This window comes from Streptococcus sp. SM5 (assembly GCF_027497975.1).
Genome location: NZ_JAJNSC010000001.1, coordinates 1 through 57,671 on the forward strand (window position 1 = coordinate 1; position 57,671 = coordinate 57,671).

A 57,671-nucleotide genomic window follows, 5' to 3' on the forward strand; every position below is an offset into this window, starting at 1 on the left:
ATCAAGAAAGTCCGAGTGAAGATGTATCTAGTCTCTTGAAACAACTTTATGCCTTGCCACTCAGTCAACGACATGTGGAATCAGATGGGCTTGTCTTTGATCCGGCGCAGATTACAAGAAAAACTGCGAATGGTGTTGCAGTCCCCCACGGAGACCATTATCACTTTATCCCTTATTCTCAAATGTCTGATTTAGAGCAGAAGATTGCAAGAATGATTTCTGAAAATTATCAAGGAAATCATACAACTGCAGGTGGTAAAGAATTAAAACCGATTCCGACTCCAAGCCTTCCAAAACCAATTCCTGCTCCAGAGCTTACCCCAATACCAAGTCCACAACCTGTACCAAATCCTCAACCAGCTCCAAGCAATCCAATTGATGGAAAATTGGTAAAACAGGCGATTCGAAAGGTGGTTGATGGTTATGTCTTTGAAGAGAATGGAACTTCGCGTTATATCTCTGACAAGGAACTTTCAGCAGAAACTGTTGCAGCCATTGATGATAAACTTGCCAAACAAGAAAGTTTGTCTCATGAGTTAGGAGCTAAGAAAACCAATCTTGCATCTGCGGATCAAAAATTTTACAACAAAATTTATGATTTACTAGCAACAGTTCATCAAGATTTGATTTCCAATAAAGGGCGCCAAGCTGATTTTGACGCTTTGGATAGACTATTGGAACGTCTCAATGATGAGTCAAGTGATAAAGTCAAGTTAGTTGATGATATCCTTGCTTTTCTAGCACCAATTACCCATCCTGAACGTCTTGGAAAACCAAATTCTCAAATTGCTTATACAGATGTTGAAATTAAATTAGCGAAATTAGCAGGTAAGTATACAACAGAAGATGGGTATATCTTTGACATTCGTGATATTACCAGTGATGAGGGAGATGCTTATGTAACTCCGCATATGACCCATAGTCATTGGATTAAGAAAGAGAGCTTGTCTGAAGCTGAAAGAGTAGCAGCCCAGGCTTATGCTAAAGAGAAAGGTTTGACACCTCCTTCAACAGAGAATCAGGGTTCAGGAGATACTGAGGTTAAAGGAGTAGAAGCAATCTATAATAAAGTTAAGGCTGCTAAGAAGGTTCCACTTGATCAAATTCCTTACAATTTACAACATACTGTTGAAGTTAAAAATGGTAGCTTAATTATACCTCATTACGACCATTACCATAACATTAAATTTGGGTGGTTTGACGAAGGACTTTATGAGGCACCTAAAGGCTATAGTTTAGAGGCTCTCTTTGCGACTGTAAAATACTATGTAGAACATCCAAGCGAACGTCCGCACTCAGATAATGGTTGGGGAAATGCCAGTGACCATGTTCGTAAAAATAAGCCAGAAGACAGTAAAACTGATGAAGATAAGAAACATGATGAAGTAAGTGAGACAACTCGCCCTGAATCTGATGAAAAAGAGAATCACGCAGGTTTAAATCCTTCAGCAGATAATCTTTATAAACCAAGCACTGATACGGAAGAGACAGAGGAAGAAGCTGAAGATACTACAGATGAGGCTAAAGTTCCTCAAGTAGAGACTGAAAAAGTAGAAGCCAAACTCAAAGAAGTAGAAGCTCTACTTGATACAGTAACCGATGCTAGTTTGAAAGACAATGTGGCAGAGAGTCTAGCTGGTTTACGAAATAATTTGAGTCTCCAAACCATGGATAATAATGGCATTATGGCAGAAGCAGAAAAATTACTTGCGTTGTTAAAAGGGAGTAATCCTTCACCTGTAAATAAGGAAAAAACAAACTAATTAAAAATGGGAGTCTCGATAAGAGGCTTTCATTTTTAATTATGTATATACGAAAAATTCTTGACAAGCAGTACTAAAAAGAGTAAACTATTAACTAGTTAATTAACCAGTTTATCATTTATGGTGAATCAAATAGAGTTAAGAAAAGAGGAAAGAATGAAAATCAATAAAAAATATCTAGCTGGGTCAGCAGCTGCACTTTTTTTAAGTGTCTGTGCTTATGAACTAGGTTTGCATCAAGCCCAAACTGTAAAAGAAAATAACCGTGTTTCTTACATCGATGGCAACCAACCAAGCCAAAAGGCAGAGACTTTGACACCTGATGAAGTCAGTAAAAAAGAAGGTATCAATGCCGAGCAAATTGTTATCAAAATTACGGATCAAGGTTATGTGACTTCTCATGGAGACCATTATCATTACTATAATGGCAAGGTTCCTTATGATGCTATCATTAGTGAAGAACTGCTGATGAAAGATCCGAATTATCAGTTGAAGGATTCAGACATTGTCAATGAGATCAAGGGTGGCTATGTGATTAAGGTAGACGGGAAATACTATGTTTACCTTAAAGATGCGGCCCATGCTGATAATGTTCGCTCAAAAGAAGAAATTACTCGTCAGAAGCAGGAACACGGTAGTAATCACGGAGGTGGTTCTAGCGATAAAGAGGTAGTCGCTGCCAGAGCTCAGGGTCGTTATACAACAGATGATGGTTATATCTTTAATGCATCTGATATTATAGAAGATACGGGCGATGCCTATATCGTTCCTCATGGTAATCACTTCCATTATATTCCTAAGAGTGACTTGTCTGCCAGTGAATTAGCCGCTGCTCGAGCCTTCCTAGCTGGAAAAGGTAGTCAAACAAGCTCAGTTGGCTATCGTCCGTCTACAAATTCTTCTAACAGTAGCTCATCAGAGGCATCGAATAGTAGTTCATATGGACAAACAAATCAAAGCAATGTTGAGACAAATACCAGAAGATGGGCTCCAAGTGTTAGCCCACAAGTGGATAATAGCTATCAAGAAAGTCCGAGTGAAGATGTATCTAGTCTCTTGAAACAACTTTATGCCTTGCCACTCAGTCAACGACATGTGGAATCAGATGGGCTTGTCTTTGATCCGGCGCAGATTACAAGAAAAACTGCAAATGGTGTTGCAGTGCCTCACGGAGACCATTATCATTTTATCCCTTATTCTCAAATGTCTGATTTAGAGCAGAAGATTGCGAGAATGATTTCAGTAAAAGGACAAAATAACGGAAACAACAGGCCAGTAAATACTCAAAAGCCAACAAACAGTACAGTTGAGCATACATTTTTAGGAAATTCAATTAAGGCTTATGGTAAGGGTTTGGATGGCAAACCATATGACACTAGTGATGGATATGTATTCAGTAAAGATTCTATCTATTCAGTTGATAAATCAGGCATTATAGCGAGACATCGAAATCATTTCCATTATGTGGGATTTGGAGAGTTAGAACAATTTGAACTAGATGAAGTTAGCAAGTGGATGAAGGAAAAAGGCCAACCTAATGAGAGTGTTATTCCTTCAGAGAATATGGATAACAAAGAAAAACCAAAATTTGATTCAAAAAAAGTGACTGGTAAAGTGACTAAAGATGGTAAAGTAGGCTATGTTCTTAAAGAAAACGGAAAAGAATACTTCTACTCTCGAGATGAACTTGATCTTACTCAAATTGCTTTTTCTGAACAAGAACTCATGCTTAAGGATCGAGATCATTATCGCTATGATATTGTGGACACAGGGATCAAACCAAGATTGGCTGTAGATGTCTCAAGTTTGCCGATGCATGCAGCGAATACTACCTATGATACTGGAAGTTCATTCATTATTCCACACATTGATCATATTCACGTTGTGCCTTACTCATGGTTAGAGCCTGATCAAATTGCGACTATTAAATATGTCATGCAACACCCTGAGGTTCGTCCTGAAGTTTGGTCTAAGCCGGGTCACGAGGACTCAGGTTCCGTTATCGCTAATGTGACTCCTATTGAAAAACGCACTGGAATGCAGAATTGGCAAATTATCCATTCTGCTGAAGAAGTTCAGAAAGCTCTTGCAGAAGGTCGATTTGCAACTCCAGATGGTTATATTTTTGATCCGAAAGATGTATTGGCAAAAGAAACTTTTGTATGGGAAGACAAATCATTTAGTATTCCAAGAGCTGGAGGTGGTTCATTGAGAAGTATCACTAAATCCGACTTATCAGAAGTAGAGTGGAAACAAGCTCAAGACTTAATTGCCAAAAGAATGAAAGAAAAAGACTCCAAAACTGAAACGACTACACATCCTAATGAAGAATTAAAACCTGATTCAAACAATACTGAAAATAGTGATAAGAATAAGACTGCTGTAGATAAAAATGAAGAGCAACCGAAGAAAAATATAGGGGTGAATGAGACTGGTACAACAAACGGAATTCCTTCAGAAAATAAAGAAAATTCCAAAGAAGAAAATGACGATGATTTACCAAACTATGGGTTAGATAAAGTAACTTTAAATGAACATATAGAAAAGTTAGCGAAAATTGCTCAAATTGATCCTAAGTTTCTAATCTTTCAACCAGAAGGGGTTCAATTTTACAATAAAAACGGTGAATTAGTGATGTATGACATTAAGACACTAAAACAAATAAAACCTTAAAAGATTTTTATTAGTTATAATCTATTCGAAAGGATATTGTTCTATTTTTGATAGAATAATGTCCTTTTCTTTGTTAAAAAAGCTGGGGTTTACTGTCTTAAAAAAATGAATCAAAGAGTCCTAAGCAGTGATTTTATTTTTGACGATTAAAAATCTTGACTTATTAAATAAAAAAAGATAAACTATTTACTAGTTAATTAAATGGTTAAACACTAGTTAAGGAGTTATGGTGAAAAAGAGGACGATTTTAGTATTGATGAGCAGTGTATTGGCTCTGGTATTAGCTGCTTGTGGCCAAAAGGAAAGCCAGTCAGGTAAAGGGATGAAAATCGTGACCAGTTTTTACCCTATCTATGCCATGGTTAAGGAAGTATCTGGTGACTTGAATGATGTTCGAATGATTCAGTCAAGTAGCGGAATTCACTCCTTTGAACCTTCAGCAAATGATATCGCAGCCATCTATGATGCAGATGTCTTTGTTTACCATTCGCATACACTTGAATCTTGGGCAGGAAGTCTGGATCCCAATCTAAAAAAATCCAAAGTTAAAGTTTTAGAGGCTTCAGAAGGAATGACATTGGATCGTGTCCCTGGTCTAGAAGATGTGGAAGCAGGTGATGGTGTTGATGAAAAAACGCTTTATGATCCTCACACTTGGCTAGATCCTGAAAAAGCTGGCGAAGAAGCCCAAATTATAGCTGATAAACTTTCAGAGGTTGATAGTGAACACAAAGAAACTTATCAAAAAAATGCGCAAGCCTTTATCAAAAAAGCTCAAGAATTGACTAAGAAATTCCAGCCTAAATTTGAAAAAGCGACTCAGAAAACCTTTGTAACACAACATACGGCCTTTTCTTATCTAGCGAAGAGATTTGGACTTAATCAACTTGGTATTGCAGGCATCTCTCCTGAACAAGAACCAAGTCCACGACAACTAACAGAAATTCAGGAATTTGTAAAAACCTATAAGGTTAAAACGATTTTTACAGAAAGTAACGCTTCTTCAAAAGTAGCTGAAACTCTTGTCAAATCAACAGGTGTGGGGCTTAAAACTCTGAATCCTTTAGAGGCAGACCCACAAAATGATAAGACTTATCTAGAAAACCTAGAAGACAATATGAGTATTTTAGCAGAAGAATTGAAATGAGGAGATTATGAAAATAAATAAGAAGAAACTTGCTGCTGGTGCAGCTGTCGTCCTTTCTTTAAGTCTTTGTATTTATGCATTGAATCAACATCAGACAGGAGAGAATAAAGATACGAATCGTGTATCTTATGTCGATGGGAAACAAGACACTCAAAAAACAGAGACACAAACACCAGAGCAAGTTAGCAAAAAAGAAGATATCCAGGCTGAACAAATTGTTGTGAAAATCACCGATCAAGGTTATGTGACTTCACACGGTGATCATTTCCATTATTATAATGGGAAAGTTCCTTTTGATGCGATTTTCAGTGAAGAACTTTTGATGAAAGATGCCAATTATCAACTTAAAGACGCTGATATTGTCAACGAAGTCAAAGGTGGTTACATTATCAAGGTAGATGGTAAGTATTATGTTTACCTTAAGGATGTGGCACATGCGGATAACGTTCGTTCGAAGGACGAAATTGAACGCCAAAAACAAGGTCATACTCACGATGCACCAACATCTAATAGTGCAGTGGCGCTTGCTCAATCTCAAGGTCGCTATACTACTGATGATGGCTACATCTTTAATGCATCTGATATTATAGAGGATACTGGTGATGCTTATATCGTCCCTCACGGAGGACATTACCACTACATTCCAAAGAGTTCCTTGTCTGCTAGTGAATTGGCTGCAGCACAAGCCTATCTCTCTGGAACTAGAAAACAAGCGAGTGTGACTGACTATCGTCCAAGTACAAATGGGACTGGTCAAACTACCAAGCCTATTCAACAGGCTGAAATACCAAGTAATAAAGCCGAGAGTCTTCAAAGTCTATTACAGCAGCTCTATGCTCTTCCAAGTACTCAACGATATGCTGAATCGGATGGTTTGACTTTTGATCCTGCTAAGATTTTAAGCAGGACACCGAGTGGTGTAGCGATTCCTCATGGAAATCACTATCATTTCATTCCCTATGCAAAGCTTTCTGCATTAGAAGAAAAGATTGCGAGAATGATTCCTCTAACTAGTGACAGTGTGAAACCAACACCATTGGAGAATCCAAGCAAACCAGCAGAAAAACCTACTCAGCAAAACCATCATCATGAGAAAGACGGTGACCATGGAAGTCAGGCCCCTAAGCATGAAGAACATGGACATGACGCTCATCATGATGAAGACCATGATCATGGTTTTGATGCCAATCGTGTCATCAGTGAGGATGATCAAGGCTTTATCATGACCCATGGTGATCACAATCATTATTTCTTTAAGAAAGATTTGACAGCAGACCAAATTAAGGCCGCTCAAGATCATCTGAAAGGTAAAAAACCATCAGTACCGAGTCCAGCCCATGATGATGAACACGATAACGATAATCATGGCCACAAACATGATGAAGACCATGATCACGGTTTTGATGCCAATCGTGTCATCAGTGAAGATGCGGCAGGCTTTGTCATGACTCACGGAGACCATAATCATTACTTCTTCAAGAAAGATTTGACAGCTGACCAAATTAAGGCCGCACAGGATCATTTGAGAGGTAAAACGACAGTAATACCTAGCCCAGCCCATGATGATGAACACGATAACGATAATCATGGCCACAAACATGATGAAGACCATGATCACGGATTTGATGCCAATCGTGTCATTAGTGAGGATGAGCAAGGCTTTGTTATGAGTCACGGTGATCACAATCATTACTTCTTCAAGAAAGATTTGACAGCTGAACAAATTAAGGCAGCGCAGGATCATTTGAAAACACATCATGATGCAGAGCCTGTAAAACCTCTTGCTAAAACGGTAGAGTCTTTCTCAAGAGATGCTAGCGATGAAGAAAAAATTGCTTATATTTCTAAGACCTATGGAGTTCCACTTGAAGCTATTAGAATTTCAAATGGATTCTTTGTCTTTGGAAATCCTGACCAAGCCTACGATCCAACTCATATCCATCCCTATGCTGTTCGTAGGGAACACGTTCGAATTCCGCTCCAAACTGGAAATCCAGAACTTGATTTCCTAAATGAACTTTATACGACTGCCTTACGTGATGGTGTGTCTCCTTATAGCTTACAGGTAGAAAATGGTAGTTTTGTGATTCCTCATGGTGACCACAATCACTACATCAAAGTTCAAACTAAGGGCTATGAAGTAGCGTTGAAAAACAAGATTCCAGCCCTACAATCTAACTATCAACCTGGAGCTTTTGATGAGAAGGCAGTTTTGGCAAAAGTAGATCAACTTCTAGCTGATAGCAGAAGCATCTACAAAGACAAGCCTATCGAACAAAGACAGATTGAGTTAGCCTTAGGTCAGTTTACTGAGAACATGAAGAAACTGGCAACTAACTCTACAGCAGGTTATCTTGCGACACTTGATCTCTTTGATAAGCAATATATCCATATTGATGAAAGTGTCAAACCTGTTGAAACAAGCACTCTAGATAAGAAATACCAAGCCTTGATTGATAAAATCAATACACTAGATACAGACTCTTATGGTCTTCCTAAGAAAGACCTACTCGTTCGACTCCAAGAAGCTAAGTTAGCTAAAGATGAGGCTGGTTTAGCAGCGGTTGAATCACAACTTCAAGCTTTGCAGGACTTTAATGATCGAACAGGTGTTACAACTGTAGAATACATCAAGTATTTCTACGAACACGTAAATGACGGTCGTTTGAGTGATAAACTTCGAAACAAAGTAGCTCAGTTGACTTGGACCTTGTATCAATCTCAATCCTTCCTTAAGGCAGCAGAATTGAACAAATTATTCCCAAACATCTATCAGGCAAAACAAGAAGTGGAAGAAGCTTTGAAAGCTCAACCAACTACTGCGAAATCAACGAAAACAGTTCTAGATACTGAAAAAGTAGATAACCAAACTGCGAAGACAGCTATTTATGGCTTCTTGAAAGAATTGTACGGAGACTTTATGCCTGAAGAACATGTCAATCATGTTAGCAAGGAAGAGGTAGAAAGCCTCTTGAGCAAGGCACATCAACTCTTGGAACAAATCCAAGAAGAAGGAATCAGACAATCCTTGGCAGAAGAAGTAGAAAATCTCAAAGCTGCCACAAACAAGGCTGATGCAGACTTGGATGAAGTAAACAGTCAGATAAAAGATGTCTTGACTCGTATCGCTAGCGCCCTCCAACAAGAGAAGGAAAATGCTGAGCAAGATCCTCAGACACTTGTACTCTATCAAAAACTCTACGATATTCTTATGTCGCTTCACACATACTTAGAAAACAATAAGGGTTCTGATGCAGACTTTGATAAGGTGGATGCATTACTAGACCAACTTTCTGCTAAGAGTAAAGATAAAGCCGCTTTACTTGAATTGACAAAAGCTATTTTAGTCTTGAATCAAGAAATCAAGTCAAAATCAAGCGCAAGTGAAGAAGCAACTCCAGCAACAAATGCCGAAGCAAATGGTGATAAGACCAGTGCTGAGAACCGACCAAACGTAGTTGCAGAATCTAACAGTGAAACTGCTAGCGACGAAAACAAAGCAAGCAATACAACAGACTCTAAACCTGCTGAATCAGCTTCAGAAAAGGAAACAACAGAATCTACAACAAGTACTGGAAATCAAGAAAAACCAGCAGACTAAAAAGAAAGGCGAAGTAGCTGAGCTACCTCGTCTTTTTAGTCTCTATAAGCGACGATACCAATGATGGTATCAACTGCACGTTCCATGGTCTGAAGGCTGACGTATTCAAAACGTCCGTGCATATTTTCTCCTCCTGCAAAGATATTAGGAGTTGGGATTCCCATAAAGGAAATCTTAGAGCCGTCTGTCCCTCCACGAATTGGTTCGATAATAGGAGTGATACCCAAATCTTCCATCACTGCTTTGGCAATGGTAACTGGAGTCATGTCTTTTTCAATGACTTCTTTCATATTGTAGTACTGGTCTGTCAAGTTTAGGGTGACACGGTCGCTATCAAGTTCTTGATTCATCTTATCAGCGATTGACTGCATAGCTGCTTTACGCGCTTCAAAGGCATCTTTTTCAAAATCACGTATGATGTAGCTTGCACGCGCCTCCTCGACACTACCTGTCACATCCATTAGATGGTAGAAGCCTTGGTAGCCATCCGTTAACTCAGGTCGGTCATTCTCTGGAAGTTGATTATGAAAATCAATTGCTAGCTGAAGGGCGTTGACCATTTGCCCTTTGGCAGTACCAGGGTGGACATTGCGCCCTTGGAAATGCAATTCAGCTCCAGCTGCTGAGAATGTCTCGTACTGAAGTTCGCCTAGTGGGCCACCATCAACTGTGTAGGCAAAATCAACATCAAAATCTTCTGCATCAAATTTATTAGCACCAACACCGATTTCCTCATCTGGTCCAAAACCAACACGAATTTCACAGTGCTTGATTTCAGGATGGGCAGTTAGATATTCAATGGCTGTCATAATCTCAGCAATTCCTGACTTGTCATCAGCACCTAGCAAGGTTGTTCCATCGGTTGTGATGAGTGTTTGTCCTGGATATTTTTCAAGACTCTTGAAGTCAGCCGGATCTAATTTGAAACCAGAATTCCCTAGTTCAATCACACCACCATCGTAGTTTTCAATTACCTGTGGATTGACTCCTTCGGCATTAAAATCAGCAGTATCCATGTGGGAGATGAAGCCAATCTTACGTGTTAACGATGGATCGTTGGCTGGCAAGGTTCCAATTGCAAAACCATTTGGTAGATAATAAACATTTTGTAATCCAACACGTTTCATTTCAGGAATTAGGACATTTGTCGCGAAGTCAACCTGACTCTGCGTACTTGGAGTAGTAGTAGAGTGTTCATCAGAGCGCGTGTTGACCTTAACGTAGGTTAAGAAGCGGTCCAAGAGATTGGGGTAAGTCATAAAAAACTCCTTTTGAATTCATTTTTTCCATTGTATCATATAAAGAAAAGAAAAACAAAAGACAGAAGTTAGGGAAATTCTTTGTGTTAGCGTTTACTTATCAACGAATTAATGATAAAATAAACTTGATAAAAACATCACAAGGAAGCAATTATGAAAAAAGCAATTTTAATGATGACTTTCGGTTCGCCAGAAGAGATTACCTTTGAAGGTGTGGCTGATTTTTTCACAAATATTCGTCGTGGAGTGAGACCTCAAGACCACGAGATTCAAACACTCTATGATAATTATGTACGTATTGGAGGTACGCCTCTGCAAAGAATTACCCGTGAAGAAGTTGCCTTAGTAGAAGCTAGACTGGGGAATGAGTATAGTGTCTATTTTGCCAATAAATTTTCCAAACCTTTTATTCCAGATGTGATTGGTCAGATGGAAGAAGATGGAATCGAGCAGTGTATTTGCTTGATTTTGGAGCCCCATTATTCTTTTTATTCTGTCATGGGATACGAGAAATTTTTAGAAAGCAAACAAATTCAATTTTTGGTTATTAAGGATTGGTATCAAGAAGAAGCGCTCTTAAACTATTGGGCTGATGAAATTGCTAAGATTTTAAAAGAAGAAGTAAAGCAGGATAGATTTAAAGTCATCTTTTCAGCCCATAGTGTACCCATTTTTGCCTTGGATTTTGGTGACCCCTATATCGACCAAATTTTCGAAAATAGCAAGCTAGTCGCTGAAAAACTAGGTTTGAGTTCTGAGCAATATACTAATACTTGGCAAAGTGAAAGTGATATCGGGATTCCATGGATTAAACCAGATGTTTTAGAGTATCTCAGAGAACAGAAAGAACATCCAGACCATTATATTTTTGTTCCTATCAGCTTCATCAGCGAGCATATTGAAGTCTTGTTTGACAACGATGTGGAATGTTATGACTTGTGTCAGGAATTTGGGGTGAACTATCATCGTCCACCAATGCCAAATACAGATTCTCGTTTGATTGATGCCTTGGTCAATACAGTCAGAGCCAATGAACATCAAGAATTTAAGGAATTTCTCCCAGAAGAAGAAACCTTTGATGAGTTAGTTCCTTCAGATGAGACTAAAAATATTTTGGCCGAATCTGAAGATTTACAAATGCCGGAATTTGTGAAAAAACTGATTGAGAAAAAAGGTCGGGAAAATGTTAAGATGCCTTATCTTATTAAGAAAATGCTTGAAAAAGCAGGCAAGTTACCGAAAGAGTAAAGAAAAAAGGATTTAGCATTGCGCTAGATCCTTTTAATTGATTATTTTTTCTCAAGAAGAGCTTTGATTTCCTGAAGTACTTCCAACTCAGTTGGACCAGCTGGAGCTTCTTCAGCTTCTTCTTTCTTAGTAAGGCTTTGAGCTTTTTCAATACCTTTGATAACGAAGAAGAGAACAGTACCGATAACTAGGAAGTTGATAACAGCACTCAAGAATTTACCATATGTAACACCATTCCAAGCAAGCTCAGCGATGTTTTGTACTTTCGCAGCTTCCAAGGCTGGATTCAAAATAAGTGGAGTGATGATATCGTTAACAAGTGAAGTAACGATTGCACCAAAAGCAGAGGCAATGATCACACCGACAGCAAGGTCAACAACATTACCACGAAGCAAAAATGCTTTAAGATCTTTTAACATTTTCATAATTTCCTTTTAAAAAATTTTTACACTTAATTATATATTAATTAAGAAGTTCTTGCAAGCTATATGTTTAAAATTTTTCTTATTTTTTAAAAATAAATACCTTACTAAAAATGTAATTGAGGATAATTATTAAGAATTGTGCAATAACTGTTTCAATGCCAATTACCTTATTAATATTATATTTTACAAATTGCCCGATAATATTAGGAAACTGAGTTACAAAGAGAAAAGTCAAAAACAAGTCTAAAAGAAAAGTAGAAAGACGTGCTATAGTAAATTTTACTAAACGAATTGACCAATTCTCTCTAGCTTGCTTAAAGACAATTGTATCATTGGTGATAAAAGCAAATAGGATACCGATAATATTTGCTAAGGCAGTAGCAAGGAGTTCTCTATGGGTTAATTGATAAATGACTAATCTAGATAGAATGGAGACAAGAGTAGTTGCTATTCCAAAAAAAAGATAGGCTAAGAGCTCATTCACGAAGAGACTTTGAATGCGTTTTTTCATGCTTTTAGTATAGCATAAAGCAGGCTATTGTGCTATACTAGTAAGGTTGATTCAAGCAACCCTTGGTGCTTAACTTCTTTCACCAAGCATATTTTACGCGGACAACCCGCCAAAGGAGAAAAGATGAAAAAATTAACTATTCGTGACGTAGCAGATATCGCAATCGTTGCTGCAATCTATGTCGTTTTGACTGTCACACCGCCTCTAAATGCCATTAGCTACGGTGCTTATCAGTTCCGCATTTCAGAAATGATGAACTTTATGGCTTTTTACAATCCAAAGTACATTATCGGTGTTACTATCGGTTGTATGATTGCCAATTTCTTTAGCTTCGGAATGCTAGATGTCTTTGTTGGTGGTGGATCAACCTTAGTATTCCTCAGTCTAGGTGTTTGGCTTTTTGCAAAATACAGCAAGGATTATCTTTTTAACGGATTGATTCGAAAAGATCATTTCTTCTTCTCAATCCTCTTTTCAATTTCTATGTTTACTATCGCTGCCGAGTTGAATATCGTAGCGCAATTACCATTTTTCCTTACTTGGTTTACAACAGGGATTGGTGAATTTGCCTCATTAATTATTGGTGCGATTATCATTGGAAAAATTGGTCGTCGAATTGATTTAAGCAAATAGAAGAAGATAAGCTAGGTAGCTCTTACCTGGTTTTTTCTTATGGAAAATTTCTAAGGAAACTTGACAAGTTTTTCTAACTATAGTATACTTCTTAAGTAAGCTGATTTAGCTCAGTTGGCAGAGCGCATCCATGGTAAGGATGAGGTCGCCGGTTCAATCCCGGCAATTAGCATGATATTTACAGGGAAACTCTTGAGCACAAGAGTTTTTTTCTTATGCTCGCGAGAAAAAATTCTGACTTTTGTATAATAAAAGTCATCCTGCAAAAATTTCTTATTGACAAAACCACTTATTTCTAGTAATATAATAGACGCGATGAGTCGATAGGTAGTCTTCGGACTACTATTGAGCATAAGGAGGTCATAACGCAGGAGCGGACCTTGATGAGTTGTGTGAACCTGCTCATCACATGAAGATGCCTCTTAGTCCCTAGTCTAGCGACTGGGGATTTTTATTTTCCAAAAAATGATGAAAAAGCTTTGCAATTCATGGAAAAAGTAGTATAATACATCTATTATAGAAATTTTTAGAAAATTCCGAAAGAGGTTATTTATGGGATATACAGTTGCTGTAGTCGGCGCGACAGGTGCTGTCGGAGCTCAGATGATAAAAATGTTGGAAGAATCAACACTTCCAATCGATAAAATTCGTTACCTTGCTTCTGCACGTTCAGCAGGCAAGACTTTGAAATTTAAAGATCAAGATATTACGATTGAAGAAACGACCGAAACAGCTTTTGAAGGAGTTGATATTGCTCTCTTTTCAGCAGGTGGTTCTACATCAGCTAAATATGCACCATACGCAGTTAAAGCTGGAGCGGTAGTAGTAGATAATACATCTTACTTCCGTCAAAATCCAGATGTTCCTTTGGTTGTTCCAGAGGTCAATGCTCATGCACTTGATGCCCACAACGGTATCATTGCCTGCCCTAACTGTTCAACAATTCAAATGATGGTGGCTCTTGAGCCAGTTCGCCAAAAATGGGGCTTGGACCGTATCATTGTTTCAACTTACCAAGCAGTTTCAGGTGCTGGTATGGGAGCAATTCTTGAGACACAACGTGAACTTCGTGAAGTCTTGAATGATGGTGTAACCCCACGTGATTTACATGCCGAAATCTTGCCTTCAGGTGGTGACAAGAAACATTATCCTATCGCTTTTAATGCTCTTCCACAAATCGATGTCTTCACTGACAATGATTACACTTACGAAGAGATGAAGATGACTAAGGAAACTAAGAAAATCATGGAAGATGATAGCATTGCAGTATCTGCAACATGTGTGCGTATTCCAGTCTTGTCAGCTCACTCTGAGTCTGTTTACATCGAAACAAAAGAAGTGGCTCCAATTGAAGAAGTAAAAGCAGCTATCGCAGCCTTCCCAGGTGCTGTTCTTGAAGATGATGTGTCTCATCAAATTTATCCTCAAGCCATTAATGCAGTGGGTTCTCGTGATACATTTGTTGGTCGTATCCGTAAAGACTTGGATGCTGAAAAAGGAATCCACATGTGGGTTGTTTCTGATAACCTGCTCAAAGGTGCTGCTTGGAACTCAGTTCAGATTGCTGAAACTCTTCATGAACGTGACTTGGTTCGTCCAACTGCCGAATTTAAATTTGAATTAAAATAGTCATATCGTTTAGGAGTTCAGATGAACTCCTTCTTTGAAATAGAGAGGTGTTTCTCATGTCTTATCAAGATTTAAAAGAGTGTAAAATCATCACAGCCTTTATTACTCCCTTCCATGAAGATGGTTCCATCAACTTCGATGCTATTCCAGCCTTGATTGAACATTTATTGGCTCATCATACGGATGGAATTCTTCTCGCAGGGACCACTGCTGAGAGTCCAACCTTGACCCACGATGAAGAGTTGGAACTGTTTGCAGCTGTACAGAAAGTTGTCAATGGGCGTGTTCCTTTGATTGCGGGTGTGGGTACCAATGATACGCGTGACTCTATTGAGTTTGTCAAAGAAGTAGCAGAATTTGGTGGTTTCGCAGCAGGGCTTGCTATTGTTCCTTACTACAACAAACCTTCTCAAGAAGGAATGTATCAGCACTTTAAAGCTATTGCAGACGCTTCTGACTTACCTATTATCATTTATAACATTCCAGGGCGTGTGGTTGTCGAATTAACTCCAGAAACCATGCTTCGTTTGGCTGACCATCCAAATATCATTGGTGTTAAAGAATGTACCAGCTTGGCTAATATGGCTTACTTGATTGAGCATAAGCCAGAAGAGTTCTTGATTTATACAGGTGAAGATGGAGATGCTTTCCATGCCATGAACCTTGGTGCGGATGGGGTTATTTCTGTTGCCTCTCATACAAATGGGGATGAGATGCACAAGATGTTTACTGCCATTGCAGAAAGCGATATGAAGAAAGCCGCAGCTATTCAACGTAAATTCATTCCTAAGGTTAATGCCCTCTTCTCATATCCAAGTCCTGCTCCTGTCAAGGCTGTTCTCAACTATATGGGATTTGAAGCTGGTCCAACTCGTCTACCTCTTGTTCCAGCACCAGAAGAAGATGCCAAACGTATTATCAAGGTTGTCGTAGATGGCGACTACGAAGCAACTAAGGCAACTGTAACAGGGGTCTTAAGACCAGATTACTAATAAAGACAATAAAATCCATGACCGCAAGAACGATCATGGATTTTTCTTATTTTCCTAAACAGAATTGGCTAAAGAGTTGGGTGATGAGTTCATCAGGAGCAGCATCACCTGTGATTTCTCCGAGGTTTTCCCAAGTACGAGTCAAGTCAACTTGAAGCAAGTCAACTGGCATCCCTAGTTCCAGCCCTTCATTAACAGCTTGTAGGCTTTCAACTGCTTTTTCAATCAAGGAAATATGACGGGCATTTGACAAGTAAGTGGCATCTTGCTCAACCAAACCAGCATTTTCAAAGAAGAGGTTGTTGATTCTCTCTTCAATCTTATCGATGTTTTGGTTTTTAAGGACTGAAATGCGGATGACGTCTTCAGGTAGTTCCGAAGTTTCAATCGCTTCAGGCAGGTCGGTTTTATTAAGAAGAATAATACGGTTTGTATCTTGGCTAATCTCAAGAAGTTGTCGGTCTTGGGCAGTCAGTGGTTCACTGGCATTTAGCACTAGTAGAACTAAGTCGGCTTCCTTAAGGGCTTTTTTCGAACGCTCAACTCCAATTTGTTCGACGATATCATCCGTTTCACGAATACCAGCTGTGTCAATCAATTTTAGGGGAACACCGTTGATGTTGACGTATTCTTCAATGACATCACGTGTCGTACCAGCAATATCTGTGACGATAGCCTTGTCCTCACGCAAGAGGTTGTTGAGAAGGCTTGATTTCCCAACGTTGGGGCGTCCGATGATAGCTGTTGAAATTCCCTCACGGAGGATTTTGCCGCGACGGGCTGTCCTAAGGAGATTAGTTAGCAATTGCTCAAATTCCATAGTCTTCTCACGGACAACAGCAGTAGTGGCTTCCTCAACATCGTCGTACTCAGGATAATCAATATTGACCTCGACTTGGGCAAGTGTATTGAGGATTTCTTGACGGGTATTATTGATAAGATCAGAAAGGGAACCATCAAGTTGTTTGACCGCAATGTTCATGGCCTTGTCTGTCTTGGCGCGGATGATATCCATCACTGCCTCGGCCTGTGTCAAATCTACGCGACCGTTTAAAAAAGCACGTTTGGTAAATTCACCAGGTTCTGCCAGCCGAGCTCCTTCACGGATAGCTAGCTGGAGAATCTCATTGGTCACCGCAATCCCACCGTGAGTGTTAATCTCGATAATATCCTCACGAGTGAAGGTCTTTGGAGACTTCATAGCTCCAACCATAACCTCGTCCATGACTTTTCCTGTCTGAGGGTCAACGATGTGACCGTAGTTAAGGGTATGGCTAGCAACCTGACTCAAGTCTTTTCCTTTAAAAATCTTTTGTGCAATAGCAAAACTTTCTGTACCGCTCAGGCGGACAATACCGATAGCTCCTTCACCTAGTGGAGTAGATATAGCAGCGATGGTATCAAATTCACGTGTAATCATAATGTTTCCTTTAATAAATAGCTCTTTTCTTGGAAAATTCTCCAAGTCTCTTTTCAAATTGTAACAAATTTGAACTATTTCTTCAATGGATGCTACTTGGAGATTGAAAAAGCCTAAGCAATTCTGCTTAAGCTAGCTTATTTGGTGCGCATTTCACCTTGAGGGAAGTAAGTTCCTTCTGGCATGTCATTGATGATGACATGAACAGCTGATTGAGGGGCCCCAGTATTACGGACAACAGCTTCCGTTACTTCCTTAGCAAGAGCTTTCTTTTGTTCGAGCGTGCGTCCTTCAAATAAATCGATGCGTACAAATGGCATAATAGCTTCCTCCACTAGTTTTTGATTTCTTCTATTTTACCACATTTTGCCGTTTAAAGCTTAAGAAAATTATGATATACTAGAATGTAGCAAAAATTTAGAAATGGACGTGAAGCAAGAAACATGGCACAGTTGTATTATCGTTATGGGACCATGAACTCTGGTAAGACGATTGAGATTCTCAAGGTGGCCTATAACTATGAGGAGCAAGGAAAAGGTGTTGTGATTATGACCTCGGCTCTGGATACTCGTGACGGTGTTGGTTATGTGTCGAGTCGAATTGGCATGAAACGCCCTGCCATTGCGATTGAGGAAACGACGGATATCTTTGGCTATATCCGAGACCTACCAGAAAACCCTTACTGTGTATTGGTTGATGAGGCTCAGTTTCTCAAACGTCACCATGTTTACGACCTAGCTCGTGTTGTGGACGAGCTAGACATACCCGTCATGGCCTTTGGTTTGAAAAATGACTTTCGCAATGAACTGTTCGAAGGTTCCAAGTATCTCTTGCTCTTAGCAGACAAGATTGACGAAATCAAGACCATTTGTCAGTATTGTAAGAAAAAGGCGACTATGGTTTTGCGTACACAGGATGGACTGCCCGTTTATGATGGTGAGCAGATTCAGATTGGTGGCAATGAAACCTATATCTCGGTTTGCCGTAAACATTATTTCGCACCTGAAATCAATAAGGAGAATGAAGAAAAATGAACATCTATGATCAACTACAAGCTGTAGAAGACCGTTATGAAGAATTAGGAGAATTGCTCAGTGACCCTGATGTCGTTTCAGACACCAAACGTTTTATGGAGCTTTCAAAAGAAGAGGCTTCAACTCGTGATACAGTAACAGCCTACCGTGAGTACAAACAAGTCCTGCAAAACATCGTTGATGCTGAAGAGATGATTAAGGAATCAGGTGGAGACGCTGACTTGGAAGAAATGGCCAAGCAAGAACTCAAAGATGCCAAGGCTGAAAAAGAAGAATACGAAGAAAAACTGAAAATCTTGCTCCTTCCTAAAGATCCAAACGATGACAAGAATATCATCCTAGAAATCCGTGGAGCAGCTGGTGGTGATGAAGCAGCACTTTTCGCTGGAGACCTTTTAACTATGTACCAAAAGTATGCGGAAGCTCAAGGATGGCGCTTTGAAGTTATGGAAGCTTCTATGAACGGTGTTGGTGGTTTCAAAGAAGTGGTTGCTATGGTTTCGGGTCAATCTGTATACTCTAAACTCAAGTATGAATCAGGTGCCCACCGTGTGCAACGTGTCCCTGTAACAGAGAGTCAAGGCCGTGTTCATACTTCGACAGCGACAGTGCTTGTTATGCCTGAAGTGGAAGAAGTTGAATACGATCTTGATCCAAAAGATCTTCGTGTTGATATCTATCACGCCTCTGGTGCTGGTGGACAGAACGTCAATAAGGTTGCGACTGCCGTTCGTATTGTTCACTTGCCAACCAATATCAAGGTTGAGATGCAGGAAGAACGTACCCAGCAGAAAAACCGTGAGAAGGCCATGAAAATCATCCGTGCGCGTGTTGCTGACCACTTTGCACAAATTGCTCAGGATGAACAAGACGCTGAGCGTAAGTCGACAATCGGTACTGGTGACCGTTCAGAACGGATTCGTACTTATAACTTCCCACAAAACCGTGTCACAGACCACCGTATCGGCCTAACCCTCCAAAAACTAGATACGATTTTATCTGGTAAATTGGACGAAGTTGTGGATGCCTTGGTTCTTTATGACCAAACACAAAAATTAGAAGAATTAAACAAATAATGAAATTAGCTCAATTATTTTCAGATTTTGAAGAAGAATTGATAAGACAAGGAGAGGAAGCTGAAAGCCTCTCTTTTGTCTATCGTAGCCTGAAAAATCTTTCTTTTACTGACTTTGTTTTTGCTCTTCAGCAGGAAGTGACGGAAGAGGAAGAAGTATTTGTAAAAGGAATTTTCCAACAGTTAGTAGCTCATAAACCGGCACAGTATATCATCGGACAGGCAGATTTCTTTGGTATGCAGTTAACAGTTGATGAGCGGGTTTTGATTCCTCGTCCAGAGACAGAGGAGTTGGTGGAGCTTATCTTGGCTGAAAATCCTGAGATGAATCTATCAATTTTGGATATAGGTACAGGTAGTGGAGCTATTGCTCTCGCCTTAGCAAAAAACAGACCGGCTTGGTCAGTGACAGCAGCGGATATTTCTCAAGAGGCTTTAGAAATAGCTAGCGAAAATGCTAAAAATCAAAAAATTAATATATTTTTTAAAAAATCTGATTGTTTTGCAGAAATTTCTGAAAAATATGATATAATTGTATCCAATCCACCCTATATCTCTCGTGAAGATGAGTCAGAGGTAGGTTTGAATGTTTTGCATTCAGAGCCTCATCTAGCCCTCTTTGCAGACGAGGATGGCCTAGCTATTTACCGTAGAATTGCGGAAGATGCAACAGACTATCTCAAAGATGGTGGTAAGATTTACCTTGAAATTGGTTACAAGCAAGGTCAAAGTGTTCCTGAACTTTTTAGGAAACATCTTCCTGAAAAACGAGTACGAACACTCAAGGACCAATTTGGTCAAGATAGGATGGTTGTGGTTGATGATGGACAGGATTAGACAAGAGTTGGAAAAGGGTGGAGCGGTCGTTTTACCTACGGAGACTGTTTACGGTCTTTTTGCTAAGGCCTTAGATGAAAAAGCAGTTGACCATGTTTACCAACTCAAACGTCGTCCCAGAGACAAGGCACTCAATCTCAATATTGCCTCTCTAGAGGACATCTTGCACTTTTCTAAGAATCAGTCAACTTATCTACAAAAACTTGTAGAGACCTTTTTACCAGGTCCCTTAACCATTATTCTCGAAGCTAATGACCGAGTTCCCTATTGGGTCAATTCTGGTCTTGCAACTGTTGGATTTCGGATGCCGAGTCATCCCATTACCCTTGATTTGATTCGAGAGACAGGTCCCTTGATTGGGCCGTCTGCCAATATTTCAGGTCAGGCAAGTGGAGTGACCTTTACTCAAATTCTAGAGGATTTTGACCAAGAGGTTCTGGGTTTGGAAGACGATTCTTTTCTAACTGGACAGGATTCAACTATTTTGGATTTGTCTGGAGACAAGGTGAAAATCTTACGCCAAGGGGCGATTAAGCGAGATGATATTCTTGCTCAGTTGCCAGAGATTTCTTTTGAGGAGGAATGAGATGCTAAGAGACTTAAGAGAAACTGATGTGAAAGCTATATGTGACATTAACCAAGAAGTTTTGGACTATTCTTTTAGTCAAGAGGAAACGGCTGGTCAATTAGCTAGACTATCTCAGGATTCCCATCATTTCCTTCTTGGCTATGAGGATGCAGCTAGTCATGTCTTACGTGGATATGTCCACGCTGAGGTCTATGAATCACTTTATTCTAAAGCAGGATTTAATATTTTAGCTTTAGCAGTTTCACCTCAAGCACAAGGGCAAGGTATTGGTAAAAGCTTATTACAAGGGTTGGAAGAAGAAGCAAAAAGACGTGGTTATGGGTTTATCCGCTTAAACTCTGCCGATCATCGTCTGGGTGCTCATGTATTTTATGAAAAAGTTGGTTATACTTGTGATAAAGTGCAGAAACGATTTATTCGCATCTTTTAGTTTATTTTCTTATTGTAAAACAAACTAAAGGACCAGTCACACTATAAAGGAGAAGACCTATGATTTTTGACAAAGACGATTTTAAAGCATATGATGCTGATCTCTGGAATGCTATTGCCAAAGAAGAAGAACGCCAACAAAATAACATTGAATTGATTGCTTCGGAAAACGTTGTTTCCAAGGCTGTTATGGCAGCTCAAGGGTCTATCTTGACGAATAAATATGCCGAAGGTTACCCAGGACGCCGTTATTATGGTGGAACTGATGTGGTAGACGTGGTAGAGACTCTAGCCATTGAACGCGCAAAAGAAATTTTCGGTGCTAAATTTGCCAATGTCCAACCACACTCAGGAAGTCAAGCCAACTGTGCGGCTTACATGGCTTTGATTGAACCAGGTGATACGGTTATGGGAATGGATTTGGCAGCAGGTGGTCACTTGACCCATGGGGCTCCTGTTAGCTTCTCTGGTCAAACCTACAACTTTGTTTCTTATAGTGTGGACCCTGAAACGGAACTCTTGGATTTTGATGCTATCTTGAAACAAGCCCAAGAAGTAAAACCAAAATTGATCGTAGCAGGTGCTTCAGCCTATTCTCAAATTATCGATTTCTCAAAATTCCGCGAAATTGCTGATGCTGTTGGAGCTAAGCTCATGGTGGACATGGCTCATATCGCTGGTTTGGTTGCTGCTGGTCTCCACCCAAGCCCAGTGCCATACGCTCATATCACTACAACAACGACCCACAAAACCCTTCGTGGACCACGTGGTGGTTTGATTTTGACTAATGACGAAGAACTTGCTAAGAAAATCAATTCAGCTATTTTCCCAGGTATTCAGGGCGGTCCTTTGGAGCATGTTGTGGCGGCTAAGGCTGTTTCTTTCAAAGAAGTTTTGGATCCAGCCTTCAAGGAATATGCTACTAATGTTATCAAGAACAGCAAGGCTATGGCAGATGTCTTCTTGCAAGACTCTGATTTCCGTATTATTTCTGGCGGGACTGAAAACCACCTCTTCCTAGTGGATGTAACTAAGGTTGTAGAAAACGGAAAAGTTGCTCAAAACTTGCTGGATGAGGTCAATATCACCCTAAATAAAAACTCAATCCCTTACGAAAGCTTGTCACCATTCAAGACAAGTGGTATTCGTATCGGAGCAGCAGCCATTACTGCACGTGGATTTGGTGAAGAAGAAAGTCGCAAAGTGGCTGAACTTATTATTAAAACCCTTAAGAATGCAGAAAATGAAGCTGTCTTAGAAGAAGTGAGAAGTTCAGTCAAAGAATTGACAGATGCCTTCCCATTATACGAGGACTAAAACTTTTATGGACATTTATATTAAGAAAGCTATTATTCATCAGTTCAGTCCGGATGATACCGAACTGTTCCTAGCGGATAAGTTTCTCAATATTACTCCAAAAATCGAAGAATACCTTCGTAAAAAAATTGAACGTGTGTATTCAGATGAAGCCAAGACTGGGATTTTCGAGGAAGAAAATCCCTTCTTCAATCATATTACAGACGATTTGTTGGAGACATCAGTGACACTGGCTAATCTCTGGAAAGAGGAGTTCAGCATTTCAGAAAATCTTAAGACCAATGACTTGATTTTTGTGCAATTTTCTAAAGAAGGTGTAGAACATTTCGCTTTCTTGCGAATTGCCCTGCGGGAGACCTTGACTCACCTTGGTGGAGAAGTTGATAATCCAATCAAGCTGACTCAGAATAACCTGCCTGGATTTGGAACAGGAGCTGATGAGGCCTTGGTTGTCAATCTTCAAAGTCGAAAGTATCACCTGATTGAAAAACGAATCAAGTACAACGGGACTTTTTTGAACTATTTTTCAGATAATCTTCTTGCCGTTGCCCCTAAGATTTCACCCAAGAAATCTATCAAAGAACTAGAAAAAACGGCTCAGAAAATTGCTGAAACTTTTAACACAGATGATTTTCAATTTCAATCCAAGGTCAAATCAGCAATTTTCAACAACCTAGAAGAAAGCAATGAGTTGTCACCTGAAAAATTGGCCAACGACCTTTTTGACAATAATCTGACGGCTCGTTTGAGCTTTATTGATCAAGTAAAGGAAGCTGTACCAGAGCCTGTTCAATTTGATGAAATTGATGCCAGTCGTCAGCTTAAAAAATTTGAAAATCAAAAACTTTCCTTGTCAAATGGAATTGAGCTCATCGTTCCCAATAACGTCTATCAAGACGCCGAGTCTGTTGAGTTTATCCAAAATGACAATGGAACTTACTCTATCTTAATCAAAAATATCGAGGATATCCAAAGTAAATAATGTTTAAACGAATTCGAAGAGTGCTTGTACTAGCAGTCTTCCTTTTTGCTGGCTATAAAGCTTACCGTGTTCACCAAGATGTCAAGCAAGTCATGACCTATCAACCCATGGTGCGAGAAATCTTGAGTGAAAAAGACACCCCAGCAAACGAAGAGCTTGTGCTCGCTATGATTTATACTGAAACAAAAGGAAAAGAAGGCGATGTTATGCAGTCTAGTGAGTCTGCAAGTGGTTCCACCAACACCATCAATGATAATGCCTCTAGCATTCGGCAAGGCGTTCAAACTCTGACAGACAACCTCTATCTGGCTCAGAAGAAAGGTGTTGATGTCTGGACAGCTGTTCAAGCCTATAATTTTGGACCTGCCTATATCGATTTTATCGCCCAAAATGGCAAGGAAAACACCTTGGCTCTGGCCAAACAGTACTCTCGTGATACTGTTGCTCCCTTGCTTGGTAATACCACTGGAAAGACTTATAGTTATATTCACCCCATTTCCATTTTTCATGGGGCCGAACTCTATGTAAATGGAGGAAACTATTACTATTCTAGACAGGTGCAACTCAACCTTTACATCATCAAATGTTTCACTCTCTTTTCGACATCTGGCTAGTCCAGGTGTTTTTGTTATAAGTTTTCTTTAAGATAGATATATTACTCTAGAAAGGTAAAGGAGGAAAATCCCTATGAGAAAGAAACTCTTTCTAACCAGTGCTGCGGTCTTGTGGGCAGTAACAGCTATGAATAGCGCCCATGCAGCAACTGATGTTCAAAAAGTCATCGATGAAACCTATGTTCAACCTGAATATGTCCTAGGTTCATCATTGTCTGAAGATCAAAAAAATCAAACCCTTAAAAAACTAGGCTACAATGCCTCAACAGACACCAAAGAACTCAAGACCATGACACCTGATGTCTATTCTAAGATTATGAATGTGGCCAATGACTCTAGCTTACAATTGTATTCATCAGCCAAGATTCAAAAGCTAGGTGACAAATCGCCACTTGAGGTCAAGATTGAAACACCTGAAAACATCACCAAGGTAACTCAGGATATGTACCGAAATGCGGCCGTAACTTTGGGTGTGGAACACGCCAAAATCACTGTAGCAGCACCTATTCCAGTTACAGGTGAGAGTGCCTTAGCAGGGATTTATTATTCACTTGAAGCTAATGGAGCCAAGGTGCCGCAGGCCAACAAAGAGTTGGCTCAAGAAGAGTTGAAGGCTTTGTCTGATATCAATGCTGAAAACAAGGACAAAACTGGCTATGATGCTAATAAATTAAATGTTGCCCTAGCAGATATCAAGTCAGGACTCGCCAAAGCTAAAGAAAGTAAGGGAAATCTGACAGAGGAAGATGTCCGCAAAATCGTTGAAGATACATTGAAAAATTACAAACTTGATCAGGTTATAACAGGAAACCAAATCAATATCATCATCAATTTTGCTTTGAATCTCTCAAAGAGTGATATCCTCAGCAATGCAGACTTCACTAAAACCTTAAATGATCTTAAACAAAGCATTGTATCACAAGCTGGCGACAGTTTTAAAAATATCAACCTTAACTTTGATGCGGATAAGGCGCTAGAGGACGGCGGAAACTTCTTAAGCTCCCTCTGGCAAGCCATTGTCAACTTCTTCAAGAGTTTTGGTTCTTAAGAAATTTCATGGTATAATAGATGGTAACCGTAACGTTGCCGTCTTTTTTGTCGGCCAATAGAAAGAGAAGAGAATGTTAAAGAAAAATGATATTGTAGAAGTTGAAATTGTTGACTTGACCCATGAAGGTGCAGGAGTTGCCAAGGTGGATGGTTTGGTATTTTTTGTTGAGAATGCTTTACCAAGTGAAAAAATCCTCATGCGTGTCCTCAAGGTTAATAAAAAGATTGGTTTTGGGAAGGTTGAAGAATACCTTGTCCAATCACCACACCGTAATCAAGACCTAGATTTGGCTTACCTGCGTTCAGGAATCGCGGATTTAGGTCATCTTGCCTATCCAGAACAGCTCAAATTTAAAACCAAGCAAGTCAAAGACAGTCTATACAAGATTGCTGGAATTACTGATATAGAGGTTGCTGAAACTTTGGGTATGGAAAATCCAGTCAAGTATCGAAATAAGGCGCAAGTACCTGTCCGTAGAGTGAATGGTGTCTTAGAAACTGGATTTTTCCGTAAGAATTCCCACGACCTCATGCCTCTGGAAGATTTCTTTATTCAAGATCCTGTGATTGATGAGGTAGTAGTAGCCCTACGCGACTTGCTCCGCCGTTATGATTTGAAACCTTATGATGAAAAGGAACAATCAGGATTGATTCGAAACCTTGTGGTGCGTCGCGGACACTATTCAGGTCAAATTATGGTTATTTTGGTAACAACTCGTCCTAAAATTTTCCGAGTGGAGCAATTGATTGAACAACTAATCAAGCAATTCCAAGAGATTGTGTCTGTTATGCAAAATATCAACGACCAAAATACCAATGCGATTTTTGGCAAGGAATGGCGTACGCTTTATGGTCAAGACTATATTACCGACCAAATGTTGGGAAATGACTACCAAATCGCTGGCCCTGCCTTTTATCAAGTTAATACAGAAATGGCTGAAAAACTTTACCAAACAGCCATTGATTTTGCAGCATTAAAATCAGATGATGTGGTCATTGATGCCTATTCTGGTATCGGGACGATTGGCCTCTCTGTTGCCAAACATGTTAAGGAAGTTTATGGTGTTGAAGTGATTCCAGAAGCGGTTGAGAATAGCAAAAAGAATGCTCAGCTGAACAATATTTCAAACGCCCACTATGTCTGTGATACAGCCGAAAATGCTATGAAGAATTGGCTCAAGGAAGGAATTCAACCAACCGTTATCTTGGTTGATCCTCCACGCAAGGGCTTAACCGAAAGCTTTATCAAGGAAAGTAGCCAAACAGGAGCAGACCGTATTGCTTATATCTCATGTAATGTCGCAACCATGTCGCGTGATATCAAACTCTATCAAGAATTGGGCTATGAATTGAAGAAAGTACATCCGGTAGATTTGTTTCCGCAAACGCACCATGTGGAGTGTGTAGCTCTGCTCGTAAAAGCCTAGAAACCTTTGAACGAAAGGGATAAACAAAAGCCTTTATTGCAAGGCTTTTTGTATTGGGGTGGGTAAGTATCAGAGTGAGAATACAAGGTGACTGTCTTCATGTGCTAACCTTATAGGCTCTCAATCTATTTCCATAAAACCTAGGGGATACGGAGTTGTTTCCATAGACTAGGGGCAAACGGGAATAAACGTTCCCCCCTTATTAATTAAACTCAAGCAATGTTTGATCTTTGGAAAACAGTAGAAATAAGGTATACATTTTATAAATTTTAAGTCTTTGAAATTATTTTAGATTCCAATGTTTTTTTAGTACCTTGAAAGTTGAGTTCAACTTTTTTTAACATCTCGCTGAAAGGTAGTTCTATAACTTTGATTCCTCTGTGTAATCGTTTGGATATTACTTAAAAATTTTGGGGAGTAGAGTAGTAATAGACACAATCAAATTGTGTGGTTTGTTATGTTTGAAAATGAAGTAAAATATCGACTTGTAAAAGTAGGTTCGAAGTCATTACTATACAAAGATTTTTTCTATCGAAGAATAAAAAATTAGTTATTATTGTTTCAACATGAATTGAAACCTAAATTTTTAGAACTTGAGAATGTGGATATAGAATTGGAAGTGTTGGAGGGAGATAATGAGAAGTAAATCAATTGAAATTATTCCAGTCTTTCTCGTTTGAAATTTGTTAGAAATTCAGATAACTTTTGTTTTTCTTCTTCACTCATTGGTGGTGTATTAGGATCTTCGACAGAAAATTCAATAGGATAGAACACTCCATCAATTTCAATCCATTCTCTTCTTCGATGGCAGTTACAGTCTAAGTCATGTTCGATAATTTCCATTAGTTTTTTTCTTTCTAAGTATGGTAGTTGTTCTGTTTAGTATAGACAATTAGAGAATAATTACAATATTTCGCTCCTCAGTCGAAGTGAATTTTTTTGTGAATTAGATATAGCTTTTTCAAAGTGAGCAATACTAAAAATCTAAATAGAAGAATTTTCTTTGTAGCCATAAGCAAGCAATTCTAAAAAAATTTAAAATACTTTTAACTTCCAATCACAGGCATAAAGTGACCTACGACTTTGCCAACAATGCGTGGCTCATCTTCATAAGGAATAAACTTATCTGGATACTTATCATTTAAGGATACCATTCTAAAACCCTCTTTTTCACGATAAAGTTTCTTGATAAAGACTGAATCATTCCACGATAGAGCATATACTGCGCCATCATAGTCGAATCCACTGGAACGAATAAGAGCTACCTCACCATCTTGATAGATTGGTTCCATAGACTTACCACTAATCCAAGTAGCGATATCATATCCAAGCTGTTCTTCGTCTGAGTAGACGGTTTCAGTTTCATATTCATCAAATAAAGATTCTCCAAGACCGGCCGAAAGTTGGATATCTGATAGCACCTGCACTGAAAAGAGAGGAGTGACTTTTGTTGAGCTTTGTTGTGAAAGTAGTAATTCTTCAACATATTCTTCAGCTTTTATTTGATTATCAGGAGATAACTGAAGATAGTTATTGACAATATTGTACTCAGATTCAAAGTAGGATACTTCAACATCTAAGATTTCAGCAAGTGCAACTAGATTTTTTTGGTTAGGTTTGGCACGTCCAGATTCCCAGCTATTGTATGACGATCGATTGATATTGAGTAAATCAGCTATTTCAGTCTGAGAAAAACCTTTAGAAATCCTCTTTGTTTTGAGATTTTTTTTGGAAAACATGGTATAATACTCCTGTGTTGTTTTATAAAACAACACAATTGTATCAAAAATAATATAATTTGTCAATGGCAACTTGAGTTAAATGATTTTTGTTTTTAAGAAATATTTGTAAGGTTTTTATAAATACTATGTGTTATAATAGAAAGGTACTTTTAAAAGGACTCTTTGGAGGATAGTGTGAAGATTTCCTATAACCCTTTATGGCAGACAATTGCTGATAGAGGTATCAGAAAAAATCAGTTTAGGTTAGGTGCAAAAATTAGTTCAAGTACTTATACCAAATTGATTAATAATGATTGTATAACTACAGATACTTTACTAAAAATAGCTAATTATTTATCTTGTAATGTATCAGAAATTGTTGAATTTAAAGATGTAAATCTATAATTGGAGAGTAAAAATGTTAAAATTAGCTACTGCTTTTAGTGGAATTGGTGCAATAGAACATGCTTTAGAGCGTCTAGGCATTCCATATTCCATTGAATTTGCTTGTGATAATGGGGATGTCGATATTCTTTCAAAAGAAATCCCTGATACTATCAAAGATGTTAAAGATGAAATAACAGAACTTGGAAATGTTGTTGATAGGTATAATGACGATGACAGTTGGTTGATTGATAAGCTGTCTAAAGTGTCTCAATCTTTAATTGAGTTTGAAGAATCAATCGGAACATTTTCAGTAAATCAGTTTAAAAAGGTGATTGAACTTTCTTCAGAAATATTAGATAGTGATTCACTTAATGTAAATCAGCGTAAATTTTATATTTTAACTTTAAAAAATATAAAGGAAACAGATAACGCTGATAAAATTTATCAATCAATTAAATTGAGCATTAAGTTGAATAATGATCTTCCGAAGTTATCGGATATTTATAAATTCCCCAAACTAGAAATAGGTTTAGTTAGGTTGAAGGAACTTGCTAAAGATTTTAAAGCAATTCGAGAAGAACTTTCTATGCTTCATGAGCGAATTAATACAGAAAGTATCCGTAAGAAAGTTTTCAGTCTTCAAACATTAGAGGAGCAAAAGGCTTATGTTGATAAACTGTATGAAGGCAGGGAGAAACAAAATAATGTTAGAAAATCATACTTCGCAAATTATGAAATTGATGAATCTCGTTTTCATTGGAATGTCTCTTTTCTAGATGGAACAAAGTACCAAGATGTGGACTTGTTTGTTGGTGGAAGTCCATGTCAATCATTTAGTTTGGTTGGTAAACAAAGAGGACTTGGAGATACTCGTGGCACACTTTTTTATGAATATGCTCGTTTGGTTAGTGAATTAAAACCTAAAGTATTTATTTATGAGAATGTTCGTGCTATTTTAAGTAATGATGAAGGACGCACTTGGAAAACCATGACTCAAATTTTTGAGGATTTAGGATATGAATGGAAATTTCAAATTCTTAATGCTAGAGATTATGGAATCCCACAAAACAGAGAACGAGTTTTTGTAGTTGGTTTCCGTAAGGATCTTGATTTTGAGGAATTTTCATTCCCTAAAAAGAAAGAACTGACCAAAGTTATGCAGGATTTCTTATTGGATAATGTATCAGGTAAATACTATCTTGCTAAGAAAGGGGTAGATTTTGTCCTGTCAGATAAGAACCTAGAGAAACGCTACACACAGATCGATGGAGAAATTCAACTTTGTCAAAAGAAAAATCAGCAATTCAACTGGCATGGCGATTTTATATTTGAGGAAGAGAATAAAGACAAAGAGAAGTTGATTGAAGATTTAGATAAATACTTCTTATCTGAAAAAGTTAAAAAATATGTTCTGTCTTCAGGAACAAAAGGTTTTTACTCAAAACCAAAAACTGACTTAGAAATTGCTCGTCCATTGTTAACTACAATGCACAAAATGCACCGTGCAGGTGTCGATAATTATGTAACTACTGAAGGTCGACTTCGCAAGCTTACTCCAAGAGAGTGTTTGAGATTAATGGGTTACTGTGATAGTTTTAAAATAGTAGTGTCAGATACAGCAATTTACCAACAAGCTGGAAATTCAATCGTAGTCGATGTTATGATGGCCATTGTTAAGCAAATATATAAATCTTATCCAAAATTAGGAGAGTGAAATGGAAATACAGAAGTTTAATATCCCAAGCAGTTTTGTTAGTAAAAAATTGAAATTAGATTCTGACGCTGGTGCTGGTGAAGCCAAATTATTTGTGGGCTCGAAAGGAAATGAAGATCAACTAAAATCATTTTTCTCAAACTTTAGTGATTTTACATCATATAAAATACATAAAGCAGATTTACTAGACTATCTAAAAACTGTTAAAATTGAGTATGTTGGTCAGAAATACAATAAATATAAAGAAATTGATTATGACTATTTTAAAATGGTTGAAGAGTATGTTTCTAAATTAGAAGATTCAATTGAAATTAAACTGGAACTATACAGTGATGAAAAACGTGTATATATTAGACCAACAGAAGATTATAAAAAAATATTCAATTCTTTGATAAGAAATCTTGCACTTCCCAAAATTACTCAGTTAGTTGTAGAGAGAATAAATGAATTTGAGTTTGTAATAAAATTGGAAGTTGACATTAATAAGTTATATACTTCTGAGCTAGTGACTAACATTGAATTAGTTTATAAAAGTAATTTTTCTTCTGTTTTTTCTCTAAATAGAGTTCTTTTTGGTGCACCTGGTACTGGTAAGAGTCATAAGTTAGGTGAAGATATGGTCAATTTACTTGAAAATGCTGAAAAAGACTATGAGAGGGTAACTTTCCATCCAGATTATACCTTTTCTCAGTTTGTTGGTACTTATAAACCGGTTCCTATTATAAATAAGGATGGAAAAGAAGAAATCTCTTATCAATATGTCCCTGGGCCATTCATCCGTTCTTATGTAAAAGCACTTAAGAGTGCTCAAACAGATAATCCTAAACCTTATCTTTTGCTAATCGAGGAGATTAACCGAGCTAAGGTTGCAGCAGTCTTTGGTGACATTTTCCAATTATTGGACAGAACAAATGGTGTCAGTGAATATCCAATTCGTACTTCTGAGGATTTGAGACAGTATCTTGCGAACGAACTGAAAGTTTCAGAAGATCAAGTAGCTACATTGACTTTGCCAGACAACCTATATATTTGGGCCACAATGAATAGCGCTGACCAAGGTGTTTTCCCTATGGATACTGCCTTTAAGAGACGCTGGGATTTTGAGTATCTAGAATTGGATGGCGGAGAAGCTGAGATTGAAGGATATAAATTTAATGTTGGGAGTCAAACTTATGAATGGAATGCACTTCGTAAGGCTCTCAATGAAGTTCTATCTGAAGACTACAAAATCAATGAAGATAAGTTGATGGGTCCATTCTTCATTAAACTTGATTCGTATAAGATTGAGGTTAAATCAGATGCTAGTAATCCAGCCGAGTCAGATAAGAAATCTTATGAGTCTATCCTAAATGACGAGTTTCTTGATGTCTTCAAGAACAAGGTCTTGATGTATCTCTTTGATGATGCTGCTAAGCAGAAGAGGAAAGATTTCTTCCAAGGAGTAGAGAATTCAAACAGATACTCAGTTATCTGTAAAGAGTTTGAAGCGAAAGGATTACAGATTTTTGCTCATAGCGTCTCAAAAAAATATGATGATTTTGCTTCAAGCGATAAGGACTAGATTATATGAAGTCAGTGTTTATTCGTGAACAAAAGAGATATACCTTTCATGAACTTCAATTTAGATTTAATCTAGATAAAGAACCACTTCAAAAATTACTCCTACGCTTGAAATCCTTTGGTATCTTAAAAACTGTAAAAAACACTAAAGAACAACAGGAACTATCAGATTTATTTGAAGAAGATGCTGAACTGGAGGAACTTTCTACTGGTGGGAGTGAGTTGCTCTATGTCTTTACCTATGTTGGGCTTGTGATGATTCAGAACTTCGTTCTTAAGTGTTATCCTAAGTATATCAATAAGGAAAAAGAACTCGATATCAAGCTCAAAGAGGTTATTCAAGTCATTGAGAAAGCTGATCAGAAGGAACAAGAAATACTGATTTATTCAGAGTATGATTCAAGCAGCTCTTTCAATGAACTAGCTCTAATTATGTATTTCTTGAATGATTATTTTGAGTATGGTTTGTACAATGTTGAGGATACAATTTTAGAAATCAATGGTTATGGGGATATTAACTGGGATAAAACTATTAATGACACCTTTACCATTATTTCGAATAATCGTCCTTATTATCCAGAGTTGCTTACTCAACGGAAGATTCATGATGAGACACACTTTATCAAACAACTTCATGAAATTATTTTGACTCAAGCCACTAAGACTTTGCAGGATGCTGATTTGCATGACTTGTTAGGCTTACCAGAACTTCTTTTGACAGAGGAGAAGATGGACGATTTAGCTGAAAAGGACTATATTCTTTATCGAATCGAGCAGCAACTTTCTGTTGAGTTTAATACTAGAAACCAATTGTTACTAAAAGCTCTTTATATCTACGTTGATAATAAGGATACATCATCAGAAAAAAGTGATATCAGTTTCTTTGGAACGAACTCATTCCATGTGGTTTGGGAGAAAGCTTGTGCAGTAGCTTTTGAAAATCATCTTGATTATTCACTCAAGTCTCTTGGACTGGGTGATAGCACAAAAAGCTTGAAAGATATTATTGAGAAACCTAAATGGACTTCAAAAGGAATTGAAAAGAAAAGTGATACCTTGATTCCAGATACCATATCAGTTCAGTCTCCTCTGTTTATGATTTTTGATGCTAAGTATTATCTATTAAAAGTTGAGGATAAAGGACTATACAATAATCCAGGGATTGGAGATGTGACGAAACAATTCTTGTATCAACTAGCTTATAAAGATTTGCTTGCTTCCCAAGAAGAACTAGTTGTGAAAAATTTCTTTGTGATGCCAACTGAGTCAGAAACAGATCTTGACTTTGGTTCAGTGACCATGGAGATGTTTACAGGTAAAACTTTGGAATTGAGTCCTGTTTATATCATCAAATTGAATGTAGATGAAGTTTATCGTGCATATTTAGAGGAAAGGCCACTTAAGGAAGTAATTGAAACATTAAAAGCTAGCAGTAGTGTTTAGTTGACTATTTGATTAGTCTAGAAATAATAAATGGGGGAACTGAAGTAACATTGTAGGAACAGCAACTTGATGAGGGTTGCTGTTTCAAATTGTAAAATATCACAATTTTTGATATACTAGTAGAGTAAATTGTTCATTTAACTCGATTCCCGATGACAGGCTAGGAGTTATTAGTCTGGTTGTACTGGTGTGCTTATTAGTTAAGAAGCTCTCTGTCAATGAGAAAGGAGATTTTATGAATCCAGTAATGTTAAAAATAATCGAAACTCATAACGAGGTTCTTGGTTTCATTTCTAGTTTGTACCTTATAATTCAAACCGTCGCCCATAAACTTGGAATCTTAACTAATGAATCGGGTTAAGTGAATAATTGCAATGTAACGTCAGCAGTAATATAAAAGGTTACTGTTTTTTTAATATATCTAGAAAATCTAAAAGTGTTGTAATAGAGTCAGAATTGATTAGGAGGGGACTTTGATGGGAAAATAGAATAAAAGCATATTAATCTCCAGTACGTCATATTTCTCTTTTCTGTATTTTCATTGTATAATAGGATTACATTTACTTGCATACGACGAAATGTAAACATTTCTATTTAAAATTAAGGAGAAATTAATGAAAAAGGTAATGTTAATTATCAATCCTACTTCTGGTGGCGAGAAGGCTTTGGATTACAAAGAAAAGCTGGAGAATAAAGCAAAAGAATACTTTGAGCACGTAGAAACCAAAATTACCGAAAAGGCGCTGGATGCAACATATTTTGCTGAGGAAGCTTCTCGTGAGCAGTACGATGCAGTGGTTGTGTTTGGTGGAGATGGGACTGTCAACGAAGTCATTTCGGGTATTGCTGAGAGAGACTACATTCCTAAGTTAGGGATTATCCCAGGTGGGACGGGTAACCTCATTACGAAACTGTTGGAAATCAATCAAGACATTGATGGCGCGATTGATGAACTGGATTTTAATCTAACAAATAAGATTGATATCGGAAAAGCGAATGACAATTATTTTGGTTATATTTTTAGTATCGGTTCTCTTCCTGAAGCGATTCACAATGTTGAAATCGAGGACAAAACAAAATTCGGTATTTTAGCCTATGCTGTAAATACTATGAAGTCCGTTATGACGGATCAGGTCTTTAACATTAAGGTTGAGACAGAAAATGGAAATTATGTTGGTGAAGCTAGCCATGTGTTGGTTCTCTTGACAAATTACTTCGCTGATAAGAAAATCTTTGAAGAAAACAAAGACGGCTATGCCAATATTTTGATTCTAAAAGATGCTTCAATATTCTCCAAATTATCCGTCATTCCTGATTTACTAAAAGGAGATGTTGTCGGCAATGATAATATTGAGTATATCAGAGCGCGTAATATTAAGATCTCTTCAGATAGTGAATTGGAGTCAGATGTTGACGGCGATAAATCGGATAACCTACCTGTAGCAATCAAAGTCTTAGCTCAGCGAGTAGAAGTATTTTCAAAACCGAAAGAGTAGAAGGTAAAAATTAGTTTATTATTCACAACGAAATTAAGTTCTATATCAACGATTGGAGGAGGAATGAATTCTCTATTTGATGAATTTCGAACAATTTGTTCTCATTTAAACCAAGTCGGAATCACTCCGACGCTCATGGGGTCTTTGGGGTTTGAATACCGATCAAATGAAGAATGGGGGCCGTCTGACATTGACATTCATGTGCCTGGTGACCCTAGAGGTTGGGAAGCACCCGATCATCTCAGAATTTATGAGTGGGACAAGATAATGAAAGTGATGAAACACTTAGGCTACACCTTAATAGATATTCATGAGCATGAATTCCAAAAAGATGGTCTGAGTGTTGAATTCGGAAGTATCGATTCTTTACCTGATTTTGTAGGAGTTTCGGAATCAGATATAGAGCTGATTCATCTCGATGACATCACTTTTCGCGTTCCAAGTTTAGAACAGTATTTAAGTATTTACAAGGCTTCTTCCCAAGATTCTTATCGAAATAACCACAATAACAATAAGGATTTCAAAAAGATAGAGTGGCTGGAAAGATATTTGTAAATCATCATTTGGAAAGTAGCAAGTTGTAAGACTGGCTGCTTTTTTATTTATAGAACCAAACCACTAGAATCTATGGACAAGCCTTGAAAATAAAATAAGAAAGTAGTATACTAGAATCACAATTATGAAAACGTTTGCGTCGTAAATGTAATCAAGTAAATCAGGAGACAAATACAGTGGAATTAACAGCCATTTACCATAGGCCGGAGTCGGAGTTTGCCTATCTTTATAAGGATAAGAAGCTTCACATTCGGATTCGAACTAAGAAAGAGGACATTGAAAGCATCAACTTGCACTATGGAGACCCTTTTATCTTTATGGAGGAGTTTTATCAGGATACAAAAGAAATGTCCAAAATAACTTCTGATGCCCTATTTGATTATTGGCAGGTTGAAGTGTCCGTCTACTTTGCGCGTATCCAGTATCTCTTTGAACTCAAGGATACAGAAGGTCAAAGTATTTTGTATGGCGATAAAGGGTGTGTGGAAAATTCTCTAGAAAATCTTCATACTATTGGAAATGGATTTAAGTTGCCTTATCTTCATGAGATTGATGCCTGCCAGGTTCCTGATTGGGTTTCAAATACGGTATGGTATCAGATATTTCCTGAGAGATTTGCTAATGGAAATGCTCTATTAAACCCAGAAGGGACTTTAGACTGGGATTCATCTATCACACCTAATAGTGATGATTTCTTTGGTGGTGATTTACAGGGGATTGTTGACCATCTGGATTACTTGCAAGACTTGGGTATTACTGGACTTTATCTTTGTCCTATCTTTGAATCTACGAGCAATCATAAGTACAATACGACAGATTACTTTGAAATTGATCGTCATTTTGGAAATAAGGAGACCTTTCGGGAGCTGGTCGAGGAAGCGCATCAGCGAGGTATGAAAATCATGCTGGATGCTGTATTTAACCATATTGGTTCGCAATCACCTCAATGGCAAGATGTTGTCGAAAATGGTGAGCAATCTGCTTATAAGGATTGGTTCCATATTCAACAATTCCCAGTGACGACTGATAAGCTTGCTAATAAGAGGGAGCTACCTTATCATGCTTTTGGTTTCGAGGACTATATGCCTAAGCTAAATACAGCCAATCCAGAGGTCAAGGACTATCTTTTAAAGGTTGCGACTTATTGGATTGAAGAGTTTAATATCGATGCTTGGCGTTTGGATGTGGCTAATGAGATTGACCATCAGTTCTGGAAGGATTTTCGTAAGGCAGTTTTAGCTAAAAGGCCTGATCTTTATATCCTTGGAGAAGTCTGGCATACGTCTCAGCCTTGGCTAAATGGCGATGAGTTCCATGCTGTTATGAATTATCCCTTATCTGATAGCATCAAAGAGTATTTCTTACGAGGTGTTAAGAAGACAGACCAGTTCATCGATGAAATCAATGGCCAATCTATGTATTACAAACAGCAGATTTCAGAGGTTATGTTTAATCTCTTGGATTCTCATGATACAGAACGTATTTTGTGGACGGCCAATGAGGATGTTCAACTGGTTAAATCAGCCCTAGCCTTTCTCTTTTTACAAAAAGGAACACCTTGCATCTATTACGGAACAGAGTTAGCTTTAACCGGAGGACCAGACCCAGATTGTCGTCGCTGTATGCCTTGGGAACGCGTATCAAGTGACAATGATATGCTGAATTTCATGAAGAGGCTGATTAATATTAGAAAACAAGCGTCATCAACCATTCAGCATGTCAAGTATAGCCTAAAAGAAATCAAACAAGATATAGTAGCCCTTGAATGGAAATACGAAGGCCGGGTCCTTAAAGCGATCTTTAACCAATCAAAAGAAGAGTATATTTTAGAGAAAGAAGCAGTATCACTAGCAAATAATTGCCGAGAATTGGAGAATCAGCTTGTCATCTCTCCAAAAGGATTTGTGATTTTTTATTAAAGAGCAATTAAGAGTGACAGGAAAATTGTAGTATAGAGAGCATTTTACAAACAGACTATTTGTCGTCTTGCTACAATTGGTATATAATTTAACTTAGAGTAAATAGGAGGACAAATCGAATGGAATTAAAAGATTTTACAGAAAAAGAACAGGAAATGATTAAGAAGGGGCTTACGACGTCTAAGATTAGTGACAAGGAAGCTGCTGAAAAGATTCTTGCGCTAGTACCACAAGACTTGATTAAGAGAATTCCGTTTTTTGTAAGAAAACATGCTACGACACGTACGATTAAACGCATTTCAATTGAACACCCTGAACTCTACGCTGCAGCTCAAACAAGTGGTGAGATTCCAGAAAAAGAACGCGAAGAATTGCGTCAGATTATCATAACTATCTTTGAACAAAAGATGAATAAGCATAGTATTCGTTAAATACAAAATCCGAGAACTAGAGCCTTCTAGTTCTTTTTATATCCGTTTTCACACTATTAAACTTATATAAATCTATATAAAACAATATATTTCCGAACAAAAATAGATATTTTTTTAAAAAGTACTTTACAGAGTGTTTGAAGTATGATATAGTAATAAGGCTTAGAAAATGAGATGATGTTTTCTAGCAAATATAAACCCGAGTAAAAAATGCCTACGGACAGGCAGGGTTGAATGCCGAAGCGTGGTTGAAAAACCACATTATTGATAGGGTTAAAAGCCTACTTTTATAAGTTGATGTTAGGACACTTGTCCTAATTCATAAATTTTTAGTGTGGTGAAAGCACACGTCATCTTGTGAAACGATCAATAAAGTACGTAATATTTGCTACTAGAGAGTTAGGAAACATCGGGAACAGACATACTCAACAGAAACAAACATAAAAACGTCAGAAGATTGCAGAGCAGGTGAAAACCTGCTCTTTTTTCATGAGTCAACCTTTAGTCGCCTTCGTCTTCTTGAAGCGCTAAAAATACGGTAAAGGAGTATGTCTTGAAAGAGTTAGATCAAAACCAAGCCCCAATTTATGAGGCCTTGGTGAAGTTACGCAAGAAACGGATTGTTCCCTTTGATGTTCCAGGTCACAAGCGTGGACGGGGAAATCCAGAACTTGTCGAACTTTTAGGTGAAAAATGTGTTGGCATAGATGTCAATTCGATGAAACCCTTGGATAATCTTGGTCACCCCATTTCGATTATTCGGGATGCAGAGAAGCTGGCTGCAGATGCTTTTGGAGCTAGCCATGCTTTTCTCATGATTGGAGGAACAACTTCATCGGTGCAGACTATGATTCTGGCAACCTGCAAGGCTGGAGATAAGATTATTCTGCCACGTAATGTCCACAAATCTGCTATTAATGCGTTGGTTCTATGTGGTGCTATTCCCATCTATATCGAGATGAGTGTGAACCCTAAAATTGGTATCGCTTTAGGGCTCGAAAATGATCGAGTAGCCCAGGCTATTAAGGATCATCCAGATGCAAAAGCAATTTTGATAAACAATCCTACTTACTACGGCATCTGTTCTGACCTAAAGGGGTTGACAGAAATGGCTCATGAAGCTGGCATGATGGTTTTAGTGGATGAAGCCCACGGAGCGCATTTGCATTTCACTGATAAACTTCCAATTTCTGCTATGGATGCAGGGGCTGATATGGCAGCAGTTTCCATGCATAAGTCTGGGGGGAGTTTGACACAGAGTTCGATTCTTTTAATTGGAGATCAGATGAATCCTGAGTACGTTCGCCAGATAATCAACCTGACCCAGTCAACATCCGCCTCTTATTTGTTGATGGCTAGTTTGGATATTTCACGTCGCAACTTGGCCCTTCGTGGTAAAGAGTCGTTTGAGAAAGTCATTGAGCTATCCGAGTACGCTCGCCGTGAAATCAATGCCATTGGTGGCTACTATGCCTACTCAAAAGAGTTAATAGACGGTGTTTCGGTTTGCGATTTTGACGTGACCAAGCTGTCAGTTTACACTCAGGGTATTGGGCTAACAGGGATAGAGGTTTATGATCTCTTGCGAGATGAATACGATATTCAGATTGAATTCGGGGATATCGGCAATATATTGGCCTATATTTCGATTGGTGACCGTATCCAAGACATCGAGCGCTTGGTCGGTGCTTTGGCTGATATCAAGAGACTCTATTCACGAGATGGGAAGGACTTGATAGCTGGAGAATATATCCAGCCCGAATTGGTGTTATCTCCTCAGGAAGCCTTCTATTCGGTGAGAAAAAGTTTGTCTTTAGACGAATCTGTTGGACAAGTCTGTGGGGAATTTGTCATGTGCTATCCTCCAGGGATTCCTATCTTGGCTCCTGGAGAACGCATTACACGTGAAATTGTAGACTATATCCAATTTGCCAAGGAACGCGGTTGCTCCCTCCAAGGGACGGAAGATCCTGAGGTCAATCACATCAACGTCATTAAGAGAAAGGAGAACTAGATGGATTTATGGTTTTCTGAAGTTCATACTCCAGATGTCAAATTGTCCCTGAGAACAGCCAAGCAACTCTACGCTGGTAAAAGTGAATGGCAGGATATCGAAGTCTTGGATACACCAGCTTTTGGAAAGATTTTGATTTTAAATGGGCACGTCTTGTTCTCAGATGCGGATGATTTTGTCTACAATGAAATGACCGTCCACGTTCCCATGGCTGTCCACCCAAATCCCAAGAAAGTCTTGGTTATTGGAGGTGGTGACGGTGGTGTTGCCCAAGTATTAACACTCTATCCTGAACTGGAACAAATCGATATTGTGGAACCAGATGAGATGTTGGTTGAGGTCTGTCGTGAGTATTTCCCAGATTTTGCCGCAGGGCTAGACGATCCTCGTGTTACCATTTACTACCAAAATGGGCTACGCTTTTTGCGAAACTGTGAAGATGACTATGATATTATCATCAACGATGCGACAGATCCCTTTGGCCATACGGAAGGGTTATTTACCAAGGAATTTTACGGTAATAGCTATCGAGCTCTTAAAGATGACGGTATCATGATTTACCAGCATGGGAGTCCCTTCTTTGACGAGGATGAGTCAGCTTGCCGAAGCATGCACCGCAAGGTCAATCAAGCCTTTCCAATCAGTCGAGTTTATCAGGCCCATATCCCAACCAGTCCAGCGGGCTATTGGTTGTTTGGATTTGCATCGAAAAAATACCACCCTGTCAAAGATTTTGACAAGGAAGGCTGGAAAAAACGCCAGCTTTTCACAGAATACTACACTGCTAACTTACACGTGGGAGCCTTTATGTTACCCAAGTATGTTGAGGATATTTTAGAAGAAGAGGAAGGAAAAAAATGAGTCGTTTACTAGTTATTGGTTGTGGGGGCGTTGCCCAAGTTGCTATTTCAAAGATTTGTCAAGATAGCGAAACCTTTTCAGAGATTATGATTGCTAGCCGTACCAAGTCAAAATGTGATGACTTGAAGGCTAAATTAGAAGGTAAAACAAGTACAAAGATTGAGACAGTTGCTCTTGATGCTGACAAGGTTGAAGAAGTGATTGCCCTGATTGAAAGCTACAAACCAGAAGCTGTTTTGAACGTAGCTTTACCATATCAAGATTTAACCATTATGGATGCTTGTTTGGCTACAGGTGTTCACTATATCGATACAGCCAACTACGAAGCAGAAGACACAGAAGACCCTGAATGGCGTGCTATTTATGAGAAACGTTGCAAAGAACTTGGTTTTACAGCCTACTTTGACTACTCATGGCAATGGGCTTATCAGGAGAAATTCAAGGAAGCAGGCTTGACCGCTCTTCTTGGTTCTGGTTTTGACCCAGGTGTGACTAGTGTCTTTTCAGCTTACGCACTTAAACACTATTTTGATGAAATCCACTATATCGACATTTTAGACTGTAATGGTGGTGACCACGGTTATCCATTTGCGACGAATTTTAATCCAGAAATCAATCTACGCGAGGTTTCTGCGCCAGGTTCTTACTGGGAAGATGGAAAATGGGTCGAAGTAGAAGCTATGTCAATCAAGCGCGAGTATGATTTTCCTCAGGTTGGACAAAAAGACATGTATCTCCTTCACCATGAAGAAATCGAATCATTGGCCAAGAACATTCCAGGTGTCAAACGCATTCGCTTCTTTATGACCTTTGGTCAATCTTATCTAACTCATATGAAATGCTTGGAAAATGTCGGTCTCCTTCGTACGGATACCATTAACTTTAACGGCCAAGAAATTGTTCCAATCCAATTTTTGAAAGCCTTGCTTCCTGATCCTGCCAGCCTTGGCCCACGCACTGTTGGTAAAACCAATATTGGTTGTATCTTTACAGGTGTCAAAGATGGCGTTGAAAAGACCATCTACATCTACAATGTCTGCGACCATCAGGAATGTTACGCAGAAGTTGGTTCACAAGCTATTTCTTACACGACAGGCGTTCCGGCTATGATTGGAACAAAATTGGTTATGAACGGTACTTGGAAACAACCTGGAGTGTACAACCTTGAAGAGTTGGATCCAGATCCATTTATGGAATCATTGAATGAGTATGGTTTACCTTGGGTTGTGGTTGAAAATCCACAAATGGTGGACTAATGAAGCTAGAACAAGTACCAACGCCAGCCTATGTCATTGACTTAGCCAAGTTAGAAGCAAATTGTTGCATTCTACAATATGTTCAAGAAGAAGCTGGTTGCAAGGTTTTGCTTGCCCAGAAGGCCTATTCCCTCTACAAAACCTATCCCTTGATTAGCCAGTATCTATCAGGTACGACAGCCAGTGGACTCTATGAGGCAAAATTGGCAAGGGAAGAATTTCCTGGTGAAGTCCATGTCTTTTCACCTGCTTTCAAGGATGCAGACTTGGAGGAATTGCTGGAGATAACGGACCATATCGTCTTTAACTCAGAGAGACAGTTGCGTAAACATGGGGCCCGTTGTCGGGAGGCTGGTGTCAGTGTAGGTTTACGTCTCAATCCTCAATGTTCAACACAGGGTGACCATGCGCTCTATGACCCTTGTGCACCTGGTTCTCGTTTTGGAGTAACTTCAGACAAGATACCGAGTGATTTGCTGGAATTGGTAGACGGTCTTCATTTTCATACCCTTTGCGAGCAGGGAGCAGATGATTTAGAAACAACTTTGAAAGCAGTAGAAGCGCAGTTTGGTCCCTACTTACATCAAGTCAAATGGCTCAATATGGGTGGAGGACATCACATCACAAGAGAAGATTACGATGTGGATTTGCTGATTTCAGAAATCAAGCGTATCCGAGAAACTTACAATCTTGAAATCTATATTGAGCCGGGTGAAGCCATTGCGCTCAATGCAGGTTATCTAGCAACTGAAGTTTTGGATATTGTAGAAAACGGTATGGAAATCTTGGTTTTAGACGCCTCTGCGACCTGCCATATGCCTGATGTACTTGAGATGCCCTATCGTCCACCTTTGAGAAATGGCTTTGAGGCACAGGAAAAAGCCCATACCTACAGACTTTCTTCTAATACCTGTCTGACGGGCGATGTAATTGGTGATTATAGTTTTGAAAATCCAGTCCAAATCGGTGATAGACTTTATTTTGAAGACATGGCTATTTACTCATTTGTTAAAAATAATACCTTTAATGGTATTGGATTGCCAAGTCTCTATCTCATGGACGAGCAAGGTGATTGCAGCTTAGTCAAAGCCTTCGGCTATCACGATTTTAAAGGGAGATTATCATGATGGTCAGTCCAAAAAAATTAGGCTATCGCATGCCAGCAGAGTACGAACCCCATCATGGTACCCTCATGATATGGCCGGCTCGACCAGGATCATGGCCTTTTCAAGGAAAAGCTGCTAAAGCAGCATTTAGCCAGATTATCAAAACCATAGCAGAAGGGGAAAGAGTCTATCTTTTGGTGGAGCAGGATTATCTATCTGAGGCCCAAGACTACCTTGGAGATAGCGTTGTTTATTTAGATATTCCCACCAATGATGCCTGGGCGCGTGATACTGGTCCGACTATTCTTGTCAATGATAAAGGCCAGAAATTAGCCGTGGATTGGTCTTTCAATGCTTGGGGTGGAGCTGTTGATGGTCTCTACCAAAACTATGAAGATGATGACCAAGTAGCTAGTCGTTTTGCCGAGGCCTTGGAAATGCCTGTTTATGATGCCAAACCTTTTGTCCTAGAAGGCGGAGCAATCCATAGCGATGGCCAAGGAACCATTCTCGTGACTGAAAGTTGCTTGCTTAGTCCTGGTCGCAACCCTCATCTAAGTAAAGAAGAAATTGAGAGAAGATTATTGGACTATCTAGGCGCTGAAAAAGTTATTTGGCTTCCTTATGGTATTTATCAGGACGAAACCAATGAACACGTTGACAACGTTGCAGCCTTTGTTGGTCCTGCAGAACTTGTCTTGGCTTGGACAGACGACAAAAGCGATCCTCAGTATGCCATGTCAAAAGCAGATCTCGAACTATTAGAGCAAGAAACAGATGCAAAAGGTCGTCACTTCACCATTCATAAGCTTCCTATCCCAGCTATTCGTCAGGTTGTAACCGAAGAGGATTTGCCAGGCTACATCTATGAAGAAGGAGAAGAAGAGCGATACGCAGGTGAACGACTAGCAGCTTCCTACGTAAACTTTTATATCGCCAACAAGGCTGTCCTTGTTCCCCAATTTCAAGACGTAAATGACCAAGTAGCCTTAGATATCCTCAGTAAGTGTTTCCCAGACCGTAAAGTTGTCGGAATACCAGCCAGAGATATTCTTTTAGGTGGTGGCAATATCCACTGTATCACCCAACAAATCCCAGAATAGGAGAAAAAGATGAGAAATGTAAAAGTTGCAGCCATTCAGATGCAATGTGCCAAAGATGTGGCAACAAATATTCAAACAGCAGAGCGATTAGTACGTCAGGCTGCAGGACAAGGCGCACAAATTATTCTCTTACCCGAGTTGTTTGAACGTCCGTACTTTTGCCAGGAACGCCAGTATGACTACTACCAGTATGCCCAGTCGGTGACAGACAATACAGCTATTCAGCATTTTAAAGTTCTTGCTAAAGAACTAGAAGTTGTTTTACCAATCAGTTTCTATGAAAAAGATGGCAATGTCTTGTATAACTCTATTGCCGTTATTGATGCAGATGGGGAAGTGCTGGGCGTTTACCGAAAGACCCACATACCAGATGACCATTATTATCAAGAAAAATTTTATTTCACACCTGGCAACACAGGTTTCAAGGTCTGGGATACTCGCTATGCCAAGATTGGCATCGGCATCTGTTGGGATCAATGGTTCCCTGAAACAGCGCGCTGTCTTGCGTTAAATGGTGCTGAATTGCTCTTTTATCCTACAGCCATCGGTTCAGAGCCGATTTTGGATACAGACAGTTGTGGTCACTGGAAACGTACTATGCAAGGCCACGCAGCAGCAAATATTGTCCCAGTTATTGCCGCCAATCGCTATGGCTTGGAAGAGATCACGCCTAGTGAGGAAAATGGTGGACAGAGTTCCAGTCTTGACTTCTACGGTTCATCCTTTATGACGGATGAAACAGGAGCTATTCTAGAGCAAGCTGAAAGACAAGGAGAAGCTGTTCTGTTAGCAACTTATGACCTTGATAAGGGAGCAAGCGAACGCCTAAACTGGGGCTTGTTTCGAGATAGAAGACCAGAAAAGTATCAACGTATTACGGACTAGTAGGAGAGAAATGAGAGATTCATTCTGCTAGATTAACTTCTTATTTTCAACTATAAGGATACTATGTTGTCTAGTAAGTGGATTTTATATTTTAACCCTCCAAGGCTTTCTCGCGCTTTTATGCGAGGAGCTTTTCTGTTTAAGCTTTATCAATAAAACATGCTATAATAGTTGCAGAAAGGTTGGTATTTATGGCTAGGATATTGGTTATTGAAGACAATAGTGACATTCAAGAAATTTTGCGAACTCTTCTCACTGAGGAGCATGAGGTAATTCAAGCCTTTTCTGGTACAGAAGGAATCATGCGTTTTGACCAAGGGGGGATTGACCTCGTTTTGCTAGATATCATGCTTCCTGGGAAAAATGGGGATCAGGTTTTAAAAACTATCAGGGAGCAAAGTCAAACTCCAGTCATTATGCTAACGGCTTTGAGCGATAAGAAGTTGATCAGTCAATACCTCTTAGAGGGTGCCAATGATTACATCGTCAAGCCTTTTGATTTGGACGAAGTCTTTGCCAGAGTTACTGTTCAATTACGCCAAAGCGCAGAAAAACAGCCTATGGAAATAGGAAAAACTGAAAATCTGCCACAAAACTTGAAAAATATCCAGTTTGATACAGAAAGTTTTGAAATCAAAAATAGTCAGGAAACGATTCGCCTTGCTAAGAAAGAATGCTTGATTCTCCAAACTCTCCTTAAACACCCTAAGAAAATTTTTACCAAGGAAGAACTTTATGAATTGGTCTGGGAGGAGAGCTATCTACCTGGAGATAATACTCTCAATACGCATTTGAGTAATCTGCGTAAAAAATTAAACCAGCTTGACCCAAATCAAGAATATATTGAAACCATCTGGGGAGTTGGGGTAAGATTAAAAGGAGACAAGCAATGACCTACATGATAATCTTTTTTCTACTGGTACTCCTAATTATTTTATCGATTGCATTAATTCGCTACCATCTAGCACTTAAAAACTTGAGTCAACAGATTGAAGACAAGATTCTTACGGGTAGTATGAAAAGAGTCGGAGTCAGCATTTTTTCCAAACATTTTTTACAGCTCTACCAGCAGATTGAAAATCTATTTCAGGAAGTAGAACAATCTCGGTTGGTTATGAAAAGGGAAAAGCAGACTCTGGATATGGCCATCAGCAATATCGCCCATGATATTCGGACGCCTCTGACTATCGCTTCAGGCTACACCCAACAATTGATAAAGTCTCCTGAAAACAAAACAGAAAACCTACAAAAAATCGCCCAGCATCTTGATTTAGTTTCCAAACGTTTGGAGGCTCTCCTTGAATATCGTCGTTTGATGGAAGGAGCTGTCAAACCAAAACTGGAAGAAGTGGATTTTTCGACTTTTATTACCAAAAAGACTCTGGCTTATTATGATGTTTTTCAAGCGGCAAATATCACACTTGATTTTAAGGTTGAAGCTGGTTTAACAACGAGGACTGATGAAGACTTGCTGGATCGTATTTTACAAAATTTACTTGGAAATGTCCTCAAACATGGCAAGGAAGAAGCGCGTCTATCTTTGAGAAAGGAAAAGGAACAGCTTGTCTTAGAGATTGCAAACCTTGTTAAACAGCCCATCAAAAAAATAGAAAATCTCAGCAACCGTTTTTATTCTGAAAATCTATCAGACACCGAAGAATCCTCTGGTTTAGGCCTTTATATCACTGAAGAATTATGTCATCTTCTCGGTGCAGAGATGAAACTAAGCACAGATGGACAATGGTTGTCGGTTTTTATTTACTTTTAACGAAAGAAACCTCCTCTGTAGGCTAGAGGAGGTCGTTTTTTATAGACTTTTCTTTTTAAAAACTGCCAGTCCACTTAGATTAAAGATTACAATAACAGCTAAGGTAACTATAAGTGTATAGAAAATGGATTCACTATTAGCAGTCATAGCATAGAAAAACTGCAATGATAAATATGGCAAAATTTTGATACTTGGGAAGATGAGCATTGGCATAGAAAGTAAGATAGAGCTGACCAAATAACCAATAAATACCGCAAGATAAGAATGACTAACATAGAGAATGAAGGAAACAATGGAAAGCCAAGCTAGAAGGCAAAGAAATTGAAGGAAAATGGTTACCAGTAAATTGCCAATAAAGCCATCAGGCATGGTTCCAAATCCATTTAAGATAGTTGCTGGAATAAAGGCAATCACAAGACAGATGATAAGTTGTAAGAATGCAATACAAGCCACTACAAAGGCTTTAGCAAGGAAAAACTCTGTACGAGAAACACCTACTGTCAAACTATTTTTATAGAGTTTTCCGATTAAATCAACACCTAAAACTAGACACATTAGAACAATACAGAGAAAAACGAGGTTTGAACCTTGACTAGACGCGTTAATCAGGGCTTGTACACCGTCCCAGCCATGGGTTGGAATTTCTGGTTCTTCTGTCTGGATTGCCATCAGATGACCCGTAGCTCCTATACTTGCACCCATTAGCATGAGAGTAAAGAGAATGAATTCTGTAATCCAGAATCCTTTGGAGCGGAAAAGACGGTAAAAGTCTGCTTGAATGGTATGTATCATGATTTTCCTCCTATTGGACCAATTGAGTGAAGTATTCTTCTAGGTTTTGACGGGCATAGTAAATCTCGTCAATGTCAACATCTGCCAAGGTTAATTCCTTGAGAATCTGTTTGACATCTTGTTCCTGACCAAAGATATGGATTTCATTTTCAGGATTAACAACCTTGAACTGGAGCTGGATTTGTTCTTTTAATACTTGACAAGCTTTCTCTTGATCAGCTGTCTTAAGGACAATATAATCCTCACTTAGTGTTTCAAATTCAGCTTTGCTGATTTCACGGATAATCTTGCCTTGATCTAAAATACCAAAACGATTAGCTACGAGGTAGAGTTCTGACAAGATATGGCTAGAGATGAGAATGGTGATCCCTTTTTCTTGATTGAGCCGTTGAATCATGAGTCGAAATTCTTTGATACCGATTGGGTCGAGACCGTTGATAGGTTCATCTAAGATCAGGAAGTCAGGTTTGGATAGAAGGGCAATGGCGATACCAAGTCTTTGTTTCATTCCAAGAGAGAAATCTCGAAAGACTTTTTTACCTGTATCTGACAAGCCTACATAGTCCAGCGTTTCTCGAATGACTTGATCAGCATTTGGAATATGACGAATCATACAGTAATATTTCAGATTTTGATAGGCTGTTAAGTGATTATGAGCTACAGGTGATTCGATCACCGAACCTACTCGAGATAGAGCCTTGGTCCACTCATTTTCCGTTTTGCTAGAGAAGAGGGAAACAGTCCCCTTATCCGCAAACAGTAGTTGCGTAATAATTTTTATTAAGGTAGTCTTCCCAGCTCCATTCTTCCCAATAAGTCCATAAATATCTCCCTCTCTTATCGTTAGATGAAGATCCTGAAGGATAGCTTGTTTGTCAAAGTTTTTGGACAATCCATGAATGTCGAGTACTGTTTTCATGATTCTCTCCTTTTGATTTATTTTGATAACTTTAGTATAAAGCATAGAAATCAAAGAAAGCTCAAGCATTTCTAAAGAGTTTCTAAAGTTTTAGGAATTCTTAAATATCAAAACCCAGTTGACACGAACTGGGTTTCTTAATTATAGAATATATTTCTTAATGGCACGCGCGACGCCGTCTTCTTCGTTGCTGGCTGTAACATCATCAGCAAGGGATTTGACATAATCGCTGGCATTTCCCATTGCAACACCAAGTCCTGCAAACTGGAGCATTTCGATATCGTTATTAGCATCGCCCATGGCCATGATTTCTGAGGAATCAATCTTCAAAATCTCTGCTAGTCGAGAAAGAGCGGTAGCCTTTGTTGTTCCAAGTGGCATGGCTTCATAAATGACAGGCTGTGAACGAACTCCACTAAATCGTTGGCAGAGCTCCCCAGCAAAACGATTCTCAAAATCGTCTGTTTGTTCTTTTGTTCCCAAAAACATACCTTGGAACATGCGGTACTTGCCACTAGTCGCTTCCTCGAGGGAAATTTCAGTCAGGTCTGAAAAGACTAGGTCGGCATCATTTTGGATGACTTGATTGGGCTTGCCACCGAGGACAAAATAATGTTCCTCATCAAAAAGGGTCAACTGGACATCGCTTTTTTCTGCTAGGTCATAGAGGTATTCGATATCAGCTGGACTAAGTTCTTGCCAGTCAACTAGTCCCCAGTCACTTGTCTGGTGAGTTGAACAACCGTTGTTAACAATGACATACTCATTCTGGAGATCAAGCCCCAGTTTTTGATAGTAGGGGAGAACACCGAAAAGGGGGCGACCCGTACAAAGTACCAGTTTGACACCTTTTTCAATAGCTTGGTGAATAGCAGTAATGTGAGCTTGTGGAATTTCCTTGGCTTCATTGAGGAGGGTTCCGTCCATATCCAAGGCTAGTAGTTTAATCATAGGTCTTCCTTCTTTATCTTTTGGTATTATTATAGCATACTTTAGAGGAAAGGAGGAGGAATCTTCGGGCTAATCATGGTATAATAAAAGGTAATGAAAAATTCTAACGAGGCTGAGATGAAATTACTTTATACAGATATTCGGACTTCTTTGACAGAAATTCTAACCAGGGAGGCTGAAGAGCTAGTTGCTGTGGGCAAGCGGGTCTTTTACATCGCCCCCAACTCTCTTTCTTTTGAAAAGGAACGCGCCGTGCTGGAATGCTTGTCCCAGCAGGCTTCTTTTGCGATTACCGTCACGCGCTTTGCGCAGATGGCTCGTTACCTGATTTTGAATGACCTACCTGTCAAGACCAGTCTAGATGATATTGGTCTTGGGATGGTCTTTTACAGATGTCTTGCCGAACTTGATCCTAAGGATTTACGTGTTTATGGAGCTATCAAGCAGGATCCTCAATTTATCCAGCAGTTGATTGATTTTTATCATGAGATGACCAAAGCTCAGATGAGTTTTTTGAACTTGGAGAGTTTGACGGATGAGGACAAGCGAGAAGACTTACTCTTGATTTTTGAGAAAGTAACGGCCTATCTTAACCAAGGGCAGTTAGCTCAGGGAAGTCAGTTGTCCCATTTGATTGAGGCTATTGAGAATAACAAAGTTAGTAGTGATTTTACTAAAATTGCCTTGGTTATTGATGGATTTACTCGTTTTTCTGGTGAGGAAGAGCGAATTGTGGACCTACTTCATAGCAAGGGTGTTGAGATTGTTATTGGGGCTTATGCTAGTAAGAAAGCTTATACCAGTCCCTTTAGCGAGGGCAATCTCTATCAAGCCAGCGTGGAGTTTCTCCATCATTTAGCTGCTAAATACCAAACGCCTGCTCAAGACCGTTCTAAAACTCATGAGAAGATAGATAGTTTTGACAAGGCCTCTCGTTTGTTGGAGTCTTCTTATGACTTTTCAGAACTCGCTTTGGATGTCGATGAGAAAGACCGTGAAAACTTACAAATCTGGTCTTGTTTGACGCAAAAAGAAGAGTTGGAGTTGGTAGCCCGTAGCATCCGTCAGAAATTACATGCCAATCCAGACCTGAGTTACAAGCATTTCCGTATTCTCTTAGGTGATGTGCCTTCTTATCAATTATCTCTAAAAACGATTTTTGACCAGTATCAGATTCCTTTCTATCTTGGTAGAAGCGAATCTATGGCTCATCATCCCTTAACACAGTTTGTCGAGTCTATTTTAGCTTTGAAACGCTATCGTTTCCGTCAGGAAGATTTGATTAATCTCCTCAGAACAGGTTTGTATACCGACCTTAGTCAAACTGATATTGATGCTTTTGAGCAATATCTCCGCTATCTTGGTATCAATGGCTTGCCAGGCTTTCAGAAAACCTTTACCAAATCCCACCATGGAAAATTTAATCTGGAACGTTTAAATGCTCTTCGTCTGCGTATTTTAACACCTCTTGAAACCCTCTTTGCCAGTCGAAAACAAAAGGCTGAAAACCTCTTGCAAAAGTGGAATAGCTTTCTAAAAGAAAGTTCAGTGACCAAGCAGCTCCAAGATTTGACAGCCACTATGGAAGCTGTAGAACAGGAAAGACAAGCTGAAGTTTGGAAGGCTTTCTGTCATGTTTTAGAACAATTTGCGACTGTTTTTGCTGGTTCGCAAGTTAGTTTAGAGGACTTCCTAGCCTTGCTCCATTCTGGAATGAGTTTGTCCCAATACCGTACCATTCCAGCAACAGTGAACACTGTTCTGGTGCAGAGTTACGATTTGATTGCCCCTCTGACAGCTGACTTTGTCTACGCCATTGGACTGACTCAGGACAATTTACCAAAAATTGCGCAAAATACTAGCCTTTTAATTGATGAAGAAAGACAAAGCTTAAACCAAGCAACAGAGGAAAGGGCACAATTACTGATTGCCAGCAGTGAAAATCTAAAGAAAAATCGCTATACTATGCTTTCCTTGGTTAATTCTGCTCGTAAGCAGTTGGTTTTGTCGGCTCCAAGCCTTTTTAACGAAAGTGAAAGCAAGGAGTCAGCCTATCTTCAAGAGCTGGTCCATTTTGGATTTTGCAGGAAAGAGAAGAGGATGAATCACAAAGGGCTATCTAAGGAAGATATGGGGTCCTATCACAGTCTTTTGTCTAGTCTGGTTGCCTATCACCAGCAGGGCGAGACGAGTGATACTGAGCAAGATTTGACATTTATTAAGGTTCTGGCGCGTGTCATGGGTAAAAAACTAGACCAGCAAGGTCTTGCAAATCCAGCCCTTCCAACCAGCCCTAGTAGCAAGCCCTTAGCCAAGGATACTTTACAATCTCTCTATCCTATTGATCAGGAGTTTTACCTGTCTACCTCTGGTTTGACGGAGTTTTATCGCAATGAATACAGTTATTTTCTTCGCTACGTTTTAGGCTTGCAGGAGGAATTGCGCCTGCGTCCTGATGCCCGCAGTCACGGAAATTTCTTGCACCGCATTTTTGAACGCGCTTTGCAGTTGCCTGACGAAGATTCTTTTGACAAACGTTTAGAACAAGCTATCCAAGAAACCAGTCAAGAACGCGAATTTGAAGCCATTTATCAAGAAAGTTTGGAAGCCCAGTTTACCAAGGAAGTTTTGCTTGATGTTGCACGGACAACTGGACATATTCTCCGCCATAATCCAGCCATCGAAACCATTAAAGAAGAGGCAAATTTCGGTGGGAAAGAGCAAGCCTTTATTCAATTGGATAATGGACGCAGTGTCTTTGTACGAGGTAAGGTGGACCGGATTGATCGTTTGAAAGCTGATGGGGCGATAGGAGTAGTAGACTACAAGTCTAGTCTGACTCAGTTCCAGTTTCCTCATTTCTTTAATGGCCTCAATTCCCAACTGCCAACCTATTTAGCTGCCCTAAAAAGAGAAGGAGAGCAGAACTTTTTTGGTGCTATGTACTTGGAAATGACTGAGCCTGTCCAATCTCTGATGGCCGTTAAAAGTCTGGCAGGTGCAGTAGTAGAAGCCAGCAAGTCTATGAAATACCAAGGCCTCTTCTTAGAAAAAGAAAGCAGTCATTTGGGCGAATTTTACAATAAAAACAAGGCTAATCAGCTGACAGATGAGGAATTCCAGCTCCTACTGGACTACAATGCCCATCTTTATAAAAAAGCAGCTAAGAAGATTTTAGCAGGCCAGTTCGCCATTAATCCTTATACTGAAAATGGTAGAAGCATTGCACCGTATGTTCAGCAACATCAGGCTATTACAGGCTTTGAAGCCAATTACCACTTAGGACAAGCTCGTTTCCTAGAAAAGTTGGACTTAGCTGATGGTAAGCGTCTGGTCGGAGAAAAACTCAAGCAAGCTTGGTTTGAAAAAATAAGAGAGGAGTTGAATCGATGAAGCCTATTCCCTTTTTAACTGAGGAAGAAATTCAAAAACTGCAAGAAGCAGAAGCAAATTCGAGCAAGGAACAAAAGAAAACTGCCGAACAAATCGAAGCCATCTACACTTCTGGTCAAAATATCCTGGTTTCAGCGTCTGCTGGTTCTGGGAAAACCTTCGTCATGGCAGAGCGCATTCTGGACCAATTGGCGCGTGGTGTGGAAATTTCTCAACTCTTCATCTCAACCTTTACCGTTAAGGCAGCCACTGAGCTTAAGGAACGGTTGGAGAAAAAAATCAGCCAACAAATTCAAGAAACGGATGATGTCGACCTCAAACAACACTTGGGTCGCCAGTTGGCAGACTTACCCAACGCGGCTATTGGTACCATGGACTCTTTTACACAAAAATTCCTTGGTAAACATGGTTATCTGATTGACATTGCGCCTAATTTCCGTATTTTACAAAACCAAAGCGAGCAACTCCTTCTAAAAAATGAAGTCTTCCATGAGGTCTTTGAATCCCATTATCAAGGTAAACAGAAAGAGAAGTTTAGTCATTTGCTGAAAAACTTTGCTGGGCGTGGCAAGGATGAACGGGGGCTGCGCCAGCAAGTCTATAAAATTTATGACTTCCTCCAATCCACCAGTAATCCTCTAAAGTGGCTGAGTGAATCTTTCCTCAAAGGCTTTGAAAAAGCTGATTTTAGCAGTGAAAAAGAAAAACTAACTGAACAAATCCAACAAGCCCTTTGGGATTTGGAAAGCTTTTTCCGTTATCATCTGGATAATGATGCCAAGGAGTTTCCCAAGGCTGCCTATTTAGAAAATGTTCAGTTGATTCTGGATGAAATTGGCTCCTTAAATCAAAAGTCCGATAGTCAGGCTTATCAGGCAGTGCTTGCGCGTGTTGTCTCCATCTCTAAGGAGAAAAACGGCCGAGCTCTGACTAATGCCAGTCGTAAGGCTGATTTGAAGCCACTGGCCGATGCCTACAACGAAGAGAGAAAGACCCAGTTTGCTAAACTAGGACAACTGTCAGACCAGATAACGATTCTCGACTATCAAGAACGTTATCATGGAGATACCTGGGAACTAGCTAAGACTTTCCAAATCTTCATGAGTGATTTTGTGGAAGCTTATCGTGAACGTAAGCATCAGGAAAACGCCTTTGAATTCGCTGATATCAGCCATTACACCATTGAGATTTTAGAGAAATTCCCGCAAGTCCGTGAAGCTTATCAGGAACGTTTCCATGAAGTCATGGTAGACGAGTATCAGGATACCAACCATATTCAAGAACGGATGCTGGAATTACTTTCTAATGGACACAATCGCTTTATGGTGGGAGATATCAAGCAATCTATCTATCGTTTCCGTCAGGCAGATCCGCAGATTTTCAATGAAAAGTTCCAACGCTATGCGCAAAATCCAGACGAAGGCAAGCTGATTTTGCTTAAAGAAAATTTCCGTAGTAGTTCAGAAGTGCTGTCAGCAACCAATGATGTCTTTAAACGCCTTATGGACCAAGAGGTCGGCGAAATCAACTATGATAATATGCACCAACTTGTTTTTGCCAATACCAAACTGACTCCCAATCCAGACAACAAGGCAGAATTTCTCATCTACGACAAGGACGATACAGGTGAGGAAGAAGAGAGCCAAGTAGAAACGAAATTAACAGGGGAAATGCGCTTAGTCATCAAGGAGATTCTGAAACTTCATCAAGAAAAAGGTGTTTCCTTTAAGGAAATTGCCCTTCTGACCTCCAGCCGCAGTCGTAATGACCAGATTCTCCTCGCCCTGTCTGAATACGGAATTCCTGTCAAAACTGATGGAGAGCAAAACAATTATCTCCAATCCCTAGAAGTGCAAGTCATGCTGGAAACCCTTCGTGTCATTCACAATCCCTTACAAGACTATGCCTTGCTTGCCCTTATGAAGTCTCCTATGTTTGGCTTTGATGAAGACGAGTTAGCACGTTTGTCTCTTCAGAAAGATGAGGACAAAGTCCAAGAAAATCTCTATGAGAAACTGGTCAATGCACAAAAAATGGTAACATGCCAAAAAGTCTTGATTCACTCAGCTCTAGCCGAGAAACTAAAGCAATTCATGGATATATTGGCTTCTTGGCGCTTGTATGCCAAAACCCACTCCCTCTATGACCTGATTTGGAAGATTTACAATGACCGTTTTTATTATGATTATGTGGGAGCTTTGCCAAATGGTCCTGCTAGACAGGCCAATCTCTATGCCCTAGCACTGCGTGCTGATCAATTTGAAAAGAGCAATTTCAAGGGCTTGTCGCGTTTTATTCGTATGATTGACCAAGTTTTAGAAGCCCAGCACGATCTTGCAAGCGTGGTTGTCGCACCACCTAAGGACGCAGTAGAGCTCATGACCATCCACAAGAGTAAAGGCCTGGAGTTTCCTTACGTCTTCATCCTTAACATGGATCAAGATTTCAACAAGCAAGACTCTATGTCAGAAGTAATTCTCAGTCGTCAGAATGGTCTTGGTGTCAAGTACATTGCCAAGATGGAGACAGGAGCAGTGGAAGATCACTATCCTAAAACCATTAAACTCTCTATTCCTAGCTTGACCTATAGTCAGAATGAGGAAGAACTGCAGCTGGCAAGCTATTCTGAGCAAATGCGTCTACTGTATGTTGCTATGACGCGGGCTGAGAAAAAGCTCTATCTTGTCGGTAAGGGTTCTCGTGAAAAGCTGGAAGCCAAGGAATATCCAGCAGCTAAAAATGGAAAACTAAATAGCAACACTAGACTTCAAGCCAAGAATTTCCAAGATTGGATGTGGGCTATCAGTAAAGTATTTGCCAAGGATCATCTCAACTTTAGTTATCGTTTTGTTGGAGAAGATCAGTTGACCAGAGAAGCTATCGGAGAGTTGGAAAACAAGAGCCCTCTCCAAGATAGCTCTCAAGCAGATAACCGTCAGTCAGAAACCATCAAAGAAGCCCTTGAAATGCTGAAAGAGGTGGAAGTTTATAATACTCTTCACCGCGCAGCCATTGAACTTCCTAGTGTTCAAACCCCAAGTCAAATCAAGAAATTCTACGAACCAGTTATGGATATGGAAGGTGTCGAGATTGCAGGTCAAGGCCAGTCAGTAGACAAGAAAATCAGCTTTGATTTGCCAGATTTTTCAACCAAAGAAAAGGTAACAGGAGCTGAGATTGGTAGTGCTACCCACGAACTCATGCAGAGAATTGACCTCAGCCAGCGACCAACGCTTGCTAGCCTGACAGAAACTCTCAAACAAGTTCAAACCAACCCAGCTGTCAGAGACAAGATTAATCTTGCGAAAATTCTTGCATTCTTTGACACAGAACTCGGTCAGGAAATTCTTGCCAATACCAACCATCTTTATCGCGAGCAACCTTTCTCCATGCTCAAACGAGATCAAAAGAGTCAGGAAGACTTTGTTGTCCGTGGTATCCTTGATGGCTATCTACTTTACGAAGACAAAATTGTTCTGTTCGACTATAAGACAGACCGCTATGATGAACCAAGTCAACTCATAGACCGCTATCGTGGTCAGTTAGCCCTATACGGAGAGGCTTTATCTCGAGCCTATTCGATTGAAAATATTGAGAAATACTTGATTTTACTCGGTAAAGACGAGGTTCAAGTTGTAAAAGTATAATCTAGAAAGGAGACCTCATGACACTTCCAGTTAGAAAATCCCTGCATGATGCGGTGTTACAGGCTTCAAAAGCTGATACTTGGGAACAAGCTACCAAGGAATGGAATGAAGTTTCCTTGATTTTTAACGGTATCGGCCGTAGCAATTGTGTCTGTGGAAATGCTATCAAATACGCCTACGAACTCTTTAACGGTATCACAGGCCAACGCCTCTTTCCCATCGGTAGCGACTGCGTCAGACACTTTCATCGATTGACCCTTGACCAGCAACTGGAAGAGGAAGAAAAACTGCTCAGAAAGGTTGAAAATCTAACCAGAAAAGCCCAGAAAAAGGAAAAAATCAAAGTCAATAAGAGTGAATTTGACGAGCGTCTTCTAAAATGGCTCTGGGAAAAAGGTGTTTTTAAACCCAATCGTGGCAATCAGTTCTCACCTGAGAAAGACTACCAGCTCTTCCTAGAAGTCTTTCAAGGAGGAAGTTGGATCAAGGCAGAGCCCAAGAAGAAGGCTCGGATGGAAGAAGTCCTTGAAAAGTGTATCAAACCCTTTTTACTTGGCAAATCAGATGACCAACTCTACCTTGTCAAGCTAGGAAAGGAAAAAATTGACTACGAACAGGAACTCCGTATCCAGGCAGAGAAAGAGCGCAAGAAAAGAGATAGAATCGCCAAACAATATGCAGACAATCTAGTTCTAGCTATGGGACCAGCAGAGCGTGCATACCAAGATTACTTTGGCTTTACAGAGACCCTGACTCAAGAAGAACGCAAGTGGGAGAAAATACTTTTTGGTAAAAATCGAACAGAACGGGCTATCAAGGCCAAACAATACCAAAAAGAGTTGGAAAAAGACCAACGAATTGCTAGTCAAGATCCAATTGAAAGAAAGCAGAAGCAGACCTGGCTCCTCAATTCCTATTTTCGTGAGTTTCCTGAAGAAAAAGCTCGATTTTCTAGGCTTTTATTAGAATATCGAAAAAGTGGAGAAGTGCCATTTTCAACTGAATATCTGTCAGACCATCTGCTCGACTTTTTCTATAAAATGAAAGCCTTTGAGTTTGAAATCGCACCAGAACAAGTTCGAGATTTTCTAAAAG

General features: G+C 39.3%; 47 protein-coding genes, 1 tRNA gene and 1 riboswitch (1 of these 49 running past the window's edge). Of the genes, 38 read left to right on the forward strand and 10 right to left on the reverse strand.

Features of this window, described 5'->3' with window-relative positions; all coding sequences use genetic code 11:
* From PAN07_RS00005 to PAN07_RS00020, 4 genes are all read left to right on the forward strand, one after another.
* On the forward strand, positions 1-1,763 hold a 1,763-nt coding region (locus PAN07_RS00005), incomplete at its 5' end, for a pneumococcal-type histidine triad protein (protein ID WP_269796673.1).
* 156 nt (positions 1,764-1,919) lie between these two features.
* Positions 1,920-4,436: a pneumococcal-type histidine triad protein gene (locus PAN07_RS00010; protein WP_084863503.1), complete on the forward strand. Its 2,517-nt coding sequence runs from the start codon at positions 1,920-1,922 to the stop codon at positions 4,434-4,436.
* Between the two features lie 229 nt (positions 4,437-4,665).
* Positions 4,666-5,583 carry a zinc-binding lipoprotein AdcAII gene (adcAII, locus tag PAN07_RS00015; RefSeq protein ID WP_269796731.1) on the forward strand — a complete coding sequence of 306 codons (918 nt, stop codon included), beginning with the start codon at positions 4,666-4,668 and terminating at the stop codon, positions 5,581-5,583.
* 7 nt (positions 5,584-5,590) lie between these two features.
* A complete protein-coding gene (locus PAN07_RS00020; RefSeq protein ID WP_269796674.1) occupies positions 5,591-9,184 on the forward strand; it encodes a pneumococcal-type histidine triad protein in 3,594 nt (1,197 codons plus the stop codon).
* A gap of 35 nt (positions 9,185-9,219) precedes the next feature.
* On the opposite strand, the gene pepT is transcribed toward PAN07_RS00020, so the two are convergent.
* Positions 9,220-10,443, reverse strand: coding sequence for a peptidase T (pepT, locus tag PAN07_RS00025; protein WP_269796675.1), 1,224 nt, complete (start codon positions 10,441-10,443; stop codon positions 9,220-9,222).
* A 153-nt stretch (positions 10,444-10,596) separates the two neighbouring features.
* Between pepT and hemH the strand changes: the two genes are divergently transcribed.
* The gene (gene hemH / locus PAN07_RS00030) at positions 10,597-11,691 is read left to right on the forward strand and encodes a ferrochelatase (RefSeq protein ID WP_269796676.1); all 1,095 of its coding nucleotides are present in this window, start codon (positions 10,597-10,599) and stop codon (positions 11,689-11,691) included.
* A gap of 41 nt (positions 11,692-11,732) precedes the next feature.
* Here the strand turns inward: hemH and mscL are convergent, their stop codons facing one another.
* Both mscL and PAN07_RS00040 read right to left on the reverse strand, forming a co-directional pair.
* Positions 11,733-12,110: a large conductance mechanosensitive channel protein MscL gene (gene mscL, locus PAN07_RS00035; RefSeq protein ID WP_049515283.1), complete on the reverse strand. Its 378-nt coding sequence runs from the start codon at positions 12,108-12,110 to the stop codon at positions 11,733-11,735.
* Positions 12,111-12,195: 85 nt separating this feature from the next.
* Complete coding sequence (locus PAN07_RS00040; protein WP_269796677.1) at positions 12,196-12,627, reverse strand: GtrA family protein; 432 nt, start codon at positions 12,625-12,627, stop codon at positions 12,196-12,198.
* 28 nt (positions 12,628-12,655) lie between these two features.
* Positions 12,656-12,753: riboswitch (PreQ1 riboswitch) on the forward strand.
* Between PAN07_RS00040 and PAN07_RS00045 the strand changes: the two genes are divergently transcribed.
* From PAN07_RS00045 to dapA, 4 genes are all read left to right on the forward strand, one after another.
* On the forward strand, positions 12,751-13,260 hold the full coding sequence (locus tag PAN07_RS00045) for a QueT transporter family protein (RefSeq protein WP_020901343.1): 510 nt from the start codon (positions 12,751-12,753) through the stop codon (positions 13,258-13,260). It overlaps the preceding riboswitch by 3 nt.
* 99 nt (positions 13,261-13,359) lie before the next feature.
* Positions 13,360-13,432 (forward strand) — tRNA-Thr (locus tag PAN07_RS00050).
* Positions 13,433-13,812: 380 nt separating this feature from the next.
* A complete protein-coding gene (locus PAN07_RS00055; RefSeq protein ID WP_269796678.1) occupies positions 13,813-14,889 on the forward strand; it encodes an aspartate-semialdehyde dehydrogenase in 1,077 nt (358 codons plus the stop codon).
* 56 nt (positions 14,890-14,945) lie between these two features.
* A complete protein-coding gene (gene dapA, locus PAN07_RS00060; protein WP_061864151.1) occupies positions 14,946-15,881 on the forward strand; it encodes a 4-hydroxy-tetrahydrodipicolinate synthase in 936 nt (311 codons plus the stop codon).
* Positions 15,882-15,927: 46 nt separating this feature from the next.
* Here dapA and mnmE read toward each other — a convergent pair whose 3' ends face one another.
* Both mnmE and PAN07_RS00070 read right to left on the reverse strand, forming a co-directional pair.
* Entirely contained in the window at positions 15,928-17,301 is a 1,374-nt protein-coding gene (gene mnmE, locus PAN07_RS00065) for a tRNA uridine-5-carboxymethylaminomethyl(34) synthesis GTPase MnmE (protein WP_061864150.1), read from the reverse strand.
* A gap of 137 nt (positions 17,302-17,438) precedes the next feature.
* On the reverse strand, positions 17,439-17,621 hold the full coding sequence (locus tag PAN07_RS00070) for a 4-oxalocrotonate tautomerase (RefSeq protein ID WP_001117401.1): 183 nt from the start codon (positions 17,619-17,621) through the stop codon (positions 17,439-17,441).
* A gap of 123 nt (positions 17,622-17,744) precedes the next feature.
* On the opposite strand from PAN07_RS00070, the gene PAN07_RS00075 reads away from it, so the two are divergent.
* The 10 genes from PAN07_RS00075 to rlmD all read left to right on the forward strand — a co-directional run bounded on the left by PAN07_RS00075 (position 17,745) and on the right by rlmD (position 26,655).
* A complete protein-coding gene (locus PAN07_RS00075) occupies positions 17,745-18,335 on the forward strand; it encodes a thymidine kinase (RefSeq protein ID WP_061864149.1) in 591 nt (196 codons plus the stop codon).
* A complete protein-coding gene (prfA, locus tag PAN07_RS00080) occupies positions 18,332-19,411 on the forward strand; it encodes a peptide chain release factor 1 (RefSeq protein WP_061864148.1) in 1,080 nt (359 codons plus the stop codon). The genes PAN07_RS00075 and prfA overlap by 4 nt, the downstream gene beginning before the upstream one ends.
* The gene (prmC, locus tag PAN07_RS00085; protein WP_269796679.1) at positions 19,411-20,247 is read left to right on the forward strand and encodes a peptide chain release factor N(5)-glutamine methyltransferase; all 837 of its coding nucleotides are present in this window, start codon (positions 19,411-19,413) and stop codon (positions 20,245-20,247) included. The genes prfA and prmC overlap by 1 nt, the downstream gene beginning before the upstream one ends.
* On the forward strand, positions 20,231-20,833 hold the full coding sequence (locus PAN07_RS00090) for an L-threonylcarbamoyladenylate synthase (protein WP_064276198.1): 603 nt from the start codon (positions 20,231-20,233) through the stop codon (positions 20,831-20,833). Before prmC ends, PAN07_RS00090 begins: the two co-directional genes overlap by 17 nt.
* A gap of 1 nt (position 20,834) precedes the next feature.
* Positions 20,835-21,266: a GNAT family N-acetyltransferase gene (locus tag PAN07_RS00095; protein WP_064276197.1), complete on the forward strand. Its 432-nt coding sequence runs from the start codon at positions 20,835-20,837 to the stop codon at positions 21,264-21,266.
* Between the two features lie 59 nt (positions 21,267-21,325).
* The gene (glyA, locus tag PAN07_RS00100) at positions 21,326-22,582 is read left to right on the forward strand and encodes a serine hydroxymethyltransferase (RefSeq protein WP_064276196.1); all 1,257 of its coding nucleotides are present in this window, start codon (positions 21,326-21,328) and stop codon (positions 22,580-22,582) included.
* 7 nt (positions 22,583-22,589) lie between these two features.
* A complete protein-coding gene (locus tag PAN07_RS00105; RefSeq protein ID WP_064276195.1) occupies positions 22,590-23,564 on the forward strand; it encodes a nucleoid-associated protein in 975 nt (324 codons plus the stop codon).
* Complete coding sequence (gene pmp23, locus PAN07_RS00110) at positions 23,564-24,178, forward strand: cell wall hydrolase Pmp23 (RefSeq protein WP_023940692.1); 615 nt, start codon at positions 23,564-23,566, stop codon at positions 24,176-24,178. The genes PAN07_RS00105 and pmp23 overlap by 1 nt, the downstream gene beginning before the upstream one ends.
* A 73-nt stretch (positions 24,179-24,251) precedes the next feature.
* On the forward strand, positions 24,252-25,226 hold the full coding sequence (locus tag PAN07_RS00115; RefSeq protein ID WP_064276194.1) for a DUF1002 domain-containing protein: 975 nt from the start codon (positions 24,252-24,254) through the stop codon (positions 25,224-25,226).
* A gap of 73 nt (positions 25,227-25,299) precedes the next feature.
* A complete protein-coding gene (gene rlmD / locus PAN07_RS00120) occupies positions 25,300-26,655 on the forward strand; it encodes a 23S rRNA (uracil(1939)-C(5))-methyltransferase RlmD (RefSeq protein ID WP_269796680.1) in 1,356 nt (451 codons plus the stop codon).
* A gap of 657 nt (positions 26,656-27,312) precedes the next feature.
* On the opposite strand, the gene PAN07_RS00125 is transcribed toward rlmD, so the two are convergent.
* Positions 27,313-27,498 (reverse strand): hypothetical protein, encoded by a 186-nt coding sequence (locus tag PAN07_RS00125; protein WP_061589709.1) that lies wholly within the window; start codon positions 27,496-27,498, stop codon positions 27,313-27,315.
* 203 nt (positions 27,499-27,701) lie between these two features.
* Positions 27,702-28,394, reverse strand: a complete 693-nt coding sequence (locus PAN07_RS00130) for an XRE family transcriptional regulator (protein ID WP_061589710.1) — start codon at positions 28,392-28,394, stop codon at positions 27,702-27,704.
* A gap of 177 nt (positions 28,395-28,571) precedes the next feature.
* On the opposite strand from PAN07_RS00130, the gene PAN07_RS00135 reads away from it, so the two are divergent.
* The 16 genes from PAN07_RS00135 to PAN07_RS00210 all read left to right on the forward strand — a co-directional run bounded on the left by PAN07_RS00135 (position 28,572) and on the right by PAN07_RS00210 (position 46,874).
* On the forward strand, positions 28,572-28,781 hold the full coding sequence (locus tag PAN07_RS00135) for a helix-turn-helix transcriptional regulator (RefSeq protein WP_061589711.1): 210 nt from the start codon (positions 28,572-28,574) through the stop codon (positions 28,779-28,781).
* A gap of 13 nt (positions 28,782-28,794) precedes the next feature.
* A complete protein-coding gene (dcm, locus tag PAN07_RS00140; protein WP_261026392.1) occupies positions 28,795-30,477 on the forward strand; it encodes a DNA cytosine methyltransferase in 1,683 nt (560 codons plus the stop codon).
* Between the two features lies 1 nt (position 30,478).
* Complete coding sequence (locus PAN07_RS00145; protein WP_061589713.1) at positions 30,479-32,038, forward strand: AAA family ATPase; 1,560 nt, start codon at positions 30,479-30,481, stop codon at positions 32,036-32,038.
* 5 nt (positions 32,039-32,043) lie between these two features.
* Positions 32,044-33,480: an LlaJI family restriction endonuclease gene (locus PAN07_RS00150; protein ID WP_061589714.1), complete on the forward strand. Its 1,437-nt coding sequence runs from the start codon at positions 32,044-32,046 to the stop codon at positions 33,478-33,480.
* A gap of 614 nt (positions 33,481-34,094) precedes the next feature.
* Positions 34,095-34,976, forward strand: a complete 882-nt coding sequence (locus tag PAN07_RS00155; RefSeq protein ID WP_269796681.1) for a diacylglycerol kinase family protein — start codon at positions 34,095-34,097, stop codon at positions 34,974-34,976.
* Between the two features lie 63 nt (positions 34,977-35,039).
* Positions 35,040-35,531, forward strand: coding sequence for a phosphoribosylanthranilate isomerase (locus tag PAN07_RS00160; RefSeq protein ID WP_269796682.1), 492 nt, complete (start codon positions 35,040-35,042; stop codon positions 35,529-35,531).
* Positions 35,532-35,707: 176 nt separating this feature from the next.
* Positions 35,708-37,450, forward strand: coding sequence for a glycoside hydrolase family 13 protein (locus tag PAN07_RS00165; RefSeq protein ID WP_269796683.1), 1,743 nt, complete (start codon positions 35,708-35,710; stop codon positions 37,448-37,450).
* 119 nt (positions 37,451-37,569) lie between these two features.
* Positions 37,570-37,881: a hypothetical protein gene (locus PAN07_RS00170; protein ID WP_269796684.1), complete on the forward strand. Its 312-nt coding sequence runs from the start codon at positions 37,570-37,572 to the stop codon at positions 37,879-37,881.
* Positions 37,882-38,434: 553 nt separating this feature from the next.
* The gene (locus PAN07_RS00175) at positions 38,435-39,895 is read left to right on the forward strand and encodes an aminotransferase class I/II-fold pyridoxal phosphate-dependent enzyme (protein WP_269796685.1); all 1,461 of its coding nucleotides are present in this window, start codon (positions 38,435-38,437) and stop codon (positions 39,893-39,895) included.
* The gene (gene speE / locus PAN07_RS00180) at positions 39,896-40,756 is read left to right on the forward strand and encodes a polyamine aminopropyltransferase (protein WP_201059091.1); all 861 of its coding nucleotides are present in this window, start codon (positions 39,896-39,898) and stop codon (positions 40,754-40,756) included.
* Positions 40,753-42,012 (forward strand): saccharopine dehydrogenase family protein, encoded by a 1,260-nt coding sequence (locus PAN07_RS00185; protein WP_269796686.1) that lies wholly within the window; start codon positions 40,753-40,755, stop codon positions 42,010-42,012. The genes speE and PAN07_RS00185 overlap by 4 nt, the downstream gene beginning before the upstream one ends.
* Positions 42,012-43,139, forward strand: a complete 1,128-nt coding sequence (gene nspC, locus PAN07_RS00190; protein ID WP_269796687.1) for a carboxynorspermidine decarboxylase — start codon at positions 42,012-42,014, stop codon at positions 43,137-43,139. The genes PAN07_RS00185 and nspC overlap by 1 nt, the downstream gene beginning before the upstream one ends.
* Positions 43,136-44,221 (forward strand): agmatine deiminase, encoded by a 1,086-nt coding sequence (gene aguA, locus PAN07_RS00195; RefSeq protein ID WP_084863461.1) that lies wholly within the window; start codon positions 43,136-43,138, stop codon positions 44,219-44,221. The genes nspC and aguA overlap by 4 nt, the downstream gene beginning before the upstream one ends.
* 9 nt (positions 44,222-44,230) lie before the next feature.
* The gene (aguB, locus tag PAN07_RS00200) at positions 44,231-45,106 is read left to right on the forward strand and encodes an N-carbamoylputrescine amidase (RefSeq protein WP_084863459.1); all 876 of its coding nucleotides are present in this window, start codon (positions 44,231-44,233) and stop codon (positions 45,104-45,106) included.
* Positions 45,107-45,297: 191 nt separating this feature from the next.
* Positions 45,298-45,999, forward strand: a complete 702-nt coding sequence (locus tag PAN07_RS00205; protein WP_084863457.1) for a response regulator transcription factor — start codon at positions 45,298-45,300, stop codon at positions 45,997-45,999.
* Complete coding sequence (locus PAN07_RS00210) at positions 45,996-46,874, forward strand: HAMP domain-containing sensor histidine kinase (protein WP_269796688.1); 879 nt, start codon at positions 45,996-45,998, stop codon at positions 46,872-46,874. Before PAN07_RS00205 ends, PAN07_RS00210 begins: the two co-directional genes overlap by 4 nt.
* 39 nt (positions 46,875-46,913) lie before the next feature.
* On the opposite strand, the gene PAN07_RS00215 is transcribed toward PAN07_RS00210, so the two are convergent.
* The 3 genes from PAN07_RS00215 to PAN07_RS00225 form a co-directional block, all read right to left on the reverse strand.
* Positions 46,914-47,666, reverse strand: a complete 753-nt coding sequence (locus PAN07_RS00215) for an ABC transporter permease (protein WP_000581960.1) — start codon at positions 47,664-47,666, stop codon at positions 46,914-46,916.
* A 10-nt stretch (positions 47,667-47,676) separates the two neighbouring features.
* On the reverse strand, positions 47,677-48,585 hold the full coding sequence (locus PAN07_RS00220; protein WP_000859644.1) for an ATP-binding cassette domain-containing protein: 909 nt from the start codon (positions 48,583-48,585) through the stop codon (positions 47,677-47,679).
* 141 nt (positions 48,586-48,726) lie between these two features.
* Positions 48,727-49,536 (reverse strand): Cof-type HAD-IIB family hydrolase, encoded by an 810-nt coding sequence (locus PAN07_RS00225; protein ID WP_269796689.1) that lies wholly within the window; start codon positions 49,534-49,536, stop codon positions 48,727-48,729.
* Between the two features lie 117 nt (positions 49,537-49,653).
* Here PAN07_RS00225 and rexB point away from each other — a divergent pair, with 117 nt between their 5' ends.
* The 3 genes in view from rexB to PAN07_RS00240 are tightly spaced (at most 17 nt apart) and all read left to right on the forward strand, a layout consistent with a single transcriptional unit that may run on beyond the window.
* Positions 49,654-52,929, forward strand: a complete 3,276-nt coding sequence (gene rexB / locus PAN07_RS00230; protein ID WP_269796690.1) for an ATP-dependent nuclease subunit B — start codon at positions 49,654-49,656, stop codon at positions 52,927-52,929.
* Positions 52,926-56,576, forward strand: coding sequence for a helicase-exonuclease AddAB subunit AddA (gene addA / locus PAN07_RS00235; RefSeq protein WP_269796691.1), 3,651 nt, complete (start codon positions 52,926-52,928; stop codon positions 56,574-56,576). The genes rexB and addA overlap by 4 nt, the downstream gene beginning before the upstream one ends.
* Before the next feature lie 17 nt (positions 56,577-56,593).
* On the forward strand, positions 56,594-57,671 hold the 5' portion of the coding sequence (locus PAN07_RS00240) for a hypothetical protein (protein WP_084863447.1). Its footprint extends 101 nt past the window's final position; 1,078 of the gene's 1,179 nt are visible here — the first part of the coding sequence; it begins with the start codon at positions 56,594-56,596; the stop codon falls past the right edge of the window.

What these genes read in the sequence shown, in the direction of transcription:
- nspC (WP_269796687.1), top strand. Translation starts at nt 42,012, where the DNA reads ATGAAGCTAGAACAAGTACCAACGCCAGCCTATGTCATTGACTTAGCC.
- PAN07_RS00095 (WP_064276197.1), top strand. Translation starts at nt 20,835, where the DNA reads ATGCTAAGAGACTTAAGAGAAACTGATGTGAAAGCTATATGTGACATT.
- PAN07_RS00145 (WP_061589713.1), top strand. Translation starts at nt 30,479, where the DNA reads ATGGAAATACAGAAGTTTAATATCCCAAGCAGTTTTGTTAGTAAAAAA.
- PAN07_RS00225 (WP_269796689.1), bottom strand. Translation starts at nt 49,536, where the DNA reads ATGATTAAACTACTAGCCTTGGATATGGACGGAACCCTCCTCAATGAA.
- hemH (WP_269796676.1), top strand. Translation starts at nt 10,597, where the DNA reads ATGAAAAAAGCAATTTTAATGATGACTTTCGGTTCGCCAGAAGAGATT.
- PAN07_RS00075 (WP_061864149.1), top strand. Translation starts at nt 17,745, where the DNA reads ATGGCACAGTTGTATTATCGTTATGGGACCATGAACTCTGGTAAGACG.
- aguA (WP_084863461.1), top strand. Translation starts at nt 43,136, where the DNA reads ATGATGGTCAGTCCAAAAAAATTAGGCTATCGCATGCCAGCAGAGTAC.
- PAN07_RS00105 (WP_064276195.1), top strand. Translation starts at nt 22,590, where the DNA reads ATGGACATTTATATTAAGAAAGCTATTATTCATCAGTTCAGTCCGGAT.
- addA (WP_269796691.1), top strand. Translation starts at nt 52,926, where the DNA reads ATGAAGCCTATTCCCTTTTTAACTGAGGAAGAAATTCAAAAACTGCAA.
- mnmE (WP_061864150.1), bottom strand. Translation starts at nt 17,301, where the DNA reads ATGATTACACGTGAATTTGATACCATCGCTGCTATATCTACTCCACTA.
- PAN07_RS00090 (WP_064276198.1), top strand. Translation starts at nt 20,231, where the DNA reads ATGATGGACAGGATTAGACAAGAGTTGGAAAAGGGTGGAGCGGTCGTT.
- PAN07_RS00155 (WP_269796681.1), top strand. Translation starts at nt 34,095, where the DNA reads ATGAAAAAGGTAATGTTAATTATCAATCCTACTTCTGGTGGCGAGAAG.
- dapA (WP_061864151.1), top strand. Translation starts at nt 14,946, where the DNA reads ATGTCTTATCAAGATTTAAAAGAGTGTAAAATCATCACAGCCTTTATT.
- PAN07_RS00150 (WP_061589714.1), top strand. Translation starts at nt 32,044, where the DNA reads ATGAAGTCAGTGTTTATTCGTGAACAAAAGAGATATACCTTTCATGAA.
- mscL (WP_049515283.1), bottom strand. Translation starts at nt 12,110, where the DNA reads ATGTTAAAAGATCTTAAAGCATTTTTGCTTCGTGGTAATGTTGTTGAC.
- prfA (WP_061864148.1), top strand. Translation starts at nt 18,332, where the DNA reads ATGAACATCTATGATCAACTACAAGCTGTAGAAGACCGTTATGAAGAA.
- PAN07_RS00170 (WP_269796684.1), top strand. Translation starts at nt 37,570, where the DNA reads ATGGAATTAAAAGATTTTACAGAAAAAGAACAGGAAATGATTAAGAAG.
- PAN07_RS00185 (WP_269796686.1), top strand. Translation starts at nt 40,753, where the DNA reads ATGAGTCGTTTACTAGTTATTGGTTGTGGGGGCGTTGCCCAAGTTGCT.
- PAN07_RS00130 (WP_061589710.1), bottom strand. Translation starts at nt 28,394, where the DNA reads ATGTTTTCCAAAAAAAATCTCAAAACAAAGAGGATTTCTAAAGGTTTT.
- speE (WP_201059091.1), top strand. Translation starts at nt 39,896, where the DNA reads ATGGATTTATGGTTTTCTGAAGTTCATACTCCAGATGTCAAATTGTCC.
- PAN07_RS00040 (WP_269796677.1), bottom strand. Translation starts at nt 12,627, where the DNA reads ATGAAAAAACGCATTCAAAGTCTCTTCGTGAATGAGCTCTTAGCCTAT.
- PAN07_RS00055 (WP_269796678.1), top strand. Translation starts at nt 13,813, where the DNA reads ATGGGATATACAGTTGCTGTAGTCGGCGCGACAGGTGCTGTCGGAGCT.
- PAN07_RS00205 (WP_084863457.1), top strand. Translation starts at nt 45,298, where the DNA reads ATGGCTAGGATATTGGTTATTGAAGACAATAGTGACATTCAAGAAATT.
- PAN07_RS00045 (WP_020901343.1), top strand. Translation starts at nt 12,751, where the DNA reads ATGAAAAAATTAACTATTCGTGACGTAGCAGATATCGCAATCGTTGCT.
- rlmD (WP_269796680.1), top strand. Translation starts at nt 25,300, where the DNA reads ATGTTAAAGAAAAATGATATTGTAGAAGTTGAAATTGTTGACTTGACC.
- PAN07_RS00115 (WP_064276194.1), top strand. Translation starts at nt 24,252, where the DNA reads ATGAGAAAGAAACTCTTTCTAACCAGTGCTGCGGTCTTGTGGGCAGTA.
- PAN07_RS00070 (WP_001117401.1), bottom strand. Translation starts at nt 17,621, where the DNA reads ATGCCATTTGTACGCATCGATTTATTTGAAGGACGCACGCTCGAACAA.
- PAN07_RS00010 (WP_084863503.1), top strand. Translation starts at nt 1,920, where the DNA reads ATGAAAATCAATAAAAAATATCTAGCTGGGTCAGCAGCTGCACTTTTT.
- PAN07_RS00220 (WP_000859644.1), bottom strand. Translation starts at nt 48,585, where the DNA reads ATGAAAACAGTACTCGACATTCATGGATTGTCCAAAAACTTTGACAAA.
- pepT (WP_269796675.1), bottom strand. Translation starts at nt 10,443, where the DNA reads ATGACTTACCCCAATCTCTTGGACCGCTTCTTAACCTACGTTAAGGTC.
- glyA (WP_064276196.1), top strand. Translation starts at nt 21,326, where the DNA reads ATGATTTTTGACAAAGACGATTTTAAAGCATATGATGCTGATCTCTGG.
- aguB (WP_084863459.1), top strand. Translation starts at nt 44,231, where the DNA reads ATGAGAAATGTAAAAGTTGCAGCCATTCAGATGCAATGTGCCAAAGAT.
- prmC (WP_269796679.1), top strand. Translation starts at nt 19,411, where the DNA reads ATGAAATTAGCTCAATTATTTTCAGATTTTGAAGAAGAATTGATAAGA.
- PAN07_RS00125 (WP_061589709.1), bottom strand. Translation starts at nt 27,498, where the DNA reads ATGGAAATTATCGAACATGACTTAGACTGTAACTGCCATCGAAGAAGA.
- PAN07_RS00160 (WP_269796682.1), top strand. Translation starts at nt 35,040, where the DNA reads ATGAATTCTCTATTTGATGAATTTCGAACAATTTGTTCTCATTTAAAC.
- PAN07_RS00215 (WP_000581960.1), bottom strand. Translation starts at nt 47,666, where the DNA reads ATGATACATACCATTCAAGCAGACTTTTACCGTCTTTTCCGCTCCAAA.
- dcm (WP_261026392.1), top strand. Translation starts at nt 28,795, where the DNA reads ATGTTAAAATTAGCTACTGCTTTTAGTGGAATTGGTGCAATAGAACAT.
- PAN07_RS00210 (WP_269796688.1), top strand. Translation starts at nt 45,996, where the DNA reads ATGACCTACATGATAATCTTTTTTCTACTGGTACTCCTAATTATTTTA.
- rexB (WP_269796690.1), top strand. Translation starts at nt 49,654, where the DNA reads ATGAAATTACTTTATACAGATATTCGGACTTCTTTGACAGAAATTCTA.
- PAN07_RS00020 (WP_269796674.1), top strand. Translation starts at nt 5,591, where the DNA reads ATGAAAATAAATAAGAAGAAACTTGCTGCTGGTGCAGCTGTCGTCCTT.
- pmp23 (WP_023940692.1), top strand. Translation starts at nt 23,564, where the DNA reads ATGTTTAAACGAATTCGAAGAGTGCTTGTACTAGCAGTCTTCCTTTTT.